34 protein-coding genes and 1 riboswitch are annotated in these 47,354 nt (G+C 35.8%); of the genes, 23 read left to right on the forward strand and 11 right to left on the reverse strand.

Going from position 1 to position 47,354, the window contains the following annotated elements; all coding sequences use genetic code 11:
• Positions 1-225 precede the first annotated feature (225 nt).
• The 3 genes from EKM02_RS11035 to EKM02_RS11045 all read left to right on the forward strand — a co-directional run bounded on the left by EKM02_RS11035 (position 226) and on the right by EKM02_RS11045 (position 4,201).
• Complete coding sequence (locus EKM02_RS11035) at positions 226-2,640, forward strand: ribonucleoside-diphosphate reductase subunit alpha (RefSeq protein WP_126455113.1); 2,415 nt, start codon at positions 226-228, stop codon at positions 2,638-2,640.
• A 316-nt stretch (positions 2,641-2,956) separates the two neighbouring features.
• Positions 2,957-3,451 (forward strand): RDD family protein, encoded by a 495-nt coding sequence (locus EKM02_RS11040; protein ID WP_126455115.1) that lies wholly within the window; start codon positions 2,957-2,959, stop codon positions 3,449-3,451.
• 54 nt (positions 3,452-3,505) lie between these two features.
• Entirely contained in the window at positions 3,506-4,201 is a 696-nt protein-coding gene (locus tag EKM02_RS11045; protein ID WP_126455117.1) for a type 1 glutamine amidotransferase, read from the forward strand.
• An 83-nt stretch (positions 4,202-4,284) separates the two neighbouring features.
• On the opposite strand, the gene metE is transcribed toward EKM02_RS11045, so the two are convergent.
• On the reverse strand, positions 4,285-6,609 hold the full coding sequence (gene metE, locus EKM02_RS11050; RefSeq protein WP_126455119.1) for a 5-methyltetrahydropteroyltriglutamate--homocysteine S-methyltransferase: 2,325 nt from the start codon (positions 6,607-6,609) through the stop codon (positions 4,285-4,287).
• A 186-nt stretch (positions 6,610-6,795) separates the two neighbouring features.
• Positions 6,796-6,990, reverse strand: a riboswitch (cobalamin riboswitch).
• Positions 6,991-7,201: 211 nt separating this feature from the next.
• Between metE and dgt the strand changes: the two genes are divergently transcribed.
• Entirely contained in the window at positions 7,202-8,545 is a 1,344-nt protein-coding gene (dgt, locus tag EKM02_RS11055) for a dGTP triphosphohydrolase (RefSeq protein WP_126455174.1), read from the forward strand.
• Positions 8,546-8,635: 90 nt separating this feature from the next.
• Positions 8,636-11,293 (forward strand): T9SS-dependent M36 family metallopeptidase, encoded by a 2,658-nt coding sequence (locus tag EKM02_RS11060; protein WP_126455121.1) that lies wholly within the window; start codon positions 8,636-8,638, stop codon positions 11,291-11,293.
• 43 nt (positions 11,294-11,336) lie between these two features.
• Here the strand turns inward: EKM02_RS11060 and EKM02_RS11065 are convergent, their stop codons facing one another.
• Both EKM02_RS11065 and EKM02_RS11070 read right to left on the reverse strand, forming a co-directional pair.
• A complete protein-coding gene (locus tag EKM02_RS11065) occupies positions 11,337-12,287 on the reverse strand; it encodes a DUF3078 domain-containing protein (RefSeq protein WP_370453936.1) in 951 nt (316 codons plus the stop codon).
• 123 nt (positions 12,288-12,410) lie between these two features.
• The gene (locus EKM02_RS11070; RefSeq protein WP_126455125.1) at positions 12,411-14,192 is read right to left on the reverse strand and encodes a 1-deoxy-D-xylulose-5-phosphate synthase; all 1,782 of its coding nucleotides are present in this window, start codon (positions 14,190-14,192) and stop codon (positions 12,411-12,413) included.
• Between the two features lie 123 nt (positions 14,193-14,315).
• On the opposite strand from EKM02_RS11070, the gene EKM02_RS11075 reads away from it, so the two are divergent.
• Positions 14,316-14,759: a nucleoside deaminase gene (locus tag EKM02_RS11075; RefSeq protein WP_126455127.1), complete on the forward strand. Its 444-nt coding sequence runs from the start codon at positions 14,316-14,318 to the stop codon at positions 14,757-14,759.
• Between the two features lie 190 nt (positions 14,760-14,949).
• On the opposite strand, the gene EKM02_RS11080 is transcribed toward EKM02_RS11075, so the two are convergent.
• Positions 14,950-16,494, reverse strand: a complete 1,545-nt coding sequence (locus EKM02_RS11080; RefSeq protein ID WP_126455129.1) for a ribonuclease E/G — start codon at positions 16,492-16,494, stop codon at positions 14,950-14,952.
• 315 nt (positions 16,495-16,809) lie between these two features.
• Positions 16,810-17,100, reverse strand: a complete 291-nt coding sequence (locus tag EKM02_RS11085) for an HU family DNA-binding protein (protein WP_016989051.1) — start codon at positions 17,098-17,100, stop codon at positions 16,810-16,812.
• A gap of 132 nt (positions 17,101-17,232) precedes the next feature.
• Between EKM02_RS11085 and mutY the strand changes: the two genes are divergently transcribed.
• The 4 genes from mutY (at position 17,233) to gldD (ending at position 20,718) form a co-directional block, all read left to right on the forward strand.
• Positions 17,233-18,270, forward strand: coding sequence for an A/G-specific adenine glycosylase (gene mutY, locus EKM02_RS11090; protein ID WP_126455131.1), 1,038 nt, complete (start codon positions 17,233-17,235; stop codon positions 18,268-18,270).
• A 44-nt stretch (positions 18,271-18,314) separates the two neighbouring features.
• Entirely contained in the window at positions 18,315-18,755 is a 441-nt protein-coding gene (locus EKM02_RS11095) for a single-stranded DNA-binding protein (protein WP_126455133.1), read from the forward strand.
• A 23-nt stretch (positions 18,756-18,778) separates the two neighbouring features.
• Positions 18,779-20,074 carry a gliding motility-associated protein GldE gene (locus tag EKM02_RS11100; protein ID WP_126455135.1) on the forward strand — a complete coding sequence of 432 codons (1,296 nt, stop codon included), beginning with the start codon at positions 18,779-18,781 and terminating at the stop codon, positions 20,072-20,074.
• Between the two features lie 80 nt (positions 20,075-20,154).
• Positions 20,155-20,718: a gliding motility lipoprotein GldD gene (gene gldD / locus EKM02_RS11105; protein WP_126455137.1), complete on the forward strand. Its 564-nt coding sequence runs from the start codon at positions 20,155-20,157 to the stop codon at positions 20,716-20,718.
• A gap of 193 nt (positions 20,719-20,911) precedes the next feature.
• Here the strand turns inward: gldD and EKM02_RS11110 are convergent, their stop codons facing one another.
• Entirely contained in the window at positions 20,912-21,289 is a 378-nt protein-coding gene (locus tag EKM02_RS11110; RefSeq protein WP_126455139.1) for a heavy-metal-associated domain-containing protein, read from the reverse strand.
• A gap of 108 nt (positions 21,290-21,397) precedes the next feature.
• Here EKM02_RS11110 and EKM02_RS11115 point away from each other — a divergent pair, with 108 nt between their 5' ends.
• Positions 21,398-22,264 (forward strand): DMT family transporter, encoded by an 867-nt coding sequence (locus EKM02_RS11115; protein ID WP_126455141.1) that lies wholly within the window; start codon positions 21,398-21,400, stop codon positions 22,262-22,264.
• A gap of 95 nt (positions 22,265-22,359) precedes the next feature.
• Here EKM02_RS11115 and EKM02_RS11120 read toward each other — a convergent pair whose 3' ends face one another.
• Both EKM02_RS11120 and EKM02_RS11125 read right to left on the reverse strand, forming a co-directional pair.
• The gene (locus EKM02_RS11120) at positions 22,360-24,408 is read right to left on the reverse strand and encodes an insulinase family protein (protein WP_234423181.1); all 2,049 of its coding nucleotides are present in this window, start codon (positions 24,406-24,408) and stop codon (positions 22,360-22,362) included.
• Positions 24,409-24,419: 11 nt separating this feature from the next.
• Entirely contained in the window at positions 24,420-25,745 is a 1,326-nt protein-coding gene (locus EKM02_RS11125) for a M16 family metallopeptidase (protein ID WP_126455143.1), read from the reverse strand.
• A 238-nt stretch (positions 25,746-25,983) separates the two neighbouring features.
• On the opposite strand from EKM02_RS11125, the gene rplU reads away from it, so the two are divergent.
• The 4 genes from rplU to EKM02_RS11145 all read left to right on the forward strand — a co-directional run bounded on the left by rplU (position 25,984) and on the right by EKM02_RS11145 (position 34,776).
• Positions 25,984-26,406: a 50S ribosomal protein L21 gene (gene rplU / locus EKM02_RS11130; protein ID WP_126455145.1), complete on the forward strand. Its 423-nt coding sequence runs from the start codon at positions 25,984-25,986 to the stop codon at positions 26,404-26,406.
• Positions 26,407-26,429: 23 nt separating this feature from the next.
• Positions 26,430-26,696 carry a 50S ribosomal protein L27 gene (gene rpmA / locus EKM02_RS11135; protein WP_126455147.1) on the forward strand — a complete coding sequence of 89 codons (267 nt, stop codon included), beginning with the start codon at positions 26,430-26,432 and terminating at the stop codon, positions 26,694-26,696.
• 1,043 nt (positions 26,697-27,739) lie between these two features.
• Complete coding sequence (locus tag EKM02_RS11140) at positions 27,740-31,417, forward strand: M4 family metallopeptidase (protein WP_126455149.1); 3,678 nt, start codon at positions 27,740-27,742, stop codon at positions 31,415-31,417.
• A gap of 68 nt (positions 31,418-31,485) precedes the next feature.
• Complete coding sequence (locus tag EKM02_RS11145; protein WP_126455151.1) at positions 31,486-34,776, forward strand: reprolysin-like metallopeptidase; 3,291 nt, start codon at positions 31,486-31,488, stop codon at positions 34,774-34,776.
• A gap of 291 nt (positions 34,777-35,067) precedes the next feature.
• On the opposite strand, the gene EKM02_RS11150 is transcribed toward EKM02_RS11145, so the two are convergent.
• From EKM02_RS11150 to ahcY, 3 genes are all read right to left on the reverse strand, one after another.
• Complete coding sequence (locus EKM02_RS11150) at positions 35,068-35,406, reverse strand: DoxX family protein (RefSeq protein ID WP_126455153.1); 339 nt, start codon at positions 35,404-35,406, stop codon at positions 35,068-35,070.
• A gap of 7 nt (positions 35,407-35,413) precedes the next feature.
• A complete protein-coding gene (locus tag EKM02_RS11155; RefSeq protein ID WP_126455155.1) occupies positions 35,414-35,752 on the reverse strand; it encodes a DoxX family protein in 339 nt (112 codons plus the stop codon).
• Between the two features lie 864 nt (positions 35,753-36,616).
• Positions 36,617-37,933, reverse strand: coding sequence for an adenosylhomocysteinase (gene ahcY / locus EKM02_RS11160; protein WP_126455157.1), 1,317 nt, complete (start codon positions 37,931-37,933; stop codon positions 36,617-36,619).
• A 281-nt stretch (positions 37,934-38,214) separates the two neighbouring features.
• Here ahcY and EKM02_RS11165 point away from each other — a divergent pair, with 281 nt between their 5' ends.
• The 8 genes from EKM02_RS11165 to EKM02_RS11200 all read left to right on the forward strand — a co-directional run bounded on the left by EKM02_RS11165 (position 38,215) and on the right by EKM02_RS11200 (position 47,276).
• Positions 38,215-38,844, forward strand: a complete 630-nt coding sequence (locus EKM02_RS11165) for a 4'-phosphopantetheinyl transferase family protein (RefSeq protein ID WP_126455159.1) — start codon at positions 38,215-38,217, stop codon at positions 38,842-38,844.
• 138 nt (positions 38,845-38,982) lie between these two features.
• Positions 38,983-39,702, forward strand: coding sequence for a geranylgeranylglyceryl/heptaprenylglyceryl phosphate synthase (locus EKM02_RS11170; RefSeq protein WP_126455160.1), 720 nt, complete (start codon positions 38,983-38,985; stop codon positions 39,700-39,702).
• Positions 39,702-40,331: a nicotinamide riboside transporter PnuC gene (gene pnuC, locus EKM02_RS11175; protein WP_126455163.1), complete on the forward strand. Its 630-nt coding sequence runs from the start codon at positions 39,702-39,704 to the stop codon at positions 40,329-40,331. Before EKM02_RS11170 ends, pnuC begins: the two co-directional genes overlap by 1 nt.
• Entirely contained in the window at positions 40,286-42,406 is a 2,121-nt protein-coding gene (locus EKM02_RS11180) for a DUF4301 family protein (RefSeq protein WP_126455165.1), read from the forward strand. Before pnuC ends, EKM02_RS11180 begins: the two co-directional genes overlap by 46 nt.
• A gap of 13 nt (positions 42,407-42,419) precedes the next feature.
• On the forward strand, positions 42,420-42,824 hold the full coding sequence (gene arfB / locus EKM02_RS11185) for an alternative ribosome rescue aminoacyl-tRNA hydrolase ArfB (protein ID WP_126455167.1): 405 nt from the start codon (positions 42,420-42,422) through the stop codon (positions 42,822-42,824).
• Between the two features lie 313 nt (positions 42,825-43,137).
• A complete protein-coding gene (locus EKM02_RS11190) occupies positions 43,138-45,228 on the forward strand; it encodes a TonB-dependent receptor (RefSeq protein ID WP_234423182.1) in 2,091 nt (696 codons plus the stop codon).
• A gap of 209 nt (positions 45,229-45,437) precedes the next feature.
• Complete coding sequence (locus tag EKM02_RS11195) at positions 45,438-46,154, forward strand: DsbA family protein (protein WP_126455170.1); 717 nt, start codon at positions 45,438-45,440, stop codon at positions 46,152-46,154.
• Positions 46,155-46,292: 138 nt separating this feature from the next.
• Complete coding sequence (locus tag EKM02_RS11200; protein WP_126455172.1) at positions 46,293-47,276, forward strand: Gfo/Idh/MocA family protein; 984 nt, start codon at positions 46,293-46,295, stop codon at positions 47,274-47,276.
• Positions 47,277-47,354 lie beyond the last annotated feature (78 nt).

The raw sequence follows: 47,354 nt of genomic DNA on the forward strand, positions 1-47,354 counted from the left end.
CAATGGAAAGACTAATCATTGCTGGAGTTAATCATCAATGGAATGAATTATAGGTAACTAAACGGACAAGCATAAAAAATAAAAAGATTGCAATGGATAGCTGGATATGGCTCCAAAAAAAATTGAGCAAATGAAACAATAATTGAGATTGTTTCGTTCCTCGCAATGACTAACAAATAACGAAAAACAGCAAAGGGATTTTCTGTTTTAAAAACCAACAAAAGTATGTACGTAGTAAAAAGAGACGGGCACAAAGAGCCTGTAATGTTCGACAAAATCACAGATAGAATTAAAAAACTATGTTATGGTTTGAATGATTTGGTTGATGCCGTAAAAGTTGCAATGCGAGTAATTGAAGGGCTTTATGATGGAGTTTCTACGTCAGAGTTAGATAATTTAGCAGCTGAAACTGCGGCTTCAATGACTATTGCGCATCCTGATTATGCACAGTTGGCAGCGAGAATTGCAATTTCGAATTTGCATTCCAATACAAAAAAATCATTTTCGGAAACAATGAACGATATGTTTCATTATGTAAACCCTAGAAATGGACAAAATGCACCTTTGTTATCAGAGGAAGTGCATCAAGTGATTATGAAAAATGCGGAGTTTTTAGATTCCCATATTATATACAATAGAGATTTTAACTACGATTATTTTGGTTTTAAAACCTTGGAAAGATCATATTTGCTTAAAATAAATGGCAAAATAGTGGAGCGTCCGCAACACATGTTAATGCGTGTTTCGGTTGGGATCCACTTAGATGATTTAGATTCAGTGATTGAAACGTACGACTTAATGTCGAAAAAATTCTTTACGCATGCAACGCCTACATTATTCAATGCAGGAACTCCAAAACCTCAAATGTCTTCTTGTTTCCTTCTGGCGATGCAAGACGATAGTATTGACGGGATCTACGATACGTTGAAACAAACGGCAAAAATCTCGCAATCAGCTGGTGGTGTTGGACTTTCTATTCACAATGTAAGAGCAACAGGTTCTTACATTCGAGGCACAAACGGTACGTCAAACGGAATTGTTCCGATGTTGCGTGTTTTTAATGATACGGCACGTTATGTAGATCAAGGTGGTGGAAAACGTAAAGGAAGTTTTGCAATATACATCGAAACGTGGCATGCAGATATTTTCGATTTCCTAGACTTAAAAAAGAATACTGGAAAAGAAGAAATGCGCGCCAGAGATTTGTTCTTTGCCATGTGGACGTCTGATTTATTTATGAAACGAGTTCAAGAAGACAGTTACTGGACGTTGATGTGTCCTAATGAATGTCCGGGATTGTATGATGTCTATGGTGATGATTTCGAAAAAATGTATACGGATTATGAAAAAGCGGGTAAAGGTAGAAAAACAATTAAAGCACATGAGCTTTGGGAGAAAATTCTAGAATCGCAAATCGAAACCGGAACGCCTTACATGTTGTATAAAGATGCCGTCAATAGAAAATCAAACCAGAAAAATTTGGGGACGATTCGTTCTTCGAATTTGTGTACCGAGATTATGGAATTTACATCCAAAGATGAAATTGCAGTTTGTAATCTAGCTTCTCTTTCCTTGCCGATGTTTGTTTCTAATGGAAAGTTTGACCATGAATTGATGTATACCGTTACAAAACGCGTAACCAGAAACTTGAATAAAGTAATCGACAGAAATTATTATCCGGTAATTGAAGGAGAAAATTCGAATAAACGCCACCGACCAATTGGTCTTGGAGTGCAAGGATTAGCCGATGCTTTCATTATGTTGCGTATGCCGTTTACGAGCGATGAGGCTAAAAAACTGAATCAGGAAATTTTTGAAACACTATACTTTGCTGCGGTAACCGCATCGATGGAAATGGCCAAAGAAGAAGGGCCTTATTCGACATTTAAAGGCTCTCCAATTTCTCAAGGGGAATTCCAATACAATTTGTGGGGAATGAAAGATGAGGAATTATCTGGTCGTTGGGACTGGGCTTCCTTGCGAAAAGAAGTGATGGAACACGGAGTGAGAAACTCGTTGTTAGTCGCGCCAATGCCAACGGCTTCTACATCACAAATTTTGGGTAACAACGAAGCATTTGAACCCTATACTTCTAATATTTACACCAGAAGAGTCCTTTCGGGAGAATTTATTGTGGTAAACAAACACTTGTTGCACGATTTAGTGGAACGTGGTTTGTGGAACGAAACATTGAAACAAGAATTAATGCGAAATAACGGTTCGGTTCAAGATCTGAATATTCCGCAAGACTTGAAAGAATTGTACAAAACAGTATGGGAAATGTCCATGAAAGACATTATCGATATGTCCCGTCAGCGTGGGTATTTTGTGGATCAATCCCAATCATTGAACTTGTTTATGCAAAATGCCAATTATTCTAAATTGACATCAATGCATTTTTACGCTTGGCAATCTGGATTGAAAACGGGAATGTACTATTTAAGAACAAAAGCTGCGGTGGATGCGATTAAATTTACATTAAACAATGATAAAAAAGCAGAGCCAATCGAAATCAAAGAGCAATCAATCGCTGTTCCTGCAGTCGCTGAAGCAGTAGAAATGACTTCGGATGAATACAGAGCTATGCTTGAATTGTCTAAAAATGCAGGTCCGGATGAGTGTGAAATGTGTGGTTCTTAAGTCATTGCGAGGAACGAAGCAATCTCCTAATCAGACCATATTGTTGATGTCAACAAAGAAGTTTTAAAACAAAAAGGCAGTTATTGTAATGATAACTGCTTTTTTTTGGAGCTATCTACTTCGTCAGTTCGCTTCGCTCGTGTCCCGCTTTCCGTTGCAATCTTTTTATTCACCAAAAAAAGGCGAATAAAAAGGATTTTCACTCTAATCGGGGCTAAAACACCAAGATTTAACAGTAATATTTGTAAACAATTCACTATATTTGAGATAGTTATTAGCCTTGAAGACTTTTTTATAATAATCAAAACGATAAAAAATGGAAAATAAAAAATTTACTGTTACAGATGATTTATTAGCTTCCAAAAGCCAGCGTCTCCTGAATCTACTTATCGATATATTGATTATTTATATTATAGCAATAAGTATTGTCGCTACCATTAATATAATTGGAGATACAACAAACAGTCATGGGGCATCGAATTGGGTTTCATCATTAAGTTTGATTGAAAATTTGTTCTTTGGACTTATTATTTTGTTTTTTTACTATGTATTTACGGAGATGTACTTCTCCAGAACCTTTGCTAAGTATTTTACCAAAACGATTGTAGTACGAGTTGATGGATCTAAACCCAATACCAAAAACTTTATGATACGAGCAGTATCCCGTCTAAATCCTATGGACCCTTTTTCATTTCTTGGTAAGACAGAAAGGGGTTTGCACGATACTTTATCAGCAACTTATGTGGTAAAAAAACACGAGTTTGCCGCGAAAATTAAAATGTTTGTTCCATCGGATCAAATTGGAGTATAATTCTAGTTCTGAAAGTAATGATTCATTAATTTTGTAGAATCTGGACGAGACAGTATGAGTAAAAAATTAAATATCCATTGCTTACAGCACGTTCCTTTTGAAGGTCTGGGTTGTATAGAGAATTGGATTCAAGAGCACGGGCATTCCCTTTCATATTCCACATTATACCATAATCCGAAATTTCCAAATCTTGATACGATAGACGCCTTGATTATCTTGGGCGGACCCATGAGTATTCATGACGAAGCCAAATTCCTTTGGCTAAAAGACGAAAAAGTATTCATCAAATCCGCAATTGACCGGCGAAAAAAAATAATTGGAATCTGTTTGGGAGCGCAATTAATTTCAAATGTGTTGGGAGGAAATATTACGGACAATGAGCAAAAAGAAATTGGCTGGTTTCCGGTTTCAATTTTAGATTCAAATGTTGCAATACTTAATGGTTATCCAAAATCATTTTCTGTTTTTCATTGGCACGGAGAGACATTCTCAATTCCTGAAAATGCTATTCGCTTAATGGAATCAGAAGCCTGCGCGAATCAAGCTTTTTTATATAATGATCGAGTAGTGGGACTTCAATTCCATTTGGAAGTTACGGATGCCGCTATGAAAAAAATGGCTTTTCATGAAAGATCAGAATTAGTAAAAGACACTTATGTTCAAACCTATGATGAGATCGTAAGTAATACTACATTTATAAAAGAAAATAATCAACTTATGTTTTCGCTTTTAGATAATTTGTTTAAATAGAAGCAGATTCTTTTTTAAAACAAAACCTAGTAAATTGCGGATCTACTAGGTTTTTATTTTAGTGCTAACCTGAATTCAGGTTGTTAAACAATTGTAATGTTTGCTACAGCAATTCTCATCTTTTGAGCTGCGGCTACCATTTCGATTAAAGCCTTTTTAGTTTCGTCCCAATGACGGGTTTTTAAACCACAATCTGGATTGACCCAAAGTTGGTCAACAGGAATCACTGCTGAAGCTTTTTCTAATAGCTTCACCATTTCGGAACTGGCAGGAACACGAGGCGAGTGAATGTCATACACGCCAGGTCCTATTTCGTTTGGATAATTGAAATCGGCGAAAGCATCCAGTAATTCCATTTGCGAACGCGAGCATTCTATAGTGATAACATCGGCATCCATATCGGCAATATTCTGTATGATGTCATTGAATTCGCTGTAACACATGTGGGTATGAATTTGGGTATCATCTTGTACGCCACTTGCGGCAATTCTAAACGCTTTTACAGCCCAATCCAAATAGGTTGCCCATTCTTCTTTACGTAAGGGCAATCCTTCTCGAATGGCCGGTTCGTCAATTTGAATAATCTTTATTCCTGCCTTTTCTAAATCGACTACTTCATCTCTAATCGCCAATGCAATTTGGGTACAGGTTTCCGCGCGCGACTGATCGTTACGGACAAAGGACCACTGCAAAATAGTCACGGGACCGGTTAGCATTCCTTTTACCCATTTTGGCGTAAGCGATTGTGCAAAGGCTGACCATTTCACAGTCATTGGGTTTGGACGTGAGACATCGCCATAAATAACTGGAGGTTTCACACAACGGCTGCCGTAACTTTGTACCCAGCCGTTTTTGGTAAACGTAAATCCGTCTAATTGCTCTCCAAAATATTCCACCATGTCATTGCGTTCAAATTCTCCGTGAACCAATACGTCAATGCCAGTTTCTTCTTGAAAGCGAATCGTTTCTTCGGTTTCTTTTTGGAGTAAATCATCATATTGTTGTGGGCTTAATTCGCCTTTTTTGAACTTTGCTCTCCAGCTGCGGACTTCGGTAGTTTGTGGAAAAGAACCAATAGTAGTAGTTGGGAATAACGGAAGATTCAACACGTCTATTTGTTTTTTTCTTCTAATTTGAAACGGATTTTCTCTTTGATCATCACCAATTGCAATGCTGGCAACCCGATTTTTCACCGCCTTATTATGGATTAATTTTGATGTTTTTCTGTTTTCGTTGGCAATAGTATTTTCTTCAAAACGGATAGAATTATTGATGTCTATTGCATTCAAAGCAAAATATTTTAGTAAAACGATCTCTTCTGTTTTTTGTTTGGCAAAAGCCAGCCATTGCTTGACCTCAGGAGTTAGTGTTGCATTGTTCGTTTCTAATTCTAAATCACATGGCGAGTGAATCAGGGAGCACGATGGTGCAATTAAGATTCTGTTTTCGCCAAGTGCGTCACTTGCTTTCTGAATAAGGGCTAACGATTTTTTGAAATCATTTTTCCAAATATTTCTACCATCTATAACACCAAGTGAAAGACTGACAGTATTAGACAATTGTCCCGATTCCAAGATGTCATCCAATTGCGAGTGACAACGGACTAAATCCAAATGTAAAGTATGAACAGGTAGCGCAAGAACGGTTTCAAGATTTTCGCCAAAGCAATCGAAATAGTTTGCCAGAATTAATTTGATTTTAGGGAAACGTTTGTTTATTTCGGAGTAAACATAAGTTATAGCATTTCTTTCTTTGTCAGTTAGATTCAAAGCCAAAAATGGTTCGTCAAATTGGATCCATTCCACATTTTCATTTTCCAGTTTTTGAAGGATTTCAAAATATACCGGTAGCAATTTATCGATAAGTTCTATTCTATGAAAACCTTCTTCTTTTTCTTTTCCAAGAAGTAAATAAGTAACAGGCCCTATAAGTACCGGTTTTGTTGTAATTCCTAAAGCATTAGCTTCTTTGAATTCATCTATTATTTTTTCGGAGAATAATTTGAATTCTTGATCTTTTGTGAATTCTGGTACGATGTAATGGTAGTTGGTGTCAAACCATTTTGTCATTTCCATGGCGACCACATCTTGTCCTTCTTTCTGCGAACCTCTAGCCATGGCAAAATACAAATCGATATTGGAGTTTGTTTTGGCTAATTCTTGATAGCGCTTAGGAATAACACCCAAGGTAAGTGATAAGTCCAGTACTTGATCGTAAAACGAAAAGTCATTTGAAGGGATTAAATCGATTTCGAACTCCACTTGTAATTGCCAGTTTTCTTTTCGGATAGTAGTACCTACAGCCAAAAGTTCGTCTACTGAAATTTTTCCTGCCCAATACGATTCACAGGCTTTTTTTAATTCTCTGTTGCTACCAATTCGCGGGTAGCCAAGATTATTTGTTAGCATTTTGTTGCTTTTTAAATGATGAATAAATCAATTAAAAGCTCTTGATGCATTTCAGAATGCTTGTTAGAGATGAAAAGTAGAAAGGAAAATACGTTGCAAAAGAGAAATGCACAATAAAGCATAAAGAGTCATGCTTATTGTGTTCAGAACGCACCATACCTGACTGTTGCTTCAAATCGCGAAAGCATTGTCAATTCGATAAAAGGCAGGTCTCCTGACTTGTAACATTTTTATCATCCTTCCCATTTGCCATTGGCATACAGTGGATCGTATTTCAGATAAAAACTTTTTGTGTTACTTACAGTTGCGCGACAGTTCGTGATTTACACACGATTCCCTATTAATCTACAGTTAAGTAAAACCCTTATCGGTTGATGAAGAAATAAATTAAGAACTTAAATTAGATGCAAAAGTAACACTAATCCTTTAAATATTTTTTCGATAGGTTTATTAATTTGTTGTATTTAGGATATTGTACTAATAGGATCCGACACTTTAGATTTTTTATATAAACTAAATCATACCTGACTTTATTTCACTTGTTAATAATTCTATTTCTGCTATCTTTGGAAATAAATTTTAAAAAGGAATGATGCACTGGGAACAACTTTTATCACTAAAACGACAAGGAGACAAAGGCAAAAGATTACGGATAGAACAAGATGACACCCGATTGGGTTTTGAGGTGGATTACGACCGTATTATCTTCTCGGCTGCTTTCAGAAGTTTACAGGACAAAACACAAGTTATTCCGTTGTCAAAAACTGATTTTGTTCATACCAGATTGACGCACAGTTTAGAAGTTTCTGTAGTGGGACGTTCATTAGGGCGATTGGTGGGTAAGAAAATCATCGAGAAATATCCGCATTTACAAGAAGTGCATGGCTATCACATGAATGATTTTGGGGCTATAGTTGCCGCTGCATCATTGGCTCATGATATTGGGAATCCGCCTTTTGGGCATTCCGGTGAGAAAGCAATTGGCGAATATTTTTCCATTGGGAAAGGACAACAATACAAAGACCAGCTTACGGCAAAAGAATGGCAGGATTTGATTGATTTTGAAGGGAATGCGAATGGTTTTTCGGTGCTGACGGCCAGTCGTCCTGGTATCGAAGGAGGACTTCGAATATCCTACGCAACTCTTGGGGCTTTTATGAAGTATCCTAAAGAAAGTTTACCCAAAAAACCAACCAAAGACATTGCCGACAAAAAATATGGTTTCTTTCAAACGGATAAAGCTTTTTTTCAAGATGTGGCTTTAGATATGGGATTGATTCCAAATAAAACAGGAAGCGATATTGGTTTTGAAAGACATCCCTTGGCGTATTTAGTCGAAGCGGCAGATGACATTTGTTATACCATTATTGATTTTGAAGACGGAATCAATTTAGGATTAGTTTCCGAAGATTTTGCCTTGGAATATTTAATAAAATTGGTGAAAGACAGCATTGATACTTCAAAATACAAGACTTTAGAAACCAAAGAAGATAGAATAAGTTATTTGCGCGCTCTGGCAATTGGAAGTTTAATCAATGATGCCGTAAAAGTATTTGTCGAAAATGAAGTGCTGATCCTGAATGGCAAATTCCCGTATGCCATAATGGATAAAAGCAAATACAAAGCGCAGATGGGCGATATTATCAAAATAAGTGTGGATAATATTTACCAAAGTCGGGAAGTCATTGAGAAAGAAATCGTAGGCTACCAGATTATTCAAACCTTGTTGGATAAATTTATAACGGCTTTCAATAATAAATTTGATGGAAATGCATCTAATTACGACTCTTTAATTCTGAAAATGTTGCCTGAAAAGCATCATTTGGAAAAAGAAAATTTATACGGAAGATTATTACATATTTGTCATTTTATTTCTTTACTGACAGATGGAAATGCGTTATTGTTTTATAAAACAATTACTGCGGTTAAAAATTAACAATTGTCTACTAATCATTAATTTGTTATTGTAGATTAAAAAAATTAGATTTGTTTTCAGATTTTATGATTGATGAATTAATAGATTTTTATGAAAAAAATTATATTTTTTTTAGTTTTTTTAACTAATTTTTTTGCTTTAGCGCAATCGAATCCTTTAATTATTCAACGTTATTTAAATACTCCGAATGCTAAAATTAATGTTTCGAAAAGCGATTTTCAGGATTGGGTAATACAAAGCGATGGTGGAGCGACCAGCTCCGGAATACAAAATTGTTATGTAGTGCAACGTTATAAAGGTATTGAAATCTTTAGGGCAGTTTCTAATTTTTCAATACAGAATAGTGAAGTTATTGATGTTCAAAAACGAATAGTTGATGGTGTTTCTAAAAAAGTAAATACAACCAAACCTTCATTATCGGCAGTAAATGCTCTGACTAAAGCGTATTCGCTCTTAGGCATGAAAGCCGATGAAATTTTCACTGTTATAGAAAATAAAGAAGCTCATAAATTTAAAATAAGCAATGGGTTAGGCATTCATGAGCCAGTCACTGCTAATTTAGTTTTTCATCAATCCAGTAATGGTAAGTTAATTTTGGCGTGGGATTTTACCATTTATACACGCACTCATGACCATATTTGGAGCGTGAGAATTGACGCCACCGATGGGGGACTGTTAGAAAAAAATGATTTTGTTATTTCTTGCAGCTTTGATCATAATAAAGCAATCACTCATTCCCATGAGTCTTGGGCAAATTCATTTGACTCCAGTTACAAACAAATTTTTTCGGCCTCTCCAATGCAGGCAGCAAGTGGTTCCTACCGAGTGATACCATTCAATTTTGAAAGTCCCAGCCATTCTGCTTTTCAACTTGTTTCGAATCCAGCGAACAGCAATGCATCTCCATTTGGCTGGCATGATGTTGATGGTGTGGCGGGACATGAATTTACGATAACCAGAGGAAATAATGTATGGGCTAAAGAGGATTTTGGCAGCACTAATTCAACTTCAGGTTATAGCCCTTCAGGTGGAGCATCGCTACTTTTTGATTTTCCCTATGGCGGTACAAATGTACAGGCATCAACCTATATAGATGCGGCAATTACGAACCTTTTTTATATGAATAATGTCATGCATGATGTTTGGTATCAATATGGTTTTGATGAAGCAAATGGAAATTTTCAAGCGAATAATTACAGTCGTGGCGGAAAAGAGACGGATCAAGTTAATGCTGATGCACAAGATGGCTCATTAGTGGTACCCATGAGTTTAAATAATGCTAATTTTTCAACTCCGGTGGATGGGAATAGCGGAAGAATGCAGATGTTTCTATGGGACCGAGGTCCAGAAATTAAGCCAATTATTGTAAATTCACCATCAAGTATTGCTGGAAGTTATGTAGCAAGACAAAACTCCTTTAACCCAGGACGTGTTGATTTGCCTGTGGCTCCCAATTTCCTGCAATCTGATGTAGTGCTCTACTTAGATAGTACGGGCGGCACCTCCCAAGGGTGTGTAGCACCTTCTAATGCTGCGGCAATGAGTGGGAAAATTGTCATTTTAAGAAGAGGAAATTGTACGTTTGCAGTAAAAGTAAAAGCGGCCCAAAATGCAGGGGCTGTCGCTGTAATTGTTGTTAATAATAATACTGGAGATTTAATTATGTCAGGAGCTGATGAATCAATTACCATACCTGCTATAAGTGTTACTCAGTCCATTGGGGAGAATATTATAACCCAGATGCAGACTCAAACCGTGAATATAAAAATTCAATTAGAGGCTTCTTCTTTCATAAATTCAGATGGTGATTTCGATAATGGGATTATTGCACACGAATATGGTCATGGAATTTCTACTCGTCTGGCCGGTGGGAGCAATAACTCCAGTTGTTTGAATAATACGGATCAAATGGGAGAAGGATGGTCTGATTGGTTTGCATTAATGATGCAGATTAAGCCAGGAGATTTTAGTGGTGCCAAAAGAGGAATAGGGACTTTTGTTTCTTCACAAGCCACAGACGGCAGGGGAATACGAGATTTTCAGTATTCTACGGACAGAACGATTAATCCAATGACATACGCCAGTACCAATAATTATCAGTTTCTTGACGCAGATAATGTATCAAAAACCTCCGTACACGGGGTAGGTTCCGTTTGGGCTACAATGCTGTGGGATTTAACGTGGGCTTATGTCAGTAAATATGGTTTTGATAATAATAAATATACAGGATCAGGCGGGAATAATAGAATTATGCGAATTGTATTAGATGGAATCAAATTACAAGCTTGCAGTCCTACTTTTGTGGATGCAAGAAATGCTATTATAGCCGCAGATCAGGCAATAACAGGCGGTAAGGATTACTGCTTAATTTGGGAAGTTTTTGCTGCCAGAGGCCTTGGGGTTAATGCATCTGCCGGAGATAGAAATATAGGTAATGATCAATCGGAGGATTTTACAAGACCTGCATCAGGACCAAATTGCGCCTTAGCGATAGACAACTTTGAGAGTGATGTGATGCGCGTATTTCCTAACCCATCCAAAGGGCCAATAACAATTAAAATTGATCAATACTCAGGGAGGGTAAATATCCAAGTAATAGATCTTAACGGACGAGTGCTTTATGATGTTAAAAACCAAGAATTTAGTAGAGCAAAATCAATTGATTTAAGTGCATTGGCAACCGGGGTTTATATATTGGATATAAAAGGGGAAAATTTACATTACGTTGAAAAAATAATTAAAAATTGATCGTACAAATTTTAAAGCCCTGAAAAAATTTTTCAGAATTTTTTTAGAACAAATATTGTATTCCAACACCTATAGCTTGCCGTACTTGTACTTTTGGGCCTTCAGTGACTTGAATTCCCGCTATTTCTCTTTTTGATTTAATGTCATCATCATAAATAATATGTGCGCCAATATTCGCTTTTACGTACTGGTTTACCACTAATTCAAATTGGAGGTCGTAATCGATATCTATGTTGCCAAAATGATTCACATAATCAGAATATAAACTGAGGCGATTTTCTAAATGAATATTTTTAAAAATTTCTTTTTTCAGATGCCCCGTAAATAAAAATCCGAGCTCTGTTCTGGATTTTTCTCCTTTTTCGATCAAATTTCCGTTCAGATCGTAAATGGCTTTAGTGACACCAAAAGCACCTTGATTCGCTAATCTTTGATCTAAAACCAAGGTTGTTTTAAATGTAAATGGGGAAATATAAAACGTTCTTTTTTTCTCTTTATTTATATTCTCAGCTCCTATTCCCATGAAGGCATAAGCGGGTGCAAAGGGCTTTGATATTGCAGTTTGAGTATTTGGATAAGAATAACCATTAGTGAACTGCGTATTGAAATTTAATTTTGCGGAATGGTACCAATTCGAAAGGGTGTCTTTTCGATAACCAAATGTTGAGTTTAATAAAAAGGCATCATCCGTTTTTCTTACTTCGATGCGGTCTTGTTTGTTTAAACCATATCGGATTAAAAGTTCATTAGTCCAATTGTAATTGCTTCGGTTGTACGTTCTCAGAAATTTTCCGTTGAACAACCCGGAAACGGAGCTTGTTCCTCCGGGACTCCAGTTGATAAAAGCGACTTCGGATATGTCAAATCCTAAACTATTTTTTTTTGTCCAATAGGATAAAGGAACATATGGTTTCTTAGTTCGTATATTGACTACTACGGTCAGCGGTCTCTTTACTTTTGTGAGTGTTGTTACAGGTTCAAGTGCAGTTTTCATACTACTGACTGTTGCTTCTTGGGAAAAACTATTTATAGAAATCAAAAATAAAAAAAGTAAAAATGCAGTAGGGAGTAATTTCATTACGGGGGAGATTAAATTTAAACGTGCAAAATAATTATTTTAATAGCTTGAAAAAAGGATTTCAAGACTTTTAACGTCAATTTTGCAATATTGTTGTAATTCAGCCACTGTTCCCTGTTCAATAAATTCGTCAGGAATGCCTAATATTTTTATTTTTGAAGTGTAATTATTTTGGGAAGCAAATTCAAGTATAGCACTCCCAAAACCGCCATTTACAACGCCGTCTTCTAGCGTGATTATAGTTGAAAATTTAGTAAAAATGGTATGTAGTGCTTTTTCGTCTAATGGTTTGACAAATGAAAAATCATAATGGGCAATGGTTTCCAGATGGTCTGTCTTGGCTATAGCCAAAGTGACATTGTGACCAATAGTTCCATTTGATAATACTGCGATATGTGTTCCTTTTTTAATACAAATGCTTTCTCCAATTGCTATTTTTTTATACTTTCCCAGATGTTGATCTTGCCAATTCTGAATCACACCGCGACCTCTTGGATAACGGATAGCGATGGGCTGATTCAATCCCAGTTGTGCAGTATAGAGAATGTTTTGAAGCGCTATTTCGTTCATTGGGGAATAAATAATTATATTAGGAATACAGCGCAAATAAGCAAGATCAAAAACACCGTGATGCGTTGCGCCGTCTTCTCCCACTAATCCCGCTCTGTCCAAACAGAAAATTACCGGTAAGTTTTGCAGTGCAACGTCATGAATGACTTGGTCGTATGCTCTTTGCAAAAAAGTAGAATAAATATTGCAAAATACGATCATTCCTTGTGCCACCATTCCGGCCGCTAAGGTAACGGCATGTTGCTCGGCGATTCCTACATCAAAGGCGCGTTTTGGGAAAGCTTCCATCATGAATTTGAGGGAACTTCCCGAAGGCATTGCAGGTGTAATCCCTATTATTTTTTCATTTTTTCGGGCCAAATCCAATACGGTCAAGCCAAAAACATCCTGGTATTTCGGCGGTAAATTCTCTTCTGATTTGATGTGAATTTCTCCAGTTGTAGCGTCAAATTTCCCCGGCGCATGGTATTTAACCTGATTTTCTTCGGCTTGTTGCAGTCCTTTACCTTTGGTGGTGATGATATGGAGAAATTTTGGTCCTTTTACTTTTTGCAAGCGTTTGAGTTCCTTGATAACCGCAAAAAGATTATGCCCGTCAATAGGACCCGAACAATCAAAATTCAATGATTTAATCATGTTGTTCTGCCTCGGATTTTTCCCTTCTTTTACGGCAGTAAGATACTTTTTTAACGCACCAACGCTCGGGTCAATGCCGATGGCGTTATCATTAAGGATCACCAGTAAATTAGCATCAGTAACTCCGGCGTGATTTAATCCTTCAAAAGCCATTCCTGATGCGATGGAGGCATCTCCAATCACTGCAATATGTTGTTTATCGTATTCGCCTTTCAAATTAGAAGCAATCGCCATTCCTAATGCTGCTGAAATGGAAGTCGAAGAATGTCCTACGCCAAAAGCATCATAGATACTTTCACTTCTTTTTGGGAAACCGGAAATACCGCCGAGTTGCCTGTTGGTGTGAAAATTTTCTCTTCGGCCGGTGAGTATTTTATGTCCATAGGCCTGATGGCCTACATCCCAGACCAACAAATCATTTGGTGTGTCAAACACATAATGCAAAGCGATGGTGAGTTCAACAACACCCAAACTGGCCCCAAGATGGCCTTCTTTTGCGGCTACAATATCAATTATGAAATTGCGTAATTCTTGAGCGACCTGAGGAAGTTGAGCTTCGTCGAGCTGGCGTAAATCGGTTGGATTGTTTATGTTTGAAAGTAAATTATCTGACATAAAGCAAAGGTACGATTTGAAATTGTATTTTTACATTTGATAAAAAACTTGTTTTATAAAGAATCACAAAATAAAGCGAAGATTTGCAAAGAACTTAAATATGCGAATTCGCGGACTTATACTATGATAAATCCTTTCACCGACGAATATTTTATGAAAAAGGCTTTGCAGGAAGCCGAAATGGCTTTTGAAAAAGGCGAAATTCCGGTTGGTGCCATTATTGTCATTGATAATAAAGTCATTGCCAGAAGTCATAATTTAACCGAATTACTTCATGATGTTACAGCTCATGCGGAAATGCAATCCATAACTGCCGCAGCTAATTATCTTGGCGGAAAATATTTAATGGGTTGTACGCTGTACGTCACACTGGAACCTTGCCAGATGTGCGCCGGCGCTTTGTACTGGAGTCAGATTTCGAGAATTGTGTATGGAGCCACTGATGAAAATAGGGGTTTTGTGAAAATGGGAACACAATTGCATCCTAAAACAACTGTTGTAAAAGGAGTTTTGGCAAATGAAGCTTCGGAGTTGATGAAGCGGTTTTTTGTGGAGAGAAGAAAATAATTCTATTTACACAAATCCCTAGCCCAGATCGCAGTGGAAATCCTTTTCTTTTTTTCTTTAAAAAAGAAAAGATTGTAACGTATAGCTGGATTAGCTCCAGATTGCTTCGTGCCTCGCAATGACCGCTTGCTTCGAAAAATCTCGCAATGACGCAAAAAAAAACTCCCCAATTTCTTGAGGAGTTTATAATTTATTCTATGACAGCATTTTCTTTTTTGTCGTAGAAATGATATTCTAAATACGTGTAAGCATCACGAGGTATGATTTTCACCCACTTTTTATGTTCAAGAAACCATTTTGAACGTAATGATGGAAAACCTTTGGTAAGGTATGCAGCCACAAACGGATGTACATTAAGCACAACATCTTTGTGGTTTTTTAATACTCTTTCCAGATCAAAAGCGATTTTATCAATGATTTGAATTGGTGCTTCAATTTCGGCACTTTCATTGTTTGGATCTTCTTCTCTGGTCTTAATATTTACTTCTGGTCGTACTCTTTGTCTTGTAATTTGAACTAGTCCAAATTTGCTAGGGGGTAAGATCTTATGTTTTGCTTTATCATCGCTCATTTCTTCCCTGAGGAAGTCGAACAACACTTTGCGATTTTCAGGATTCGACATGTCGATAAAATCAACCACAATGATTCCGCCCATATCACGAAGACGCAGTTGTCTTGCAATTTCGGCTGCTGCTATCATGTTGACTTCCATGGCTGTATCTTCCTGGTTGGTAGCTTTATTAGAACGGTTTCCGCTGTTTACGTCTATAACGTGCAAGGCTTCAGTATGTTCGATAATAAGATACGCCCCTTTACTCATGGATACTGTTTTTCCAAAAGAAGTTTTGATTTGTCTCTCTATGTTGTATTTCTCAAAAATAGGTGTGTCATTTGATTGATAAAACTTCACTATTGATTGTTTCGAAGGGGCAATTTCTTGCAAATAATCCTTCGTTTGGTTGTACAACTCTTCATCATCAATTTGAATACCACTAAAGGTATCATTAAATACATCTCTTAATATCGAAGAGGCTCTATTGAGTTCTCCTAATACTTTGGAAGGATGATGAGCAGTTGGTAATTTTTTACACATTGCAGTCCATCTGCTGAGCAGGTTCTGCAAATCTTTTTCTAATTCGGCTGTATTTTTGCCTTCGGCTACTGTGCGAACAATAACACCAAATCCTTTTGGTTTGATGGATTGTACTAATCGTTTCAAGCGTTCTTTTTCTTTTTTGTCTTCTATTTTTTGAGAAATAGAAACACGATCAGAAAACGGAACCAAAACTATAAATCTTCCGGCAAGAGAAAGCTCAGCGCTAATCCTTGGTCCTTTTGTAGATATAGGTTCTTTGACAACTTGTACTAAAACAGATTGATTGGCACTCAAAACATCAGTAATGGTACCATCTTTGTCTATTTCTTTTTCAAACTGAAAGTTTTTTAGGGAGAAATCTTTTAATTTACCTGCGCTTACAAGTTTTATGAATTTCAGTTGGGAAGCTAAATTGGGTCCTAAATCATGATAATGTAAAAAGGCATCTTTTTCAAAGCCAACATTTACAAAAGCAGCATTTAGTCCGGCAACGGGTTTCCTGATTTTGGCAATAAAAATATCGCCAACTTGGAAGTTGCTTTTTTCTTCTTCTTTGTGTAATTCAATTAGTTTTCCATCTTTTAATAAGGCAAAATCTACGGCTTCGGAACTAGATCGGATGATTAATTCTTTATTCACGCTGTACATTTTTATCTATTCGCTGTGGCGAACAAATGGATTAAACAATATTTTTAACAGGTATTGAACCCGGGGAAAATTAGCTGGCAGTTTGCAGTGTTAAGTTCGCAGTTGACTGACTACTAAAAACTGAATACTGATTACTAACTTTCAATTTCAATGAACATTTAAAAAGAAAAAAGTAGTTTAAAACTACTTTTTCTTTTTGTGACGATTAGCTCTCGCTCTTTTTTTACGTTTGTGAGTTGCTACCTTATGTCTCTTTCTTTTTTTACCACTTGGCATATCTTATGATTTTATGATTAATTAATATTATTATTTTGCTTCGTTATTTATTTTCACCCCTTCAACAAAAACTTTTGCAGGTTTGAATGCAGGAATGTTGTGTGCAGGAATTTTTATTGTAGTATTTTTAGAAATGTTTCTTCCAGTTTTCTCTGCTCTGGTTTTCACTATAAAGCTTCCAAAACCTCTTAAATAAACATTGTCTCCAGTTTCTAATGAATTTTTTACTTCATTCATAAAAGTCTCTACAGTTGCCTGTACATCTCCCTTTTCAAGACCTAATTTTTCTGAAATTTTTGCTACGATATCTGCTTTCGTCATTTTCTTTCCTATTTATAATGTTGTACTATTTTTTTGAGTTTGCAAATATAGGAATTTAAAAAACAATTATTCAAGCTAATTCATTAAATTTTAATCACATAAACTTTTACTTTTGCAGTCTAATATTTAAAAATGAATTTTTCTAACCTGCTGATAAAATGGTATTTACAAAATAAACGGGATTTGCCATGGCGAAACACTACGGATCCGTATCCTATTTGGCTCTCCGAAATCATGTTGCAGCAGACACGCGTTGCCCAAGGAATGCCTTATTTTATGTCTTTTACTACCGCTTTTCCTACTGTTTTTGATTTAGCAAAAGCCAATGAAGAGCATGTTTTGAAACTTTGGCAGGGATTAGGATATTATTCCAGAGCGCGAAATTTGCATAAAACGGCTCAATATGTGGCCTCAGATTTAGGGGGAAGTTTTCCGGATAACTATGCGGATTTACTAAAATTAAAAGGCATTGGGGAATATACCGCTGCGGCCATCGCTTCTTTTTCTTATAACGAAGCCGTTCCGGTTGTTGATGGAAATGTATTCCGAGTTTTATCGCGTTATTTCGATATAGAGACAGATATTGCTCAGGCTTCTGCCAAAAAAGAATTCGCCGCTTTGGCATTTGAACTGATGCCAAAAGATAACCCGGCAACCTTCAATCAAGCCATTATGGAATTTGGGGCTTTGCAATGTGTTCCTAAAAGTCCAAATTGCGGTATTTGTGTTTTTAACGAAAGTTGCGCTGCTTTGCAAAAAAACAAAGTTAATCAGTTGCCTGTTAAGACTAAAAAACTAAAAGTGAGAAGCCGTTACTTTAATTATCTGGTTGTTGCAGATGAAAATGACAACACCATAATTCAAAAACGAACAGACAAAGGAATTTGGCACAATCTCTATGAATTCCCTTTGATAGAAACCGAAAAAGAGGAAGATTTTGATTGTGTTAGCGAAGCTATTCAAGCGGATTATTTTAAAGAAAATACTGTCGTAAGTATGTTAGAATACAACGAAAAAAGTATCCTTCATAAATTGTCACACCAGCATTTACATATTAAGTTTTGGAAAGTGAAAATTGAAGGAACAATTGAAAACGGAATTGACGTTGAAACTTTGAGAACTTTTCCTTTTCCAATTGTGATTCATAATTTTATTGAAAAGGATTTATAGAGTTTCTAAAAAACTGTATCTTTGATTAAACACTAGATTCTAAAATGAACGGAACATTAAACAAGGTTATGCTAATTGGTTTTCTTGGCGACGACATCAAAATGCATTATTTTGATGGAGGCAATTGTATTGGAAGATTTCAGTTGGCCACAAACGAAGTGTATATCAACAAAACCACTAATGAAAAAATCACTTCTACGGAGTGGCATAATTTAGTTGTTCGCAACAAAGCGGCGGAACTTTGTGAAAAATACCTTTCTAAAGGCGATAAAATTTACGTGGAAGGACGCATTAAATCCCGTCAATGGCAGTCAGAGGATGGAAGTACAAAACACACCACTGAAATTCAGGTAACCGAATTTACTTTTCTGTCAACTAAGAAAGACACTGAAAGTAATAAACAAATTCCTGTACCTGATGTCCCGAAAAACACTAATTTTGACACCGATAAGAATGTCTTGCCTATAAACGACTTGCCATTTTGAGTGTTTAACTAATCCTTACCAATTTGGACTCAGAGCCCAGTTTGCTTTTTGCTTACGCAATAGATACTAATTTAGCATTTGGTTTTACAGTAATAATCATATTGCTGTTTTGTTCCGCATTAATTTCAGGTGCCGAAGTTGCCTTGTTTTCGTTGTCACAAAAAGAGATTGATGAAACCATTCAGGAGAATGATTCTAAAGGAAAAATTATTGCCGCGCTTTTAGAAAAACCCAAAAAACTGCTGGCCACGCTTCTGGTTGCTAATAATTTTGTCAACATAGCGATAGTAATATTATTTTCATACGCTGGCAAAAGCATGTTTGCAGCGATAACCCAACCGGTATTGAAATTCATCTTGGAAGTATTGGTAGTTACTTTTTTGATTTTGCTCTTTGGAGAAGTCTTGCCTAAAGTATATGCCAGTCGAAATAATACCAAGTTTGCCAAACTTATTGCTTACCCTATTTTCTTTTTAGATAAGCTTTTGACGCCTATTAGTTTACCAATGCGTGCAGCAACGATTTATTTGCATAACAAATTAGGAAAACAAAAAACAAATTTTTCTGTTGATCAATTATCACAGGCTTTAGAGCTTACGGCTTCGGATGAAACCTCTTCCGAAGAGCAAAAAATATTAGAAGGAATTGTGAGTTTTGGAAATACGGATACCAGACAAGTAATGAGTCCGCGAATCGATATTTTTGCTTTAGAAATAGAAGAATCTTTTGCTGCTATTTGTCCCAAAATTATAGAAAAAGGATATTCCAGAATTCCGGTATATCGAGACAATATAGACCAGATAGAAGGCGTTTTGTTTGTCAAAGACTTGCTTCCGCATATTAATACAAATGAATTTGACTGGAAAACATTGCTGCGAGAACCTTTTTTTGTCCCTGAAAACAAAAAGCTGGATAATTTGCTGAAAGATTTTCAGAACAAGAAAAGTCATTTAGCGATCGTGGTAGATGAATATGGAGGAACCTCAGGGTTAGTTTCTCTTGAGGATGTTATTGAAGAAATTGTTGGGGATATCAGCGATGAATTTGATGATGAGCAGATTAGTTTTTCTCAAATTGATGAAAAAAATTACCTTTTTGAAGGAAAAATAAACCTGAGAGATTTTTATCGGATTATTGATGTTGACGAAGAATTATTCGAAATTAAAAAAGGAGAAGCCGAAACATTAGCCGGATTTATTCTGGAAATTTTAGGCAATTTCCCTAAAAAAGATCAAAAAATTGTATTCGAAAACTGTCTGTTTACTATAGAAGCAGTGGATAAAAAACGAGTTAAACAGATAAAAGTAACGATTGAATAATCCTTCCATGGTCCTCTGCGAAGGAAAGAGAGCCATTGGAATACGTTTTCTTAAAATTTGTAAGATTAAAAAAAATAGAAATGTTTAAAAAAACAATCCCTTTTCTGGTAATAGCACTAACGTCATTGTTGAGTTTTAGTTGCAAAGACGCCGTGATCCCAAAACCATCCGCTTATTTGCGGTTGGATTATCCGCAAGCCAGTTATATGAATTTTGAAAACGAATGTCCTTTTGCTTTTGAAATGAATTCAGAGGCCGTTATCCAGAAAGAGCCCAATTGTGGTTTCACGATTACCTATCCAAAAATGAAAGCGACTATTTATCTCACCTATAAACCAGTCACTAAAAACATTAATGAACTGTTGCGGGATGCACAAAAATTGACTTATGAACACGTGATAAAAGCAGATGATATCCTGGAACAACCGTATTTGAATCCCGATAAAAAAGTGTACGGTATGTTTTATCAGGTAGAAGGAAATGCAGCAACGAATTCCCAGTTTTATGCTACGGACAGTACTAGTCATTTTTTGACGGGATCCGTTTATTTTTATGCGAAACCCAATTATGACTCGATTATGCCAGCGGCAAGTTATATCAAAAATGATATGCAGCGGCTAATGGAAACCTTGAAATGGAAATAACAACAATAGCCATTTACCGGAATAGTACAAAATAAGCAATACTCTTTTTAGAATAAATAAGGCTTTTAAGTTTAAATTAGCCTGTTAATACCAACTGTACGCTTTTTTTAATGACCTTCAACATCCTTGTGTGGTTCAAAAAAAAACATCCCCGTAAAGAGAATGTTTTGTTGCGATAAAGGGAAAGTTCTATTTAGGACTTCATTTTAGAAACCTTGTATGTTTTGCCATCAGCAGCGGCTTCAACTACTGTTGTCAATTTTTCTGGTGTTTGAACTGTTTTGTCAAAAGTTACAGTGGCCATTTTAGTATCAAAATCTACTGTTGCTTTTTGAACACCATCCTGTGCGGTTAGATCTTCTTGAATCGTTTTGGCGCAGCCTACAGCGCACGTCATTCCTTCTACAGAGAAACTCGCTGTTTGAAGATTTGCAGCTGCAATTTCCTTTTTAACTTTTGGAGCAGTTGTTTCAGCCGTTTCTTTTGAAGCTATGTCTGTTTCTTTTTCTTTGCAACCTACAAATAAAAGACTTGTAAGTACCAGTGTTGCGATTGATTTTTTGAAATTCATTATAATGTATATTTTGAAGATTAACTACTTTATTATTAACTACAAAATTAATTAAAAAAAGAAGGACTAATTCATAAAATAATTACAATTTTGGGCAAAATTATTTTTATGGAATCGAAGCAGTTAAAATGGGTGTATTTGTTGGTTCTTGCCTTGGTTTGGGGAAGTTCCTTTATATTGATAAAAAAAGGATTAATAGGTTTGACAGCGTTACAATTGGGATCGTTGCGAATTATTTTTGCAGCTGTTTTTTTAATATTAATAGGGTTCAAAAGTTTGTCTAAAATCCCAGTATTTAAGTGGAAATACATTGCTTTAACATCTTTATTCGGGACATTTATACCCGCTTACTTGTTTGCAATTGCACAGACTGAAATTGATAGTTCCGTGAGTTCTATTTTGAATTCCCTGACGCCTTTAAATACATTGATTTTAGGCGCGTTGGTTTTTGGATTGCAATTCAAAAGAAATCAGATTTTTGGAATTCTAATTGGTTTATTAGGAAGCGCCTTGTTGATTTTGAACGGCGCCATGCATCATCCGGAACAAAATTATTATTATGCTATTTTGGTTTTAATAGCATCTATATGTTATGCGGTCAATGTCAATTTAATCAAAAAATATTTGCATGATTTGAGTCCGCTGAGTATTACTACCGGGAATTTTATGGTGCTGTTTGTTCCGGCATTCATAATCTTGTTTTTCTCCGGTTTTTTTGAAGTGGTACATGATGTGAAAGTGCAGGAATCAATTTTGTTTATAATGGTTTTAGGTGTGGTAGGAACTGGAATTGCGAATATTCTGTTCTTTAAATTGATCCAAATGTCATCGCCGGTTTTTGCTACTTCGGTAACGTATTTGATTCCCGTAGTTGCTTTTTGCTGGGGATTATTGGATAATGAAATGCTTACGCCAGTTCAGTTTTTTGGTGCGTTTATTATTTTAATAGGCGTGTATTTGTCGGCTAAGAAGTAGTAGCTGTTCTTGATCAGTTTGTGTTTAGGATCTTATTAAAAATAATAAAGGCTGTCTAAAAATAGACAGCCTTTATTTATTTATTCAAGATTTGATTATAAAAAATCAGCATCGGTAACACCTTCATTGATTTTTACATCAGACATTTTTATGTCTAATTCAAAACCTACATTCTGGATGATGTTAAAAGGAACTTTAACTCCTTTTACTTCTTTGTAATCTCCATAATTTGTAGTTTGAGTGATGCTTTGCCCACCTTGTTCAACAATTTTAGATTCGGCTAATTTTAAACCAGTAGTTACATCATAGAATAGTGTAGTTTTCCCGTTTTTAACAGCGTAAGCATCTTTTCCATTGATGGACTCGATAGTTTCCAGCGTTAAACCTTGGTTTTTAGCAAGAGACAATTCTTCAAATGGTGTTGCAGTTGCTTTCATGTCCGCTAGCATTGTTCCTTCAATATTCTGACGTTGCCCTTGTTGCATTACGTAAGCTCCTTTTTCATTTACCACTTGTTTCATGATACTCATTGTGCCCATTGCTAGTTCAACCATCAATTTTCCTTTGGTATCAATTTTTGAGGTGAAGCTTAATGGAGAAGGCGCTTGCGGAATAGTTGTTGTCCCGTTCATTACAATTGTTTTTACAGCCAATGCTGCTTTTTCTCCGCCGATAGCTTTGATGTAATTATCAATAACGCTTTTTGCAGTAACTCCTGCTGGAACTGGTTTTTTTAATTCTGGTTTAGCTGTTGCATTTCCGTATTTATCGAAGTATGATACGGGAAACTTTAATTTTTCTAATCCAGAAGCTACATCCGCTGCTTTTCCTACAATAACAATTCTGCTATTATCAGCCAAGAAGTATTTATTAGCCACTCTCAAAATATCGTCAGCAGTTACAGCACTGATATTTTTAATGTAATTTTCATAAAAATCAGCTGGCAAGCTTTGCGTTTGGATTCTTAAAGCGTAACCTGCTACCGTTTGTGGTTTTTCAATTTGCATTACAAATCGTCCAATGTATCCTGCTTTTACGCTAGCTAACATTTCATCAGTCACTTTCTCAGTTCTGATTTTTTTGAATTCTTTGAAAATCTCAACAACAGTGCTGTCCGTTACTGCGTTACGAACTTGCGTAGAAGCATTAAACGTAGAAACGCGTTTGTCCCCGTAAATGCTAGTTCTAGCACCATACGTCCATCCATGAGCTTCTCTTAAGTTCATATTAATGTAACTATTAAAGTCACCACCTAAAATTTGGTTCGCAACTAAGACAGCAAAATAATCCGGATCAGTCATTTTAAGATTTGACATATTTACCACAGCAACCTCTGATTGAACCGCATTTGGCATGTCAATAAAGTTAATCTGTGTGGCGGAAACATCTATTGGATCGTTATAAGAGATCGATGGAGCAGCTGCTTTTTTCCATGAGCCAAAGAATTTCTCTACCATTTTTTTTGTTTCGCTGAATTTTACATCACCCACAATAATTAGGTAAGCGTTGCTTGGCACAAAATATGTTGTGTAGTTTGCTTTTACATCTGAAAGAGTTACGTTTTTCAAGGTAGCTTCGCTAACATATTCGCCTGCAGGATGGTTTTTTCCATAAGTCAAAACATCTACAACTCTTGCTGCTACTGCTGAAACGCTTTTTTCATTGGCTTTCAAGCCTTCAATAAGTTTCGCTTTTTCTTTGTCAAATTCCTCTTGGGTGAAGTTTGGGTTTAATGCACCATCTGCCATTAGCTCTAAAACTCTCCCCGAATATTTAGATAAGGAACTTGCTGAAGCGCCATTAGAACTAAAATTGATGTTAGCGCCTAAGAAATCTACTTCTTCATTGAAAGCTGTTTTCGAAATTTTAGTGGTGCCGCTTCCGATTAATGTACTGGTCATGTCGGCAACCCCTTTTTTGTCGCCTTCAGCATACGGATCATTGTCTAAGGTAAGACTGAATGCTACTCTAGGTAGTTTATGGTTTTCGACAACCATAACTTTTAATCCATTTTTTAATTCAAAAGTTAACGGTTTTCCGATTTTTATTGATGGAGCTGCCTCTGGTTTTGGCTGAGGTATGATTTGTCCTTGCATAATTAGGGTTACGAACAAGCTTGATAAAATTAATATTGATTTTTTCATAATGATGTATCTTAGTTTTGAGCTTTGTCTTTAGATGGAACATAATCCAAAACTAATCGTTGGTTTGGATTTAAATATTTCTTAGCAATATCTCTGATTTCTTCCCGAGTAATAGAATGATAGATTTCAATTTCGGTATTGATTAAGTTTACATCACCGTATAACAAATGATAGGAAGCCAGATTGTCTGCAATACCGTCAATGGTAGAATTGCTGTTGACATATTGGTTTTCGAATTTGTTTTGTAGTTTTTGTAAATCTCTTTCAGAAATCAATTCCGTTTGTAATTTTACAATTTCAGAGTCAATTTCGGCAAGAATATTTTCGGTTGTGTTTGGCGCTTGAGGCAAACCGTAAATGATATAGCTACCGTAGTCTTCTTGGCTGTTACTAAAAGCGCCAATTTGCAAGGCCATCTTTTTGTCATCAACTATTTTTTTGTATAGTCTAGAACTTTTTCCATCGCTTAAGATGGATGAAATCATATCCAGTACTCTTGCGTCTCTGGTTTTCATAGATGGCGTTCTGTAGGCTGCTACAATTGCAGGGATTTGGATATTAGCATCTTGAAATTCTGCTTTTATAGTTTGAGTAATCGGTTCTTCAACAAATGTTTCTCTTTGTATGGGAGCTCCTTTTTTGATCGGTCCAAAATATTTTTGAATCCATTCTTTTGCTTGCTCTTTTTTGAAATCACCAGCGACAATTAAAACAGCATTGTTCGGAATGTAAAATTTCTTGTTGAAAGCTTGGAATTCTTCTAATGTTGCAGCGTCTAAATGGCTCATAGAACCTATAGTTGCCCAACGGTATGGGTGTTTTGTGAAAATATTCTTTTTTACTTCCGCCAAAAAGTTTCCGTAAGGCTGATTGTCAACGCGCAATCTCTTTTCTTCTTTCACCACTTCGTTTTGAGTATCAACACCAATTTGATTGATCACTGGGTGTAGCATTCTTTCTGCTTCCATCCATAAACCTAATTCTAAGTTGTTAGATGGGAAAACCTCATAATAATAGGTTCGGTCATCCGTTGTGTTGGCATTATTTACACCACCGTTTCCAGTTACAATCTTAAACCACTCACCGCGTTTGATATTTTCGGTTCCTTCAAACAATAAATGTTCAAAAAAGTGAGCAAAACCAGTTCTTTCTGGATTTTCATCTTTAGCGCCTACATGGTACATTACTGAGGTAATAACAGTAGGGGCAGAAGGATCGTTGTGTAAAATCACATGCAATCCATTGTCTAATTTGTATTCTTCAAAAGCTACTTTCTGAGCAGAAGCTACTCCTCCTAGCATAAACAAAGCACCTAAAGCCATTAATGAATTTTTCATAAGGTTAATAATTTTGTTAATATGCATAATTAGTAGTGGTTTTTAATTTTTGTTACATAAAAAGCGTTTCGCTGTGAGAAATTTAACACTAGTTAAGCGTTTTATTTTGTAAAATTATTTCAAAAGTCTATTTAATAAGTAATTATGATGTATTGGGTATTTTTTTTTCTTCAACAAATTGCGAGGTAATTATTTAATTGTATATTTGCAACCTTAAAAATTTATAAAACAATTTGTTATGTATGCAATCGTAGAGATAGCAGGGCAACAGTTTAAAGTTAGCAAAGACCTAAAGGTTTACGTTCACCGTTTAGCAAATGAAGAAGGAACTCAAGTTTCTTTCGACAAAGTTTATTTGTTAGATGATAACGGTACAATCACAATAGGCGCCCCAGCTATAGAAGGTGCTTCAGTAGAAGCCAAAGTGTTACAACACTTAAAAGGAGATAAAGTTATCATTTTCAAAAAGAAAAGAAGAAAAGGATACAAAAAGAGAAACGGACACCGTCAGTATCTTACTCAAATTGTAATCGAAGGTATTACTGCAGCAGGTGCTAAAAAAGCGGCTCCCAAAAAAGCAGCAGTTGAAGCAACTACAGAAGAAGTTGAAGCTCCTAAGAAAAAGGTAGCTAAAGCTAAAAAAGAAGATACTCAAGAATAATAACAAAATAAAACTAATACGTCATGGCTCACAAGAAAGGTGTCGGTAGTTCTAAGAATGGTAGAGAATCAGAATCAAAACGTTTAGGTGTTAAGATTTTTGGTGGTCAAGCTGCTATTGCTGGGAACATCATCGTAAGACAAAGAGGTTCAAAACACAATCCAGGTGCAAATGTTTACATCAGTAAAGATCACACCCTACACGCAAGAATAGATGGAGTTGTTTTTTTCCAAAAGAAAAGAGATAACAAATCGTATGTTTCTATCCTTCCGTTTGAAGTTGAAGCATAATTGATTTTATCAATTATTTAAAAACCCGTTTCGAAAGAAACGGGTTTTTTTTTGACCTCAGCCAAGCGACTCCGGAATCTTCAAAGGAAAAGGAGGCTCCGGCAAAATTGATGGTTTGCCTGATTTGTAAATTATATTTGATTTTATCAGGGTATAAGTATTGATTATATTCGTAGTTTTTTACTGCTGGTCTAGGGAGTTTAATAAACTAAATTTCGGTTCAAATAAAATGCCGTATACTGTTTTGGAAGGGATATTTTGTAATTAGAAACTGTTGTGATTCTTTTATAGGTTTTACAAATCAGAACTGTTTTTAGAAAATCATCTTCTAATTAAAATATAAATTTTCACTTAAATACGAGATTGCTATTTGTCTGTTGGTTTTTTGACAATCAACGTCATTATAGTATTTTTTTCTTTCAAATTTTCCCTCTCCGTTATATTCTTTATAAACGCATTTCTTGTTTTGATATAATTTGACTAATTCAGAAGGTTATTTCTAGTTTTAAACAGTGTCTGACTTGATATGGCAACATAAAGATTAGATTCATTACTCTTTAATAATTTAAATCTATAGGATTTTTTTTTAATTAATAAACTAAATTAATTTTAAGATAATTTATTGTTTTAATATTGATTAGAAATTAAGTTGAATTTTTTTTAACCTTTTTTTTTGATAAAAATTTAATTAATTCTTTTTTTTTTGATTAAATAATAATAATTGTGTTTTTTAAAGGTAAAATTTTGATTAAAATTGATTTTAATCAAATCTTTTTTTAGAACAATAGGTACGATAATATTGGTTTTACTAGTCAAAATAGCGTACCGGGACACAGTTAATATGATTCTGTTTAATCGCAGGAGACATTAAAAATGATCTTGTCTAAGTGGTTTATTGATTGTTCATTTAAATTAATGATTTTAAAGACTACAAATTCTATTAATTAATAAATATTAGCGCTAATGAAATAAAGTATCAAATTACACACCATTAAACAACAAGAACAAACTCAATTTAGTACACCAAATTTTACAGCACAACTATGAATAAACTATTACTCACAACTAGTTTTTTGTTTTTTACTTTTTTAGTCTTCGCTCAAAAAAATAAAATTCAAAACAATGAAAAATATTTGCAATCAAATACAAATATCCAGGAATTTAAATTTAATAAAAGTCGCCAGAGTCCTTCTTTAATAAAAATTAAACCGGACTATAATTTAAATTTAGCAGGCGTTCCTGCTTTTTTAGTGGAAGTACTGCAATTAGATAAAAATTCATTTGAATTTAAAGAAATTCACACCAATACCACCAAAGGAAATTTTAATATCGTTACTTTTTCTGCCTTCTATAATGGGGTGAAAGTGGAACATGCGCGATATAATATTGTTCTTAAAAAAGACAAAGTAACTGCAATTACGCTCGAGCATTATGTTATGGATGCTAATGTTTCTAAGACAAAGTCATTGTCTCAAGACCAAGCATTAGAAAAGGCAAAGCAACATGTTGGTGCTGAGAATTATGTTTGGGAAGATATTTCAAAAAGTTTAAAAGTTACGGTGAATCAGAAAGAGATACAACAATTACAAAAATCATATAATGAATATTTGCCTAAAGGCGAATTGGTATATGTTGATAATTATAAGACAAAAGAGGTTGACTTAACTCTTGCATATAAATTCAATATATATGCATCAAAACCATTATCAAGAAACAATGTTTTTGTTGATGCTGCCAATGGCCAGATTTTATTAACGGATGCAATTATTAAACATGCAGATGAAATTAATAAAAACATCGAAAAGAATAAAATAAACACGACTAATTCAACAGCTATTTTAGCCTCAGTTGAAGGGCGCGGGGATACAAGATACGCTGGAAACAGAAAATTTCAGACTACACTAGATGTAGTCAATAATCGTTATTCATTAGATGGGACAATACCGGTTCTTGTGAATGGATTGCCGGTTGTTATACAAAATGAAACGCGCTCTTACAATGGAGTAGGTGGCGCACCCATTAGTTTGCCTAATATTCCATCGTATTCTATTTATGATGGTGATGCACCATCAGGACAATTACAAGTTGAAACTGGAGACAATAACTGGACAGCAGCCGAACACTGGAGAAGTCGTTTCACTACTCTAAATTACCCTATTGACAATGAAACAAAAAATGATGATGTTGCTTTAGATGCGCATTGGGGAGCTGAAATAGTAATTAAATATTGGGGAGCTATTCATAATCGAAGTAGTTATGATAATCGTGGTACCAAAATTATTAATTATGTACATTATGGTGATGCGTATGACAATGCTTTCTGGAATGGTACTGCAATGACTTACGGAGACGGAAGTTACCAAGGGGGTAAAAATCCTAATGGTTCTTTCGGGCCTTTAACATCCATGGATGTTTGTGGACATGAAATAGGGCATGGGGTGTGTTCTAATACATCTGATTTAGTTTATGCTAGAGAATCTGGTGCTATGAATGAAGGTTTTTCGGATATCTGGGCAGCATCTGTGGAAAACTATGTGTTGACTACAATTGATAGTTCGTTGCCTTATGACCCGTGGGGAATTGGAGAACAAATTGATCAACGTGATGGTGGGTTAGCTCCGGGCGCAGCTGGATCTACCGCTTTACGTTGGATGGATGATCCAAAAGCTGAGGGGAATCCGGATAGTTATGGAGGTAAAAATTGGTCTGATCCACAATGTGCGCAACCTAGCTTAGCAAATGACCAATGTGGAGTGCATAATAATAGTGGAGTTCTTAATAAATGGTATTATTTATTAGTAGAAGGTTCTGGAAAGAGTTTTACTCGTGGGAAAGCTAAAGCGGCTGCAGATGATCAAATAAATGATGCTTTGAAGGTCTACAGTGTCAAAGGTTTAGGTTTTCTTATTGCTGAACAGATTACCTTTAAGGCCGAAGTGCTACTTACTCCAAACGCTACTTTTCAAGAGATGAGAGATGCAAGTATACTTGTTGCAGGGCAAGAATATGGAACGTTTTCTAATGAAGTGAAACAAGTGACAAATGCTTGGTATGCGGTTAATGTAGGGAATGAATTTATTGCGCCTGATCCAAACCAACTTTTCTTTGAATCGACAAATGTTTCTGTAGTCAACGAACAGACAGCAACACAAGGGTGTGGTGTTTTTAACACAATAGAAGTTAAGGTTACTGGGGTAAACATCACTTCTCCCCAAACCATTAATTTAGACTTCTCAGGTTCTACAGCAACGATTAATAAAGACTTTACTACATCAGCAACTAGTTTGTCTTTTGATAAAGATGGGACTAAAACAATTTTACTCAACATTTTTAATGATGGTATAGTTGAAGGTGTAGAAAATATTATAATCAAGTTTAATGTAAATACTCCTGTAGCGCAATCTAGAATTCAAAACATCACAATTGTTGATAATGATTATGTGCCAGCTATTGGTATAGGTACGGTAGAGATTTTTAAAGAAACTTTTACTACTTCAAAAATTCCATCTGGTTGGGAAACTAAAAGTGTATTAGGATTGGATCCCAATGTTTGGCTTTTTAATGGGCCAACTACTTCAGGAAAAGCATACGTTTCAAATGGCACTGCATCTCAAGGCGCCACTTATGATTCAACCCAAAACGGAAATTTGCTTCTCATAAGCAAATTGATCGATACAAAAGGGATGAGCGATGTTACTGTAGCTTTTGACTGGCAAGCAGGTGGAGAAACAGACCAAGTAGATAATTCTGCGTTATTTGATTATGGTGAATTTGTATACTCCTTAGATGGAGCTAATTATAATTCTTTAGCCTTTTTTGCAGGGACAGCTTCAGGAGCTTCTCCGTCTTCAGGGAAGTATAATAAAGCGACATCGGCATTAAATAATACACAATTTTATTTAGCTTGGAGATGGTATAATGATGCTTTACTAGGCACTTCTTTTAGTTTTACTTTAGACAACGTTGTAGTAAGCGGAACACCGGCTTCAGTAGAATCTGATTTGATGCAATTTGATAGTGAAACCGTAAAAATTGGAAACCAAGTATACTTTTTGAGCGATCAAGATGGGGATGTAATTGGTATGATAGAAAATGCGACTAAGGATCTTGGTTGTGTTACGCTAACGATTAGTGAGTCAGGTAGTAAATCTAACTTTCCTAATATAGCAGGATCTCATTCAGGGAAAGTTATCAAATTAGAAGCTGATGGATTAAATGCGGCAACAGCTTCCTATGACTTAACACTGTTCTTTTCAGATGCTGAAACAAGTGAATTTTCAGACCCTAGCGGTTTAAGAGTTATAAAAGTAAACAGCAGCTCCATCAATGATGCTAAAAATTCTCCTAAAAATTTTCAAATAAATGGGGGGTTAGGCGCTGCATATGCTGCGGAGCAATATCGTACTTATAAAGGAAATCATACCGGATCTGGAACTTTTGCTTTGGTAACACAAGCGACTTTATCTACGCAAAAAATTAATGGGGAAGAATTTAAAATATACCCAACTGTATTATCGGCTGATAAAGTAATTACAATTTCCAGTGCAAGAACGCCAATTGATCGGGTTGACATTTATACCCTAAATGGAGGTTTAATAAGCGCTTTGAAATTAGAAAGTAGTAATGAAGCTAAAATACCTGTTGGTAAATTAGCCAGCGGAATGTATTTTCTTGTTATAAATGGTAATAAATCAGATACATTTAAGTTTCTGATGCAATAAATAATTGATTCAAAATCCCCCATCGTAGAAATGCAATGGGGGATTTTTTTTAACTAAATATAAAGATAATGAATACTAAAAATAATTTTATTTTATTCGTACTGTTTTGTTTTTCCTTCAGCATCACTTGGGGGCAAAATAAAAGTGACTGGACCGCTTTATCCGAAAACAGTCGTCTCAAAATTAATAATATTAGTTTTGATAAAGAAAAAATGCCCACAAAATTTAAACTTTACACCGTTGGTATAGCCACTGTTAAAAATAAATTACAAAATGCCCCTAAAAGAGGCGTGTTTTTTGGGACTTCTCAAAATATAATCAATGTGCCTAATGAAGACGGTTCTATTGAAAATTATCAAGTTTTAGACGCCCAAATTTTGCATCCGGATTTGGCTGCAAAATTACCAAATATTAAAAGTTATGTTGGTAGTTCATTAGTACATCCTGGTAAATATATTCGGTTTAGTTTATCGCAAGCCGGATTTCATGCTCAGGTTTTTGAAGCTGGAAAATCAACTTATTTTATAGATCCCTATACAAGTGATAAGTCAGTATATATTGCTTACAAAAGAGATGATCTAGTCAATAATTCATCTGATGTTTTTACTTGCGAGACAGATAATTCACTTTCTAAAAAAACTGGAAATACGCAAATAAATAAAACGATAGGTGCTACTGATGACAGTAAAATTCGGTTGTATGAATTAGCAATGTCGTGTACAGGAGAGTATGGTGCCTTGTTTATTGGTAATGCCACGACTGATTTTGAAAAAAAATCAAATATCATGGCACAAATGGTTGTCACAATGACACGAGTAAATGGTATTTATGAGAAAGAATTAGGTATCACCTATCAGTTTGTACCTAAGAATTTTGACATTATGTATTATGATGGAACTACTGATCCTTGGGGTACAGAATATAATGACCAAACTCAATTGACCATAGATGCTAATATTGGAGATGCAAACTACGATATAGGCCATAATTTTAATACAGCTGGCGGCGGTAATGCAGGTTGTATTGGTTGTGTTTGTAATTCCGGAAATAAAGGAAGCGGTATGACTGGTAGATCAAATCCTACTGGAGACTCTTTTGATGTTGATTATGTCGCTCATGAGATTGGGCATCAAATGGGAGGGTATCATACCCATAATGGAACAACTACCTGTTTGAAAAGTGGAAATAATACCGAAGTGGAACCCGGAAGCGGATCGTCAATAATGGGGTATGCCGGAATTTGTACGGGGCAAAATGTACAGGCAAATTCGGATGATTATTTTAATTATGTGAACATACGAGACATAAGTGCTAATATTCAAGGGGGTGTGAGTTCTGCCTGTTTTGATGAGATCAAGGTTAGCAATTTACCGCCAAAAGCCAATGCAGGAGCAAATTACAGCATTCCTGTAGGTACCGCATTTCAGTTGTCAGGAACAGGTTCTGATCCTGACTCAGGAGATCTTCTTACTTACACGTGGGAACAAAACGACAATGAAGAGATGCAAAGTCCTATTCAGCCTCTCCCAACGGCTATTCAAGGTCCTATGTTTAGAACCCGAAGAGGAACTACAAAACCTAATAGGTATTTCCCGCAATTAACAGATATTTTAAGTAATAATCTGATGCCTACTTGGGAGGTAATCCCCCAAGTTCAACGGAGTTTTGAGTTTGCTTTTACGGTTAGGGACAATGTTGTTTACGGAGGGCAGACGGCAGCTGATTTGATGACGTTAAATACAATCCAAACGGCAGGACCCTTTAAAGTTTCAAGTCAAAACTCAAACACGACTTGGATACAAGGTGAAACTCAACTGATAACTTGGGATGTTGCAAAGACCAATTTACTTCCGGTAAACTGTTTGTTTGTAAATATTTTATTTTCGGCTTTAGGAGATTTTACCGATACTATTATATTAGCGGATAAGGCTTTAAATAGTGGTTCTAAAAGCATCATTGTACCCTCTTCTTTGACGGAATCAGGGCGTTTAATGATAAAAGCGGCTGACAATGTTTTCTTAGATGTAAATGACGCAACTATAATAATTAAGCAAGTTACAACTCCAACATTCTTTTTGACAGCGCTTGAAGTCTCAAAAATCCAATGTGCAAATGATAATAAATCAACTTTTAGTTTTGATTATATACCTTCTGCGGGTTTTACGGGGGTAGTGAGATTTGCTGCGACAGGTTTACCATCTGGTTCCACAGCTAGCTTTACACCAACAACAGCAAGTACCTCAAAAGAAACAATACTAATGACCGTTAGCGGATTTTCTAATTCAAACCCTAAGGATTATTCTATCACTTTCGCGGGTACTTCTCCGTCAGAAACCAAAACTCAAGTTGTTGTATTAACGCTAAAGGGAGGTGTTTTTTCGGAGCCTGTGCTGAGTAGTCCAGCTAATACAAGTGTGAAACAATCAACTTATCCATCCTATATCTGGTCTAAAGATGGGAATAACAGTGCTGAATTTTTTGATGTGGAAGTTGCTTCTGATTCAAATTTTCAATCTATAGTAGAAACCGCAACTGTCTCAAAAAATGGATATAATCAAAATAAAGGGTTAAGCGAAAATACGTTGTATTATTGGAGAGTTAGGCCTAAAAACGAATGTGCAAACGGTGTTTTTAGTAGGCCAAGTAGCTTTACAACTGGTTCAAACAAGTGTTTTAGTAGTACTAACACTAATCCTTCTGTAATAGTATCAACCTTAACAACAACAAGCACAATAAATATAGCAACTGATATCCCAATTTCAGATATTAATGTTTCGATGAAAATTACCCATAGTTATATAGGAGATATAGTTGCGGTACTGACAAGTCCATCAGGGACCAATGTTTCACTCATAGCTAGTAAGTGTGATTCTAATCCAGATTTGAATGCTACTTTTGATGATCAAGGGTTGGCTGTAATAAACTGTTCTTTAACAAGTCCAGCAATCTCTGGTGTTTTAAAGCCGGCGCAACCGCTTTCTGCTTTTAATGGAGAAAGTGCTAAAGGCGAATGGAGACTTAATATAACGGATACAGGATTAGGGGATGATGGTATACTTACATCATGGGCAATAGCATATTGTGGAGTAGAAAGCTTAAGCCTTAGCGCTAAAAAATTCGATACTTCCCTAATTCAGGTCTATCCAAATCCTGCAAAAAACAGCATTACGGTTCAATTTGAAAAAACACAGCACTTAGATGTTGCAGTATTTGATTTGTTAGGAAGACAGATTTTAAGTACAGTACTAAAGTCTTCTAGTAATACAATAGATGTTTCTTCTCTTTCGTCTGGAACGTATATCATGCAGCTAATTGATGATGAGAATAATAAAACCAGTAAAAAAATTATTATTGAATAATTTCAAAATGTGATAAAAGCGTTATGCTGAAGCATTATTGATTTTCTCAAATTATTATAAATAAGTCGAAAGTTTAAAAGTCGTAAAGTCAAAAGAATTAACTTTAAGTAAAACAGCTTTAAATCAGATTGTTATGTAATTTTATCTTGATTTTAAAATACGACATTATACCATGGTTATTACTTAGTACCCATTTCAATTATTATTGGAATGGGTATTTTGTTTTAATTTAAAATTAGAACAAATAGTGAACTGTTTGGTGGTAAATATTAAAAACAACTTAGTGTTGATTTATTCTAAGGTTCTGTATAAAATATAGAGATTCAACACAAAGTAAAAAAAAGCAGGAGTAGAAACCAATAAAGAATCTTTCATCTTTATTCTTACCCCTGTACCAAGAAGCATAAGTAAAGCTAGGCCTCCGGAAGCAAGAACTAAAACAGTATGATTTTGAAGGCCTATAAATAAACCGATAGCCCCTGCCAATTCTAAAACAGCAATTAATGGTCCAAATTTTTCAAGTCCAAAGCGTTTAAATTCATTTTTCATATTCGACGAGGCAAAATAAGCTATTCCGTAGGTAAGAAAGGAAGTTGCCGAAAATAAAATAAGTAAATGCAATAAATTCATGTTTTGATTATTTGGAAGCGCATAATGCAACAAAAAGAGATAATGCCAAAAGGAATAAAGAAGGAAGGTGTTTAGACCATGGATTTTTTACTTTGAAATGAAAATACTGCGCACTAATCATTAAAAAGGCCATTAAAAGTGCTGGTATGTACACTAATGATGGGAACCATATTCCAGCTATTAGCAATGTTGCCAATGCTATTTTTGAAGCGCCTACCATATTTCTGGTTAAATCAGACAGGCCATATTGTTTGAATTCTTTTACAATGTTGTCAAATCTGAAAATCCATACGTAACCTACGGACACTGCGATTACAAGCTGAGCGATAATAGAATAAGTATTCATGGTTTTATAATTAAAGGGTTTTATCTTTTGTTGTGATATACAAATTAATTAGCAGCTGTATGTCTCTTAGAATTTATGTTATTCAAAGATACCATAAACTTATATTATTATAAGGATTGCCATATTGATTTATTAGTATACAGTGATGGTTTTTTTTATTCTGCCGGATTAGCTCTTAGTTTAGAACTAAAACAGGTTGGTTTTTTTGGGTCAAAAATGCATCAGGAATTTTCATGGTTATCAGCTCTAATGTTGTTTATCAAAAGGAATATTAACCTGTTGGGCGTATTTAGTTTTTGATAATAATTTTCGTCAGTTCTAGTGATTTTCTTCTGAAGCCTCAGGGAAAAATTATATCGACAACTAGAAAATTAGTATTAAAAACAGTTCTCAATATATTTTTTGTCCCGTTTTACGCCACAAAAACATGGGAAATGGAGGTTAGAATAGTTGCATCCAAAGGGTTAAGATTAATTATTTTCTTGCCATTTTTCAGTAAAGTAGTAAGAGTATTTTTTCTTATTGTATCGAATTTTTTTTAAAACTCAAAAAAACAAATTCTATTCGTATGAAAATCGGATTACTTTTTTCAATCCAGAATCAATTCTACGAAATAAGGATCAACCTTTTTGGTTGCGTTTAGTAGCAGTATTATGATGGAATTGCGTGAGGGATAGTAGTGGAAATCCTTTTATGAATCTCGTTTTTTAACGAGAACATAAAAGATTGTAACGAATAGCCCGACCCGCAGTTTTTGCGAAGGGTCACGCCCAAAAACAAAAAACCCTTGCTCCTGAAAATTAGAGACTGCAAGGGTTTGTATTATAATAGTGAGAATTGCTTCGTTTCCTCGCAATGACTCGACTAGTATCTGTAATATTCTGGTTTGAACGGGCCTTCAACTGGAACGCCAATGTAATCAGCCTGATCAGTACGTAACGTCTCTAATTCAACACCCAATTTAGCTAAGTGTAACATGGCTACTTTCTCATCAAGATGTTTTGGTAACATGTACACATCATTGTTGTATGCCGCACTGTTTTTCCATAATTCGATTTGAGCCAGTGTTTGGTTAGTAAAGGAGTTACTCATTACAAAACTTGGGTGACCTGTAGCACAACCAAGGTTTACCAGACGGCCTTCAGCCAAAACAATAATATCATTTCCAGCAATAGTGTATTTATCAACTTGAGGTTTGATTTCGATTTTTGATGCACCGTGGTTAGTGTTCAACCAAGCCATATCAATTTCGTTGTCAAAATGTCCAATATTACAAACGATAGTTTTGTCTTTCATTTTCTCAAAATGAGAACCCAAAACGATGTCTTTATTTCCAGTAGTGGTGATAATAATATCAGCAGTACCAATAACTGTGTCTAATTTTTTTACTTCAAAACCGTCCATTGCTGCTTGAAGCGCACAAATTGGGTCAATTTCAGTAACCGTAACAATAGAACCAGCACCTCTAAAAGAAGCTGCTGTCCCTTTACCTACGTCACCGTATCCACAAACGATTACTCTTTTTGCAGCAAGCATCAAGTCAGTTGCACGACGAACTGCATCAACTGCTGATTCTTTACAACCGTATTTGTTGTCAAATTTCGATTTAGTAACGGAGTCATTCACGTTGATTGCCGGCATTGGCAATGTTCCTGCTTTTACTCTTTCGTATAATCTGTGTACTCCAGTAGTAGTTTCTTCAGATAATCCTTTGATTCCTGCAACTAATTCCGGGTAACGGTCTATAACCATATTGGTCAAATCCCCACCGTCATCAAGAATCATGTTTAATGGTTTTCTGTCTTCACCAAAAAATAATGTTTGCTCAATACACCAGTCAAAATCAGGTTCGTTCAACCCTTTCCAAGCATATACCTGAATTCCAGCAGCAGCAATCGCTGCAGCAGCCTGATCTTGTGTAGAGAAAATGTTACAAGAACTCCAAGTCACCTCAGCACCAAGAGCGATCAACGTTTCAATCAAAACCGCAGTCTGGATTGTCATGTGCAAACATCCCGCAATGCGAGCACCAGCAAGTGGTTGTTCGTTTTTGTATTCCGCACGAAGCGCCATTAAACCTGGCATTTCAGCTTCTGCTAATTCAATTTCTTTTCTTCCCCAAGCCGCCAGGGAAATGTCTTTTACTTTGAAAGCCACAAAAGGCATAGTTGTAGTACTCATTTATAGTATATTTGTAATTACTTTGCCCGTTCGCCTTTCAGGCTCGGGTGAAAATTTTTTGCAAATTTACGCAATAACTTTAGAATTTTACGGTTTTCCAGAAGATTTATGAATTGTTTAATTCGCTAATCTTTTGAACATTAACTAAATAATTTCTTTAAGCTGAACGTGTTTCAGTTTCTGGAGCTATTTCCCGTTATTCGCTATATCTTTTTACACGCAAAAAAGCGTGAAAAAAGGATGTCGCTGCTACCGGGGCTAAAAATCAAGATCACAACACGATGCCACTTTATAAAATCATACATCCTAATGCCGCCACCCAAATTTTAATTTGGAAAATAACGGAACCTTTCTCCGAATTAAACCAGCAGATTGTTCTTAATGAAAACAATCAAAATCGACTGGACGGAATGAAATCCGAAATGCACCAACGCGCCTTCCTGAGCGTTCGTAAGGCATTGCAACAAGCCGGATATACTGATTTTGATTTGTATTATGACAACTTCGGAAAGCCCCATTTACACGATGGAAAGCACATTTCCATCACACATTCTCATGAGTTTTCGGCCATTATTATCAGTACTGAAACCGTGGGAATCGACATTGAATTGCAACGAAATAAAATCATCAAAATAGCACGTAAATTTTGTGACAGCGAGTTTCAATTCTTGGATATGGACAGTGAAGAATATATCCGAAAATTAACGGTTATTTGGGGTGCCAAAGAAGCCATTTTCAAAATTAGAAACGAAAGAGGAATCAGTTTCAAAGATCATATAAACCTAGATGATTTTGAATTAGAAAGTAAACAGACTATCGCCGAATTTCATTTTAATAGTTTAATAAAAGATTTCAAGGTCCATTTTGAAGAAATACAAGATTTTACGTTAGTTTATGCTTTCGAAAAATAGTACACAGTATTTCATCGCGCAGTTTGTCATTGCTTTGCCCGTACTGGTTAAGCAATGAAAAGACAATTAATAAGCAACAATATAAAGTATCAGAAATCCGTTTAAATCCACAAAATCCGCGTTATCTGCGTACCAAAAATGACAAACATTTATAACGAAATCATCCAATCTAAAGTCGAATGTCAAAAGCTCCTGGCGATTCTTCTGGATCCTGATAAAATAGTTTTGGAAAATTTACCTAGTTTAATTTCAAAAATCAATCAATCACCCGCAACACATATTTTCATTGGCGGAAGCCAGGTTGAAAACAACATTTTAGACGAATTAATTATAGAAATAAAAAAAAGTAGCACATTGCCTATCGTTTTATTTCCTGGAAACCCATCTCAGATTTCAGATAAAGCCGATGCGATTTTATTTTTGTCTTTAATTTCTGGTCGCAATCCTGATTTTTTAATCGAACACCAAGTAAAAGTGGCACCCATTTTAAAACAAACCCAACTCGAGATCATTTCTACCGGTTATATTTTGATTGAAAGTGGCAATGAAACCGCAGTAGAACGCATTAGTAAAACAAAACCTTTAGATAGAAATAATCTGGATTTAGCATTGGCTACGGCACTAGCGGGAGAAATGTTAGGTAATAAACTGATTTATCTCGAAGCGGGAAGTGGCGCTAAACAAGCTGTTCCGTTAGAAATGATTGCATTAGTTACGCAAAATATTGAAATTCCGTTACTTGTTGGTGGTGGTATTGTAGATTTGCAGGGAATTCAAAACGCGTATGCTGCCGGAGCCGATCTAGTAATTATAGGAACCGCTTTTGAAAAGGATATTAATTTTTTTAACCTTAATTAATGATAGACTATTTTTTTTCGCAGTACAGCGAGTATTCAACATTAGATATTATCTTGGAAATTATAGCTGTCATTTTTGGATTATGGAGTGTTTGGTACGCCAAAAAAGACAATATTCTGGTTTTTCCAACCGGATTAGTGAGTACGTCCATATTTGTGTATTTGCTCTGGAAATGGACCTTGTGGGGTGACATGATGATTAATGGCTATTATTTTGTAATGAGTATTTATGGCTGGTACCATTGGACCCGCAAAAAAGACGATACGGAAGAATTCCCAATTTCAAAAATTTCAAGTTCTGAAAAACGAATTGCGATAATTCTTTTTATATTTACGGTCGCTTTTGTGGTTTCAGTATACCACTATTTTGGTAAATTTACCACTTGGTATGCCTATGTAGATACATTTATTACAGGGATTTTCTTTGTGGGAATGTGGCTCATGGCCAAAAGGAAAGTCGAGAATTGGGTGTTTTGGATTATTGGAGATGTAATTTCCATTCCGTTGTATTTTGCCAAAGGCTATACCTTTACCAGTTTTCAATACATAGTATTTACAATAGTTGCCATTTTTGGCTATTTAGAATGGAAGAAAATCTCAGACAGCGCTCAAACGGAGTTACAAAAATAATTAAAATAGCTTTATTTGGTCCTGAAAGCACTGGCAAAACTACCTTGGCCAGACAGCTTGCGGACTATTATAAAACGGAATGGGTTCCGGAGTTTGCACGTGATTACCTGCAAGAAAAGTGGGATTCAAGTCAGCAAATATGTACCGTTGATGATATGCTGCCCATTGCTTACGGTCAAGCCAAATTAGAAAATGAACGAACGCTGATTGCCAATAAATATCTTTTTTGTGATACGAATTTAATGGTGACCAAAGTTTTTTCGGAGGTGTATTACAACTATTGCGATCCTTTGTTGCATGAAGCAGCTCGCGCACATGAATACGATTTGTTTTTTCTGACAGATATTGATGTACCCTGGGAAAAAGATGATTTGCGAGACAAAGCAGAAGGAAGAGAATCTGTTTTTGCCGTGTTTAAACAATCTTTAATCGATAATAATAAACCATTTATAACCCTTTCCGGAGACCAGGATTTGCGTCTCAAAAAGGCAATTGCAAGTGTTGATGACTTAACTTTAGCAAGGGAACTCGGGTTTTCCTCGGATGATTTTCTGTATATTCAGGAGTATGGAATCTCAATGAAAAACATTCAAAAGCAATTGATTTTTTTTAAAAACGGTATCCCCAAAGCAGATTTGGTTCGTCCGGCAACAGTGTCTAATGGTATTTTAAAGCTATCTGAAAAAGATTTTCAAGAAAAATCCCTTTTTTTTGATGCCCATAAATCAAATCTGAAATTACAGAAATTTGTGCCTGCTTCCGGAGCAGCCAGCAGAATGTTTAAGTTTTTGACGGAATTCATCAATGAATTTGATGTTGAAAATGAATCAATTAATTCCTATATCAACCGAAAAAAAGCAAATAAACTTGCTGTTTTTATCGTGGGAATGGAAAAACTTCCCTTTTTTGAAGCAATCGATAAACGACTCGGAGCCGAGTATGCCGCTTTTGATACTTTAGATCCAAGTTTGAAAAATTATTATTTTATAAAATTTATATTGTCATCTGATTATTTTGACTTTGCAAATCAACCAAAAGGGACTCTTCCTTTTCATAAATACAAAACCCATATTGCAACTCCTGTGGAAGAGCATTTGAAGGAATGTACGCATTATACGAGCACTAATAACTGTTCTTATTTGCATTTTACAGTGTCAGAATCCCATCAAAAAAAGTTTGAAAGCCGCATTGATGCAATTAAATCTAAAATTGAAAAGCAATCGGGTGTAACAATACAGGTTAGTTTTTCCTATCAAAGCAAGCGAACTGATACACTTGCGGTTACTATGAAAAACAAGCCGTTCCGAGATGAAAAGGGACAATTAGTTTTCAGGCCCGGAGGACACGGTGCTTTGATTGCCAATTTGAATGATTTAGAGGCTGATATAGTATTTATCAAAAACATTGACAATGTAATTCAAAACAATTTAGAGAAAATTTCTTTGTACAAAAAAGGGTTGGCGGGCATTTTGCTGGCAATACAGCAGCAGGTTTTCAGGTATTTAAACGCCTTGGATACTGTGGCAATTGAGTCCGCGTTTGTAGATGAAATTATTCTTTTTTTGAAGGAAAAATTGAATACTACAATGAAGGACGGTTTTCATACATATACTCTGGACAATAAAATCAAGGAAATAAGAGCGGCTTTAAACAGACCGATTCGCGTATGCGGAATGGTAAAAAACGAGGGTGAACCTGGAGGAGGGCCGTTTTGGGTCCGGGATCATCAAGGAGGAATTTCATTGCAAATCGTAGAAGGTTTCCAAGTCGATTTGGCAAACGACAATCAAAAGACAATTCTGGATGCTGCTACCCATTTTAATCCGGTTGATTTAGTCTGTAGCCTAAAAAATTATAAAAAAGAGAAATTTGATCTCACTCACTTTGTGGATTATAGTAGTGGTTTTATTGTGGAAAAAAATGTAGCGGGCAAAAACATCAAAGGGTATGAATTGCCTGGTTTATGGAACGGCGCAATGGCTAAATGGCTGACTGTGTTTGTTGAGGTGCCTTTGATTACTTTTAATCCGGTCAAAACGGTGAATGATTTGTTGAAACCGGCACATCAGTTCTAAAATTTACGCATCAATGGAAATAGAAAAAATCGTATCCGAATTAAGTTTTAAAGCAGTCCGGAGCAGTGGAGCCGGCGGTCAGAACGTAAATAAAGTATCCTCTAAAGTGGTGTTGACTTTTGATCTGCACCATTCTGTGGCTTTAACGGATGAAGAAAAAATTTTGATTGCAACTAAATTATCGTCCAGACTTACCACTGATGCTGTTTTAATTTTAAATTGTGAGGAAGACCGAAGTCAATTTAGAAACAAAGAACTCGTAATCAAACGATTTTTGAAATTAATAAAAAATGCATTGCTTGTTCCAAAAGAAAGAAAACCCACCAGAATCCCTAAATCAGTCATTAGAAAAAGAATAAAGGATAAAAAGACTATTTCTGAAGTCAAGAAAAACAGGAGAAAACCAAATTTCGAATAAGATTTTATTTTTTATTTTCTAAAATTCTAAAATTCGAACAAAAAAACTACTTTTGCGCTGTCTCAAAGGGGTGCTCTAAATAACGAGCTGAGATCATACCCAACGAACCTGGGCGAGTAATGTCGCTAAGGGAAAAAATGACGAAGAAAATAGCGTGCACACTATCTATTTGTCATAGGAAACAATCATTTATTAATTTAACAAAAGGAATAATTCCCCCTTTTATTCGTAATCTTATTTACGGATGAATACTATTTTAGTCTCAAAGTCTCAAAGTCTTAAAGTTTCAAAGTCCAAGAATCTGACATATTTTATGTCTTCTGTCTTTCTCTTTACATCATTTATCTCTTTTTCACAAGTTAAAGACACTACGAAAGTAAACCAACTTGATGAAGTCTTGGTTTCGGCGGTGCGGGTCACTACTAAAACGCCAGTAAGTTTCAGTAATTTGGACAAAAAGGAAATCAAATTCCGAAACTTAGGACAGGATATTCCTATTCTGATGAATTATTTGCCGTCAGTTGTGACGACTTCTGATGCGGGAAATGGAGTAGGGTATACCGGAATTCGGGTTCGTGGTAGCGATGCCACCCGCGTGAACGTGACCATCAACGGAATTCCTTACAATGATTCTGAAAGTCAGGGAACCTTTTGGGTAAATATGCCAGATTTTGCTTCATCATTAGAAAGTTTGCAATTGCAACGTGGCGTAGGAACGTCTACGAATGGAGCGGGTGCTTTTGGGGCGAGCTTAAACATGTTGACGGACAATTTTGCCAAAGAAAGCTCTGGTGAAATATCGAACTCTGTGGGTAGTTTCAATACCAGAAAACACACCGTAAAATTCAGTACGGGTTTGATGAACGACCATTTTGAAATCGCAGGAAGGTTATCAGCCATCAAGTCTGACGGGTTTGTAGATCGTGGCGCTTCTGATTTGAAATCCTATTTTCTACAGGGAACGTATGTCGGCAAAACGACTTTGATAAAAGCATTGGTTTTTGGAGGTACTGAAAAAACGTACCAGTCTTGGAACGGAATAGATGCAGAAACGCTGCAGAATGACCGAGCGTTTAATTCATCAGGTGCTTTTACGGACGAGCAAGGAAATGCTCGTTTTTATGATAATGAAACGGATAATTACCAGCAAGATCACTCTCAATTGCATTGGAACGAAAAAATATCTGAAAACTGGAGTACTAATTTTGCTTTGCATTACACCAAAGGAAAAGGATTCTATGAAAATTATAAAGAAGATGCTAAATTTTCCAGCTATAACTTGACGCCAATTACTATTGGAGGAACAACAATAAATAGAACGGATTTAGTGCGTCAAAAATGGTTGGATAATGATTTTTACGGTACTACTTTTTCTGCTAATTATAAAGAGGAAAAACTGGATGTAATTTTTGGTGGTGGATGGAATAAGTATGAAGGCGACCATTTTGGAAAAGTGATCTGGGCACGAAATGCTTCACAGAGTGAGTTAGGAGATCGCTATTACGATGATTATGCCAATAAAACGGACGGGAATATTTTTGCGAAAGCCAATTACCAAATCACAGAACAGCTAAGTTTATTTGGAGATTTGCAATATCGTTCAGTGAATTACAAGGCTAATGGTGTTCAACCAACACTTGTGGATGATACGTTTAATTTCTTTAACCCTAAAACGGGATTGACCTATACGATCAATTCCGGAAATTCCGTGTATTTGTCTTATGCCAGAGCCAATCGCGAACCGAATAGGAGTGATTATGAAGGCGGAAACGTAAAGCCAGAGAAACTAAATGACTTTGAATTGGGGTGGAGATATGTTGCGGAAAAAGTACAATTTAACTCGAATGTGTATTATATGGCCTATAAAGACCAATTGATTTTGACAGGGAGTTTAGACGATGTAGGTGCTCCTATACGTTCGAACAGCGAAAAAAGTTACCGCTTAGGACTGGAAATAGATGCTACAATAGCGTTGACAGACCAATTGATTATTCGTCCTAATTTTACCTTGAGTGCCAATAAAAATATTGATTTAGCTGTTGAAGGAAAGGATTACGGCACTACAGATATCGCATATTCACCATCAATAATTGCGGGAAATATTTTGGTTTATACGCCCATTGAAAATCTTCATATTTCATGGTTGCAAAAATTCGTTGGGGAACAATACATGAACAACATCGAATTACCGGCTGCAAAGTTGGCGGATTATTTTGTGAATGATTTGAATGTTGCTTACACTTTTAAACCTAAAAACATCTTCAAAGAAATCGTATTGACCGGTTTAGTGAATAACTTTTTAGATAAGCAATACGTTTCTAACGGATACATGTATGACGTTTATCCATATTATTACCCACAAGCGGGAATTAATTTCTTGGTGGGATTGACGTTGAAGTTTTAGTATAATGATTATAGTTGACAAAAAACCATCACGAGCAATTTTGATGGTTTTTTTGGTTCTATTATAAAGGATTACTTTTCTGACTTTCTGATTCAAATAAATATTTACTATTCCAGTATCTATAATTAAACACTAAAACCCCAAAAGCTCAAAACTGAATTGATTAATTTTGTATTATAAAATTAATTTTTGAATTTAATTAAAGGAAAATGGGAAATACATTAAAAATACAAATCTGGTCGGATATCATGTGTCCGTTTTGTTATATTGGAAAAAGAAGAATAGAAGGTGCTTTACAGAATTTTGAGCATAAAGATGCAGTTGAAATTGAATGGAAAAGTTTTCAGTTAGACGCCGGCTTTGTTGCTTCTCCAGAGGATGATATGGTTGAGCATTTGGCCGAAAAATATAGAAAAGATAAAGATTGGGCACAAGAGATGCTGAATAATATGACTGAAAATGCTAAAAATGCAGGATTGGATTTCAATTTTGAAAAAGCGGTTATGGCCAATTCGCTGCATGCACATCGCTTGTTGCATTTGGCTAAAAAATATGATTTGGCAAATGACTTAGAAGAATTACTGTTCAAAGCCTATTTAACGGATGGTAAGAATATTAATGATTTGGATACATTGAAAGCGTTAGGACTGGAAGTAGGACTGAATGGCGAAGCTATTGATGAAGTGCTAAATTCTGATGCGTACGCAAATGAAGTGCAGCAGGATATAAATGAGGCGCAATCTGTCGGGGTTCAAGGAGTTCCTTTTTTTGTTTTCGATAATAAATATGCAGTTTCGGGTGCGCAACATGTGGAAACCTTTGTGAAAACACTTGAAAAAGTATGGGAGGAAGGCAAATTTGATTCGAAAGTCACGGTATTGAATACCACCGATGGAGACAGTTGTGGAATTGATGGTTGTGAGTAAAACGAGAATTTCAAACGATAAGCAATTAAGTTCCATCCAGCGTTGTATCTACAAGAAGCATAATTTCTTTCTGGTTAACTATTACGCAAAACAGTCGCAGTAGCGCACAATCGTCTGAGGCAATGAAAAATTATCATTATGAGTGAACCTACAAAAGTAATCCGCTGGGGAATATTAGGCTGTGGCGATGTTACCGAACTGAAAAGTGGTCCTGCATACCAGAAAACGGATGGTTTTCAAGTGGTAGCAGTAATGCGAAGAGATGCGGTTAAGGCTGCGGATTATGCTAAAAGACACGGAATCAGCAAATATTACACAAATGCCGATGATTTGATTAATGATCCTGAGATTGATGCGATTTATATTGCCACGCCTCCGGATGTGCATAAATTGTATGGACTCATGGTGGCTGCAGCCGGTAAAATATGTTGTATCGAAAAACCTTTGTCTCCAAATTATCAAGACAGTCTCTCGATTTGTACTGCTTTCGCAGCAAAAAAAATTCCGTTGTTTGTAGCCTATTATCGCCGAACATTACCTCGTTTTGAACAAATAAAAGCGTGGCTTGATACCAATAGCATTGGTGACATCAGACACATAAGATGGCATTTGAGTAAACCTGCAAGTTCTACGGATTTTTCAGGCGAATACAATTGGCGAACTGATGCGTTGATTGCTGCAGGCGGTTATTTTGATGATTTAGCAAGTCACGGTCTGGATTTATTCACGCATTTATTGGGAAATATAAAAGAAGTTTCGGGGCTTAGTATTAATCAGCAGGGATGGTACACGGCCAAAGATGCTGTTGCCGCTTGTTGGTTGCATGAGTCTGGAATTACAGGTTCAGGCAGCTGGAATTTTGGGTGCTATGAACGGGAAGATAAAGTGGACATTTATGGAAGCAAAGGAAAAATAACGTTTTCTGTATTTGAAAATGATCCTGTAGTGCTTTCGAACGCACAAGGACAAACAGAAGTACTCATTGACCATCCTGAAAATATTCAGTTGTATCATGTACAGCAAATGCGAGAGGACCTTCTTGGGCACAGTACACACCCTTCTACAGGTTTGACAGCAACGCATACGAGTTGGGTTATGGACCAAATTATGGGAAATTTGTAGTGTTTGTCTTGTCCTGAATAACCGATACAGATTATTAGATAAAAATATTTAATTAAACACTTGCAAAAACGTTTTTGC

This window comes from Flavobacterium sp. RSP49, from assembly GCF_003968735.1.
In the GTDB taxonomy this organism is placed as follows: Bacteria; Bacteroidota; Bacteroidia; order Flavobacteriales; family Flavobacteriaceae; genus Flavobacterium.

Excerpts from the sequence above, each read along its gene's own strand:
- EKM02_RS11150 (WP_126455153.1), bottom strand. The coding sequence starts at position 35,406 with ATGAATTTATTGCATTTACTTATTTTATTTTCGGCAACTTCCTTTCTT.
- EKM02_RS11120 (WP_234423181.1), bottom strand. The coding sequence starts at position 24,408 with ATGAAAAAATCAATATTAATTTTATCAAGCTTGTTCGTAACCCTAATT.
- mutY (WP_126455131.1), top strand. The coding sequence starts at position 17,233 with ATGAATTTTTCTAACCTGCTGATAAAATGGTATTTACAAAATAAACGG.
- EKM02_RS11195 (WP_126455170.1), top strand. The coding sequence starts at position 45,438 with ATGGGAAATACATTAAAAATACAAATCTGGTCGGATATCATGTGTCCG.
- EKM02_RS11070 (WP_126455125.1), bottom strand. The coding sequence starts at position 14,192 with ATGTCAGATAATTTACTTTCAAACATAAACAATCCAACCGATTTACGC.
- ahcY (WP_126455157.1), bottom strand. The coding sequence starts at position 37,933 with ATGAGTACTACAACTATGCCTTTTGTGGCTTTCAAAGTAAAAGACATT.
- EKM02_RS11125 (WP_126455143.1), bottom strand. The coding sequence starts at position 25,745 with ATGAAAAATTCATTAATGGCTTTAGGTGCTTTGTTTATGCTAGGAGGA.
- EKM02_RS11190 (WP_234423182.1), top strand. The coding sequence starts at position 43,138 with ATGTCTTCTGTCTTTCTCTTTACATCATTTATCTCTTTTTCACAAGTT.
- EKM02_RS11170 (WP_126455160.1), top strand. The coding sequence starts at position 38,983 with ATGACAAACATTTATAACGAAATCATCCAATCTAAAGTCGAATGTCAA.
- EKM02_RS11140 (WP_126455149.1), top strand. The coding sequence starts at position 27,740 with ATGAATAAACTATTACTCACAACTAGTTTTTTGTTTTTTACTTTTTTA.
- EKM02_RS11075 (WP_126455127.1), top strand. The coding sequence starts at position 14,316 with ATGATAAATCCTTTCACCGACGAATATTTTATGAAAAAGGCTTTGCAG.
- gldD (WP_126455137.1), top strand. The coding sequence starts at position 20,155 with ATGTTTAAAAAAACAATCCCTTTTCTGGTAATAGCACTAACGTCATTG.
- pnuC (WP_126455163.1), top strand. The coding sequence starts at position 39,702 with ATGATAGACTATTTTTTTTCGCAGTACAGCGAGTATTCAACATTAGAT.
- EKM02_RS11040 (WP_126455115.1), top strand. The coding sequence starts at position 2,957 with ATGGAAAATAAAAAATTTACTGTTACAGATGATTTATTAGCTTCCAAA.
- EKM02_RS11060 (WP_126455121.1), top strand. The coding sequence starts at position 8,636 with ATGAAAAAAATTATATTTTTTTTAGTTTTTTTAACTAATTTTTTTGCT.
- dgt (WP_126455174.1), top strand. The coding sequence starts at position 7,202 with ATGCACTGGGAACAACTTTTATCACTAAAACGACAAGGAGACAAAGGC.
- EKM02_RS11145 (WP_126455151.1), top strand. The coding sequence starts at position 31,486 with ATGAATACTAAAAATAATTTTATTTTATTCGTACTGTTTTGTTTTTCC.
- EKM02_RS11165 (WP_126455159.1), top strand. The coding sequence starts at position 38,215 with ATGCCACTTTATAAAATCATACATCCTAATGCCGCCACCCAAATTTTA.
- EKM02_RS11115 (WP_126455141.1), top strand. The coding sequence starts at position 21,398 with ATGGAATCGAAGCAGTTAAAATGGGTGTATTTGTTGGTTCTTGCCTTG.
- EKM02_RS11200 (WP_126455172.1), top strand. The coding sequence starts at position 46,293 with ATGAGTGAACCTACAAAAGTAATCCGCTGGGGAATATTAGGCTGTGGC.
- EKM02_RS11095 (WP_126455133.1), top strand. The coding sequence starts at position 18,315 with ATGAACGGAACATTAAACAAGGTTATGCTAATTGGTTTTCTTGGCGAC.
- arfB (WP_126455167.1), top strand. The coding sequence starts at position 42,420 with ATGGAAATAGAAAAAATCGTATCCGAATTAAGTTTTAAAGCAGTCCGG.
- EKM02_RS11065 (WP_370453936.1), bottom strand. The coding sequence starts at position 12,287 with ATGAAAACTGCACTTGAACCTGTAACAACACTCACAAAAGTAAAGAGA.
- EKM02_RS11110 (WP_126455139.1), bottom strand. The coding sequence starts at position 21,289 with ATGAATTTCAAAAAATCAATCGCAACACTGGTACTTACAAGTCTTTTA.
- EKM02_RS11085 (WP_016989051.1), bottom strand. The coding sequence starts at position 17,100 with ATGACGAAAGCAGATATCGTAGCAAAAATTTCAGAAAAATTAGGTCTT.
- EKM02_RS11155 (WP_126455155.1), bottom strand. The coding sequence starts at position 35,752 with ATGAATACTTATTCTATTATCGCTCAGCTTGTAATCGCAGTGTCCGTA.
- EKM02_RS11180 (WP_126455165.1), top strand. The coding sequence starts at position 40,286 with ATGGAAGAAAATCTCAGACAGCGCTCAAACGGAGTTACAAAAATAATT.
- rpmA (WP_126455147.1), top strand. The coding sequence starts at position 26,430 with ATGGCTCACAAGAAAGGTGTCGGTAGTTCTAAGAATGGTAGAGAATCA.
- EKM02_RS11035 (WP_126455113.1), top strand. The coding sequence starts at position 226 with ATGTACGTAGTAAAAAGAGACGGGCACAAAGAGCCTGTAATGTTCGAC.
- metE (WP_126455119.1), bottom strand. The coding sequence starts at position 6,609 with ATGCTAACAAATAATCTTGGCTACCCGCGAATTGGTAGCAACAGAGAA.
- EKM02_RS11045 (WP_126455117.1), top strand. The coding sequence starts at position 3,506 with ATGAGTAAAAAATTAAATATCCATTGCTTACAGCACGTTCCTTTTGAA.
- rplU (WP_126455145.1), top strand. The coding sequence starts at position 25,984 with ATGTATGCAATCGTAGAGATAGCAGGGCAACAGTTTAAAGTTAGCAAA.